This is a genomic window from Kitasatospora sp. NPDC096128 (genome assembly GCF_040303105.1).
Lineage (GTDB): Bacteria > Actinomycetota > Actinomycetes > Streptomycetales > Streptomycetaceae > Kitasatospora.
The window spans coordinates 263,678-319,181 of the sequence record NZ_JBEOSP010000001.1 but is presented as its reverse complement, the minus strand read 5'-3'; the positions used below and the strand labels follow the sequence as shown (position 1 = coordinate 319,181).

Genomic DNA, 55,504 nt, shown 5'->3' with positions numbered 1-55,504 from the left:
TCGAGGCGCGTGTCCTGGCGCAGATCGGACTCGATCTCCTCAAGGAGCCGCCGCTCCCGTCCGCTCAACGCGGGTCCGTCCATCTCGGTCACCTCCGACACTTCCGGTGACGTGCTCGCACCCGGCGGATTGCCCGGTACGGGCCGGCGTTAACCGTTCCGGGGGCCGCCGGTTGCGGCGGCCACGCGCCCGAAGGCCCGGGGACGGGCGAGCAGGCTGTCGTCCAGGACGCGCAGCAGGGCGGCGACGTCGCGGTGCACCTCGACCGCGCCGGCCGCCCTCAGCTGCGGGCCGGCGTCCCCGCCGGCCTCCAGGGCGACGCAGGGCACCCCGGCCCGCCGCGCCGCCAGCACCTCGCGCACGCTCCCGGCGACGGCCACCGCGTGCGAGGGCGCGCCGTCCACCAGGGCCAGCGCGGCCCGCACGGGGTCACCGCCGGGGGCGGTCACGGTCAGGGCGCGCGCCCCGGCCGGCCCGGGGCCGGTCAGCACGACCGTCCAGCCCCGCGCGGCGCACTCGCGCAACAGCTCGGCGCCACCGGGCAGCCGGGGCCGCCAGTCGGTGCCGATGAGGGCCGCCGAGATCACCGTCATGGCCACCTCTCCCGTGCTTCGGCTCCTGTGCCCGGGCTTCCTCCGCCGCAGGCCACGCACCGCGCGCGCCCTTCCAGGTTAGGACGCTCCCGGGCCCGGCGCGCAGCCTGCCGGGGCGGGGTGCCCCGGCAGCGGAAAACCGCTTTGCGACCGGGGCCCGGGAGGCGATACTCCGGACGTTCGTCGACGGGGGGAGAACGGGTGGCGGTGTTCGCGTGCGCGGGGTGCGGTGCTGAGTTGACCGTGCCGGTGGCGGAGGTGACGCTGCCGCCGCACGCCCACCGGGAGGGCGGGAACCGCTACCTTCCGCCGCTGCTGGAGCCGGGCACCTTCGCCGTCGACCCGGAGCCGAACGAAGGGCCCTGGCGGCCCTGGTCCGAGGTCACGGCCGCGGAGGCCGCCGAACGGGGCCTGTACGCGCCGGTCGACGGCCTGTGGAGCGGTCCCGGCGGCGCGGTGCTGCTGGCCCCGGGCGACACCCGCGGCACCGAGCTGATCCCCGAGCGGTGCGAGGGCTGCTGCGCGGCGGCCGACCGCTCGAACCTGGCCTGCGCGCGCTGCGGGCGGACGGTGGGCACCCGGGTCGACGACTGCTACCACTGGCAGGCGGTGTGGCTCCACCCGCGGGCCTTCCGGCGTCTGCCCGTCGAGGGCCCGGCCCGGCCCGCCGGGGACGGCTGGACGGTGCCGCCACTGCCCCCGGTCGAGCCGGACGGCTGGTGGAGCGACCGGTGGAGCGCCGCCGTCGGGGAGGCGCTGGCCGAGGTCCTGGCGGCCTCCGGCGGCGAGCCGGTGGGCGTCGCGCCGGGCCTGCTCACCGAGACCTTCGGCCGCACCCTGCACCGGCTGCTGCCCGCCGGTCCCCCGGCCCGTGCCCTGCGCCCGGCCGGGCCCGGCCTCCCCGCCGTCCCGGCACCGGACCTCGCCCTCGTCCCCCGCCACCCGTGGACCGGCGCCGCCTGGCCGGCGCCGTCCGGCACCGTGGCCGTCCCGCTGGACGCCGAGGTGTGGGCCTACCTGGCCTTCCCGTCGCTGCGCCCCGGCAGCCGGCTGCCGGCCGGGGAGGAGCAGGACGATCCGCTGCCGCTGCGCCCCGACCGCCTGTTCGAGCCCGACCGGCGCCTGCTGCGCCACCGCCTCGCCCGGCTGCCCGCCGTCCGGCAGCCCTGGCTGCGCGCGATCTACGATCGGCTCGGCGGCCACCGCCACCACCCGGGCGCATCGGAGGGCACCCCGTGAGGATCAACCTGACCACCGTGTTCGTCGACGACCAGGACAAGGCGCTGCGCTTCTACACCGAGATGCTGGGCTTCGTGAAGAAGGCGGAGGTCCCGCTCGGCGCGTACCGCTGGCTCACCGTGGTCTCCCCCGAACAGCCGAACGGCACCCAGCTGCTGCTGGAGCCCGACAACCACCGCGCCGTCGGGCCGTACAAGAGCGCGCTGGTCGAGGACGGCATCCCGGCCGCCCAGTTCGCGGTCGACAACGTGCACGCCGAGTACGACCGCCTGCACCGGCTCGGGGTGCGCTTCACCCAGGAGCCGACGGCGATGGGCCCGGTCACCGTCGCCGTGCTGGACGACACCTGTGGCAACCTCATCCAGCTCGCCCAGTTCCACGGTCAGCGCGTGCCGGGTGGGTCAGGACGAGTGGGTCAGGACGAACCAGCCGGGTGACACCCCCGGTGAGCTGCGGGACCGCCGACGCGGCGGCGCGCAGTTCCTCCTGCGACGGGGTGAACGGCTCGGGCAGGCTCTCGCCGTAGCACTGGAGGCGCCGGGCGTCGAAGGTCACCGCGCCCGGGCCGTGGGTGTGGCCGTCGGCCCGCGACCGCCCCGGTCCGGACGGCCCGTCACCCGGCGGCCCCCGGGTCGCTCGCCAGCCGGGCGTGCAGGTGCTCGTCGTGGTACGGGCCGTCGCCGTGGCGGTAGGAGGCGCGCAGGGTGCCCTCGTAGGGGAACCCGGCCCGGGCGGCGACCCGGCAGGAGGAGTCGTTGCCGACGGCGTGGTAGAGCTCGATGCGGCGGACACCGGCGGTGCGGACGCCCCAGCGGGTGACGGCGTCGGTGACCCGGGTGGCGAGGCCGCGGCCGCGGGCGGCGGCGAGCAGCCAGTAGCCGACCATCGCGACGCCCTCGCCCCGGTCCGTCCAGATCAGGGCGACGTTGCCGCACAGCCGGCCGTCGGCGCGGTCGGTGACGGCGAAGCAGGCGGTCCCGCCGTCCGCCCAGCCCTGGTCGGCGCGGTCGAGGTAGGCCTCGGCGCCGGCCGGGTGGACGGCGTCGTGCAGCGGGTTCCAGCGGGCGATCTCCTGGTCCGCGGCGGCGGCCGTCAGGGCGGCGACAGTGCCCCCGGGCAGGTCAAGGGCGCGGCCCCAGGGGCGCAGCAGGACGTCCCCGAGGTCGAGGACGTCGGGGCGGAAGGGGCGCCGTTCGGCCGGCGAGTCGCTGGTGCTCACCCCGACTTCCTACCTCCCGGCGCACCGCGCCCGCCAGCGATTAATCCGGCCCGCAGCCGGCGCGCCGGGGCCGCCAGGAGGGCGGCGGGTGGCCGGCCCCGGGGCCGGCCACCCGCGTCCGGACGGATTCCCTCGACCACCGCTTCCGGAGCCGCACCTGCGTGGAGACGGCTCGGACATCGCGTGCGGACTCCGGTCAGATCCGGGCGAGGTAGCCGTTCTCCACGAGCCAGAGCACGTTGAGCTTTGCCGGGCCGCCGGGGACGAGGGTGGCGTCGAGCTGGTACTGCAGGCCCCAGCCGGGCTGGTTGAACCAGGGGGCGATGGGCCCGGCGTGCACCTTGAACGACTTGACCACCTTGTAGTCGTGGTAGTTGCAGCCGGCCGCCGGGACGCTGTCGAGGCTCTGCGGCGGGATGGCGCGGTTGGCGTAGGGCAGGCCCTCGGGGGCGAGGTAGGCGCCGTACTCGCTGCCGTAGCGGTCGATGTTCTGGTTCGGGTAGAGCGTCAGGTCGAACTCGAACGGGCTGCCGTCGGGCAGGGTGACGTAGCCGTCGGCGGGCGGGTAGATCCAGCCGCCCTTGCCGCCGTTGGCGCTCTGGTCGTAGTACCGGGCCAGGAAGTCCTGGTCGCTCGCGCCGCCGGTGCGCTGGTAGCCGGTGAGCTGGCGGCCGACCGGGCCGGTGCTCGGGAGGTCCTCGGGGCCGAGGCGCGAGTCGCCGTCGAAGAACGTCGCGGAGCACTGGTCTGAGGGGGTGGCCGCGCGCGGGTCGGCGACAGCGGCGGGAGTGCTGACGGCGGTCAGGGCGGCGGCCGCGGCGAGGGGCGCGACGAGCAGGCGAAGGCGCACGGTGTCTCCGTCGAACGAGGATCAGTGGAAATAGGGAGCCACGGAGGGCTTTCCGCTCACCCTCCGTGGCCGGTTCGACACCAGGCAAGCGGATTCACTGATCATTCGTCAACACGACTTGGCCGACGGCCGACCGAATTACCGGATTCGGCCAAGGCCGGGCGCCGGGCCCGCTCACCCGGAAGGACGAGCGGTCCGGCGGAACCGGTCTCAGCGCCCCGGGGCGACCCGCCCGACCAGGTGGAGCAGTCGGTCCAGGGCGTCCTTGGAGTCGGGCTCGGTCAGGTTGACCATCAGCCGGAACGCCACCTTCAGCAGCGCCGGGTGGCCCAGTCCGGCGGCCCCTGCCGCGCCGAGCAGCCGGGGGCGGCCGAGCAGGTCGGCGGCCAGCCGGCCGAGCGCGAAGTAGCCCGCGTAGGCGGAGCGCAGCTTCTGCGGGTAGGCGCGCAGGGCGAGTTCGCGGCCGCGGTCGGTGCGGCGGGCGTGCGCCTGGACGACCGTCTCGGCGGCGTGGCGGCCGGACTCCATCGCGTAGGCGATGCCCTCGCCGGTGCCGGGGCTGACCGTGCCGCCGGCGTCGCCGATCAGCAACAGGCCGTCGGCGTAGTGGGGTTGGCGGTTGAGGCCCATCGGGAGGGCGGAGCCGCGGATCGGCTCGGTGACGGCGTCGGGGTGGTAGCCGTAGCCGGGCGGCAGGTCGGCGCACCAGCGCCGCAGCAGGTCCCGCCAGTCGAGGTCGGTCTTCGCGGTGTCGAGGACGCCGAGGCCGACGTTGGCGGTGCCGTCGCCCATGCCGAACACCCAGGCGTAGCCGGGCAGCAGGCGGTGCGCCGGGTCGTCGGGGTGGCGCAGGTCGAGCCAGGCCTCCAGGTAGCGGTCCTCGTGGCGCGGGGTGGTGAAGTAGGTGCGGTAGGCCACGCCCATCGCGCGGTCGGTGCGCCGGTAGCGCTTCATCGCGACGGACAGCCGGGTGGAGTTGCCGTCGGCGGCGACCACGATCGGGGCGCGGTACTCGACGGGCCTGCGCTCCTCGCCCAGTCTGGCGGTGACGCCGGTGATCCGGCCGGACCGCTCGTCCGTCAACGGACCGGCCACGTTGGCCCGTTCGATCAGCCGGGCACCGGCCGCGGCGGCCTTGCGGGCGAGCAGTTCGTCGAAGTCCGCGCGGCGGCGCACGAGTCCGTGGCCGGGGAAGGCGGAGAGCTCGGGCCAGTCGAACTCCAGCGAGCGGTGGCCGGAGATCAGCCGCAGGCCCTTGTTGTGCAGCCAGCCGGCCTCCTCGGAGACGTCGATGCCCATGTCGACCAGCTGCTTGACGGTGCGCGGGGTGAGGCCGTCGCCGCAGACCTTCTCGCGCGGGAAGGCGGACTTCTCCAGCAACAGGACGTCCAGGCCGGTGCGGGCGAGGTGGTAGGCGGCGGTGGAGCCGGCCGGTCCGGCGCCGACCACGATGACGTCGGCGCTGTCCTCGGTCGGGGCGGGCCGCTGCCGCTCCGCTCGCTCCTGCTGCTCTGGGCCGGGCATCGAGCACTCCCCCTGGGTCGGATCGGCTGTCGGCTCGACCGCTTGCTGACGCGGTCGGCCGCACGCACAACGGAATCGGTGGACCGGGCGGTTCCAGACGGGACGATAGAGAACCGCGCCGCACGCCCGCCGCCATGACACGCGGACCCGTGTCGCGGACCGGCCAATACCGGCCACCCGCGGACCGGCCTCCGGTCGCCCGCCGGTCGTCCGCCGCTCGCCGCTGCGGCCCGCCGAGCCGGGCCCGACCGACAAATCAGCACGTCAAACGGCTTTGACGCACATGAATTCACCACAATCGGGTGATCGGATTGTTGCGGGGGACTAGTCGGACCAATCGCCCCCAGTGCTGTATTTCGGCCAAATCCCCCTTGCGTCACGTTTCACGCTGCGGGAACTTTTGTCCCCCTCACGTCGTACGCAGCCGGCCCCCATCCGGCAGGCGACCGAAGGTACCCTCCCACCGCGCAGGCGCGTCCCGGCCTGCCGTACCCGATGGAACACCCATGCACCTTCGCTCCACCGCCGCACGCTCCCTGGTGGCCGTCCCCACCGCCGCCGCCCTGCTGCTGCTCGCCCCCGCTGCGCACGCCGTCGCCGGCGGCAACGGCAAGGGCGCCCCCGGCAACAACGGCACCGTCAAGATCCACGACGCCTCCACCGGCCAGGAGGACGTGCGGAACGAGCCCAAGGTCTGCACCTTCTACCTGGACTCCTTCGGCTTCGACGCGAACCAGGACGTGCTCTGGGCGATCTTCGACCTGAACAGCGACATGACCGAGCCGCTCGTGTACGGCGACCTCCCGGTCGACGACCAGGGCCACGTCCGCACCGAGGACATCAACCTCCCGGACGGCCACTACAAGCTGTTCTGGGCGGCCGTCCCGCTGGTCGACGGCGAGCTGCCGGAGGACCCGGACGTCAGCAACCCCAAGCAGAAGGTCTTCAAGGTCGACTGCGGCGGCCGGACCACGGCCCCGACCGGCAAGCCGACCGCCGTGCCGAGCACCAGCCCCTCCCACACCCCGGCGCCGTCGCACACCCCCGCGCCGTCGCACACCCCGGCGCCCACCCACTCGGAGACGCCGTCCACCACCCCGCTGCCGCCGGTGCCGACCACCCCGGCGACCGCCCCGGCCACCGGGCCGGCCAAGACCCCGGCGCCCACCGCCCCGGCCACCGAGCCCGCCAAGACCCCTGCGCCGACCACCCCGGCCGCCGTGGTCACGACCGGCGCCCCCGGCACCGCTCCGAGCGCCGGCCCGTCCACCGCGCCCACCGCCACCGTCCCGGTGCACCCCGGCGACGGCACCAAGGTCAGCCCGCAGCAGCCGCTGGTGGTGCCGGCCAAGGTCAGCGTCCCGACCCCGATCCCGGGCACCGTCCCGGACGGCAAGAAGCTGGCCAGCACCGGTAGCGACGGCACCCTGCTGTACGCGGGCGCCGGCACCGCCCTGCTGGTCGCCGGCGCGGGCGCGGTGGTCTACACCCGCCGTCGCCGCACCTCCTCCTGAGGTACCCGGTACGCCGGTCCCCGGGGGTCTGAGCCCTCCGGGGGCCGCGGGTCCGCGTCTGAGCCGCGGACCTCGGGGCCGGACCGGCCCCGAGGGGCCGACAGGCCCTGCCCGTCCCCGGCCCGCCGGCAGCGCGGGCCGGGGACGACGGAAGCCCCTGACCGCACGGGGGGACGTGCCAGGGGCTTCCGTTCATCTCCACGGCCGCGGGGGCCTCAGTGGTTCACTCCCGTCACGGGTTCACCGCCAGCACCACGAACTCCGCCAGCACCCCCAGGTGCAGCGCCCCCTGCAGCAGGGTGGCCCGGCGCGGGATGACGGTCAGGGTGCCGAGCACCACCGTCAGGGTCAGCAGCACCAGGTGCGAGGGTTCGAGGCCGAGGACGAGCGGGCCGGAGAGCCAGACCGAGGCGATCGCGACCGCCGGGATGGTCAGGCCGATGCTGGCGAGCGCCGAGCCGAGGGCCAGGTTGAGGCTGGTCTGCACCCGGTTGCGCCGGGCCGCGCGCAGCGCCGCGATGGTCTCCGGCAGCAGCACCATCATGGCGATCACCACGCCGACCACGGCGTGCGGCAGTCCGGCGCTCGCCACCCCGGACTCGATGGTCGGCGAGACGCCCTTGGCCAGGCCGACCACCGAGACCAGCGCGACGGCGAGCAGCAGCAGGCTCATCCCGGCGGCCCGGACGGTGGGCGGCGCCGCGTGGTCGCCGTCCTCCTCCGTACGGACCTCGCCCTCCGGGGTGACGGGCAGGAAGTAGTCCCGGTGCCGCAGGGTCTGGGTGGTCACGAACAGCCCGTACACCACCAGCGAGGCGGTGGCCGCGTAGGCCAGCTGGGTGGTGGAGAACTGCGGGCCCGGGGTGCTGGTGGTGAAGGTCGGCAGCACCATGCTCAGGGTGGCCAGGGTGGCGATGCAGGCGAGCGCCGTGCCGGTGCCCTCGGCGTTGAAGACGGCGGTGCGGTACTTCAGCGCGGCCACGATGATGGACAGGCCCATGATCCCGTTGCAGGTGATCATCACGGCGGCGAACACGGTGTCCCGGGCGAGGGTGGAGGACTTGTCCCCGCCGTCGGCCATCAGCGTCACGATCAGCGCCACCTCGATCACCGTGACCGCGACCGCGAGCACCAGCGATCCGAACGGCTCCCCGGTCCAGTGCGCGATCACCTCCGCGTGGTGCACGGCGGCCAGGACCGCCCCCACCAGGAACACCGCGACGACGCCCACCACCCAGCCGGGCAGGTCCTCGTGCCAGGTCAGGGCGAGGACGACGAACGCCGCCACCGGGACGACGACGGTCCATTGCGCGGAGGCCGCGCGGAGCTTCGTGATCATGCGCCCGAGGATCCCAGACCGGAGGCCGGTCGCCGGGGTGCCCGCGCCGGGCCGTGGGCGGTTGTGGCACGACTCATCCCGGTTCGCCCGTTCACCCTCCGTACTCGGCCAGGTACCGGAGGACCTTGTCGACGTGCGGCCGGACCCGTTCCGGCACTCCTCCGGTGTCCGCCACGGTCTTGTCACTGGTCCGGTACGCGGCGGTGACCAGCGCGGGCAGGTCGCGGGTGAAGCCGTGCCGCTTGAGCTGCTGGTCGAGCCAGCAGACGTAGTTGCCCATCGCGGCGATCGCGTCGCCCGGGTCCAGGTAGGACTTCGGGCCGGGGTGGTTGGCGGCCTTGCCCCAGGCCTCGAACACCGCGGGCGTCCACATCGCGATGCCGTACTCGCCGGTCTCCGGGCTGGACGCGTTCGGGTCGAAGCCGCTCTCCGCCTTGAGCATCGCGGCCAGCAGCACCGGGCTGACCTCCGGTTCGGGGCAGCGCCGGGCGGCCTCCTCGATCATGCCCCGGTAGGCCACGGGGACGTCGGATCCGGCCGGGATCGCCCCGGGCAGCGGCGGCACCGCCCGCGGCCCGCCCGGCCCGGTGGGTTCGGGGCCGCCGGTCAGCACGCACAGGACGGCCGTGCAGACCAGCAGGCCGGCGCCCGCCCGCAGCGCCCGCCGGCGCCCGGGCGGGCGGGCGCCGGCCCGGGCGACCAGGGCGGCGAGGTCGGCGCGGGCGCGTTCCTCCCGGTCCGCGGCCAGACAGGCCGCCACCACGGCCCGCCAGCCGGCCGGGAGCGCCTGGTCCAGGCGCAGCGGGGTCGCGCCGCGCGCGTACGCCTGGGCGGCCAGTGAGCGGGCCCGGGCGGTGGCGCCGAGGAAGGGGTGCAGCCCGCCGGTGAGCAGCTGGTGGGCGATCACCCCGAAGGCCCACACGTCGGCGCTGGGGCGCAGGGCGACCCCGCGCGCCCCGGTGCGCTCGGACCACCATTCGGGCGGGACGTGGTCGGGCGAGCCGAGCGGCGGGGCGTAGGCGTGGGTGCCCTCGAGTTCGGCGGTCAGGCCGAAGTCGGCGATCTTGGCGGTGCCGTCGGGCATCAGCAGGATGTTGGCCGGTTTGAGGTCCCCGTGCACCCAGCCGGCCCGGTGCATGTGGGTCAGCCCGGAGCAGACCTCGGCGAGGATCCGCTCGGCGCCGGGGACGGCCGTGCCGGGGCGGGCCGTGGCGAGGGCGTCCTGGAGGCTGCGGGCGGCGCGTTCCATCACCAGGGCGACGGCGCCGTCCAGTTCGGGGCGGTCCGGGTCGTGGACGGTGACCACGGCGAGGGTGCGGATCAGGTGGGGGTGGTCGGCGCGGCGGCTGAACCGCAGCTCGCCGACGGCCATCTGGGCCATGGTGCGGCGCTGGCCGGGGCTGGAGCGGGCCGGTCCGAGGAGCTTGACGGCGGCCCGGGTGCCGTCGGGGGCCTCGGCCGCGTAGACGCTGCCCCAGGCGCCCGCGCCGAGGAAGGCGCCGGTGCGGTAGCCGGCCAGCGGGTAGCCCTCGGGCAGCTCGAAGGGCGGCCGCCCGTCCGGCGTACGGGTGTCCGGCCGGTCCGCGCGGGGCGGGTCGGCCGGCGGGTCGGTCGGGCTCACGGCCGGCCGGCCGGGCGTCGGGGCGGCAGCAGCGCGAGGTGCTCCTCCCGGACGAGGTCGAAGCGCAGGGCCAGGGCGACCAGTTCCTCGCGCTTGCCGCCGGCGGAGCCCTCCTCGTACGGGTCGCGCAGCCGCAGCTTGGCGCCGACCAGGTAGTCGATGTGGTAGTTCACCGCGGAGCGGCTCAGCCCGTGGCAGGCGGGCAGGGGGCGCAGCCGGGCCAGCACGTCGGTCACCCCGGGGACGGCGGCGGTGGACGGCGAGCGCAGCCGGGGCTCGCAGAGCGCGAGCAGCACCAGGAAGTACTTGGCGGTCGGGTCCAGGGCGAAGGGGCTGACGGTGCGTTCGCCGTCGCCGTCGCACGGGTGGCCGTCCAGGTAGGCGTGCTGCGGGGCGAAGACCTTGAAGGCGGCGGGCTCGCCGAGGGCGGGCAGCAGAACACGCGAGAGCTCGAACGGGACGGGCGCGCCGAGGCGTCCGGGGGCGACCTTGACGTGCTCCCCCGCGCCCTCCAGGTTCTCCACCACATAGGTGGCGGTGGTGCTGAAGTTGGACAGCCGCCAGTAGTCCTCGGCGGCGACCACCTCGCCCGCCCGGCGCGAGACGCCCTGGTCGGGCAGCGGGATGGGGACGGGGCGGCCGGGCTCACCGCGGCCGAACACCGCGGCCTCGCCGGGGCCCATCCGCAGCAGTCCGGGCGCCGCACCGGGTGCCAGGTCCGGCCCCGGGCCGGGCAGTTGCACGATGACCGTGTCCACGCCGCCACCTCCGTGGGATCGGTTCGATGGTATCCGTCCGATTCGCCCCGGTGGCAAGGCGCCACCCGGACGAGTGACGAATGGCAACCAACTCCGTTCGCCGAGGCGGGAGTTGACGGTCAAGGGAGGGCCGCCGGCGGAGGCCTCGCCGATAAAAGGGGAGTTCAAGGACTGGTCAAAGCAGTGGCCTCGGGGTACGGGCGCGAGGCGACAGGATCAACGCACCCCTCCCCGGCACCACGGACACCACCCCCATCCGCCGAAAGCGGGCCGGGTGCGGACCGAGCGCACACCCGGTACGGCCACAGGTCCTCGCAGGTCGGGGAGTTGGGGCGGGTGGCGCCATCGCCGAAGGACTGATCATCCGTCAGGCCGCGACTTGTCCGTATGCTGAACATCCGGCGAACGATTGCAGCCAGTAGTTGAACCGTCACCATGGGTGTGACGCAACGCACACTTGCCGATCCCATGATGTGTGCAAGACTCATCTCAAGGAATGAGATTCCCTTTATTTCCAAGGAGGTTCGTATCATGCGCACTCGGATTGCAGCCGTGATGATGACGGTGGCAGGGATCGCAGGGCTCTCGGCCGCCCCCGCCATGGCCGCCACGGCGACGTCCGAGGCCGGCACCGCGGCCTGCGCCACGGTGCTCAACCGCCCCTGCATCACGCACCAGGCCGACAGCGAAGGCATCGTCGGCATCGCCCAGGTCAACGCGGACCCCACCCAGTTGACGATGGTTCAGGTAGAGGTGCGCACCCAGAAGGCCTGGGGCAGCCCGTGGGAGACGGTCGCCAGTGCGACGACCGTCCGACTCGGCTCCGCCCAGGCCGTCACCTCGAAGGTCACCGCCACCGCCCCCCGCATCATCTGCGCCACCGCCGGCCCGGCGCTGGACGCCGGCAAGCAGGTGACCACCTGTACCAACCCGTTCTGACCCGGCCGGCTCCGCTCCGGCAGTCCGGACCCCGACCGGTCACCGGAAGGACACCAGCCGCAGGAACGACACCGTAGGACAGGGCAGCCCGTACGACCGGGCGCAGGGAGCCGGGGCCTTCGAGCCCCGGCTCTCCGCACATCCGGCCCGGGCTCCACGCGTCCGGCCCGCACACCCGGGAGCCCCCACCAGGCAGAACGCCCGGACCCCAGCACCGGCCCCGGGTGGACCTGGGGCCCCCGTTCACGGCAAACTGGTCTAGACCTTGGAGGTCTAGACCTCAGACTCGCCTCAGAACGGTGGACCCAGTATGGAAATCGTGATCGTCCCTGACGCCTCAGCGGCCGGCGAACTCATCGCCGCGGCGATCACCGATCTGCTGACCGACAAGCCCGAGGCCCTGCTCGGCGTCGCGACCGGCTCGACCCCGCTGCCGATCTACCAGGCCCTCGCCGAGCGGGTCCGGGACGGCCGCCTGGACGCCTCCCGGGCGCGCATCTGCCAGCTGGACGAGTACGTCGGCCTGCCGGCCGGCCACCCGGAGTCCTACCGCTCGGTGGTGCTGAAGGAGGTCGTGGAACCGCTCGGCCTGACCGAGGACTCCTTCCTGGGCCCGGACGGCAACGCCGCCGACATCGCCGCGGCCGCCACCGCCTACGACCGCGCGCTGGCCGAGGCCGGCGGCGTGGACCTGCAGATCCTCGGTATCGGCACGGACGGCCACATCGGCTTCAACGAGCCCTGCTCCTCGCTCTCCTCCCGGACCAGGATCAAGACCCTCACCCGGCAGACCCGGGTCGACAACGCGCGGTTCTTCGACAGCATCGACGAGGTCCCGCACCACGTCATCACCCAGGGCATCGGCACCATCCTGGAGGCCCGCCACCTGGTCCTGCTGGCCACCGGCGAGGCCAAGGCCGAGGCCGTCGCCCTGTCCGTCGAGGGCCCGCTGGCCGCCGCCGTCCCCGCCTCGGCGCTGCAGCTGCACCCGCACGCCACCGTGGTGGTGGACGAGGCCGCCGCCTCCCGCCTCAAGCTCGCCGACTACTTCCGCGACACCTACGCGGCCAAGCCGGCCTGGCAGAAGCTCTGACACCAGGGTCCTTCCGGGGACGGCGAGGGGGCGGGGCACCGATCGGAACCCCGCCCCCTCGCCGTCCCCGCCTCGCCGTCCCCGCCTCGGCCCTCCGCCGGTCAGCGCTTGCGCAGCCAGTCGGCGAAGGCCTCCAGCGCCGGACCCGGGTCACGGCGGCCGACGCCGATCCGGAAGCGGTCGGCCGGGGTGGGGGTGAGCTCGGAGCGGAACATGCTCGCGGGCATCAGCAGCACACCGGCCTGCTCGACCAGCGCGGTGCAGAAGTCCTCCACGCCGTCCGGCCCGAGGTAGCGCGGGTAGGCGACGCAGCCGCCGTCCGGGGCGCGCCAGTCGAAGAGCTCGGGGAACTCGGCGAAGAAGGCGTCGAAGTGCGGCAGGTTCTCCGCGATGAGGCCCCGGTTGCGGGCGAGGATCCGGTCCCGGGCGGTGATCGCGATCCGGGCCAGCACCTCGCTCGGCGCCGAGTTGCAGATGGTGGTGTAGTGCTTGGCCCGCTCCAGCCGGGTGCGCAGCTCGCGGTCCCGGCAGGCGATCCAGCCGATCCGCAGCCCGGGCAGGCCGAGCGACTTGGAGGTCACGTTGAGCGACAGTGCGGTGGCCGAGAGGTCGGCGGCCTGCGGCAGGGTGCGCGCCGGGTCGCGTTCCAGGCCCCGGTAGACCTCGTCCGAGAACAGCCGGATGCCCCGTTCCTCGCACAGTTCGGCGAGCCGGGCGAAGTCGGCGGCGTCGATCAGGGCGCCGGTCGGGTTGTTCGGGAAGTTGACCGAGAGCACCTTGGTGTTCGGGCGCAGCGCCGCCTCGACGGCGTCCAGGTCGAGCGCCCAGTCCTGCCGCTCGTCCAGCGCGACGCCGGTGACCTCGCAGAGCGAGAGCGGGATGGTCTCCGCGGACTGGTAGTTGGGGGTCAGCACCACCGCGTGGTCGCCCGGGCCGAGCAGCACCTGCATGGCGAGGTTGATGCCCTCCTGGGCGCCGCCGAAGCAGATCACGTCGTCCGCGTCGACCCGCTCGTACATCCCGGCGATCGCCTGCCGCAGGCCCGGGTCGCCGAAGGTCTCGGTGTAGCCGAGCGCCAGGGTGTCCCAGGCCTCGCGGTCCTCCGGGCCGGCCAGGGCGAGGAGTTCGGCCATCGTCATGGTCTGGGCGTCGGAGGCGGTGAGGTGGTGGCGGGCGGTGAACTCCCAACGGGTGAAGTAGGTTTCGAGCCGGAAGTCGGGCAGCTGGGTCATCGGGTCCTCAGTCCTTCCCGGGGTCGGCCGGGTGCTTGAGCTCGGCGAGCAGGGCGTAGGCGGTGGAGCGGGAGATCCGCAGGGCGACGGCCACGGCGGGGACGGCCCGGCGGACGGCGAACACCCCGGCCGCGTCGAGTTCGCGCAGGACGGCGAGCCGGTCCTCGCGGGTGAAGCGCTCCAGCGGGCGGCCCTGGGCGCGGACGCGGCCGCCGACCACGTCGTTGATGCGTTCCGTCCAGTCGCGTTCGAACAGCGGCTCGGGGCGGGGGCCGGTGGGTGCGGCGAAGTTCGTCAGCAGGGCCGCGGCCTGGTCCAGCGGGCCGCGGTCGAGGTTGACGCAGAGCACCGCCGAGGGCCGGCCGGCCTCGTCCCGCAGCACCGCGCTGACCGAGGAGAGCCGGCGGCCGTCCGGCAGCAGCTTCTCGTACGGCCCGTAGACGTCCGGGGCGGAGGGGTCCAGTTCGTCCAGTTCGCCGAGCAGGGACGGATCGCCGGGGGCACGGGTGGTCATCGGGTTCCAGATGGCCAGCACCCGGTCGGTGGCGGTGTCGTGCAGCACCACCTCGGCGTACGGCCCCAGCAGCTGGGCGACCGCGCGGCAGACCGGTGACCAGGTCCGCACGCGCGGGTCGGGGGTTTCGGCAGGCATGGATGGACTGTACGTCCGGCTCGGACACTTCGTCCAGTCGCGGGGCGGGGCCGGGCACGGGAGGGCCCCGCCCGGCGGTCCGGACGGGGCCTCCGACGGGGGCGCTCAGCGGCAGGTGATCAGCGCGCCGAGCACGGAGGTGCAGCTGCGGGTGTCCTTGCTGGTGGCGGGCGAGGGGTCCGCGGGGGCGCCGGCGGTGCGGGCCATCGTGACGTCCCAGGAGGTGACCAGGTTCAGCAGGCCGACCCGGACGGAGAAGTGCCGGGTGGTGGTGGCGCCCTTGGCGAGCGGCGCGGCCAGGGTGCAGGCGAGCCTGCCCGCAGCCACCGCGCAGTCGCTCGAGGTCGTGGTCAGCCCGGCGGGCAGGGTCGCGGCGACGGTGGCCGCGGTGATCGGGTCGGGGCCCTGGTCGGTGAGGGTGACGGTGTAGTCGACCCGGCCGCCGAGCAGTTCGGAGACCGGCCTGACCGTGAGCGCGACGGCCAGGTGGGCGCTGGGCGCGGTGTAGCCGAAGCGGTCGGCGGCGACGGCGGCGCTGGTGCCGCCGGGAGTGGTGACCTGGACGTCCACCGGGCCGGTCACCGTGGTGGCGGGCGCGGTCGCGGTGCAGCTGGTCTTCGTGCAGCTGAACGAGGCGGCCGGGCCGGCCGCGCCGAAGGTGACGGCGGTGGCGCCGTTCAGGTCGGTGCCGGTGATGGTCACCGTGGTGCCGCCCGCCCCGGAGCCGCCGTTCGGGCTGATCCCGGTCACCGCGGGCACCGGCAGCGGGAAGTTCAGCACGTCGAGGGCGTCGCCGGTGAAGTCGGCGAGGTAGCCGCGCCGCCCGTCGGCGCTCAGCGCCAGGGTGTACGGGCCGGCGCCGACCGGGACGGTCGCGGTGACGGTCCGGCCGGCCGCGTCGATGACGCTCAGGGTGTTGTCGGCGTAGTTGGAGACGTACGCGGTGGAGCCGTCCGGGGCGAGGGCGACCGAGTACGGGCCGTTGCCGACGGCGACGGTGCCGAGCAGGGAGTTGGCACCGGTGTCGAGCACGGCGGCCGTGGCGTCGTCCCCGTCGGCGGCCCACAGCCGGCTGCCGTCGGGGCTGAGCGCCAGGCCGAAGGCGCTGTGACCGACCGCGACCGTGGCGCTCACCGTGCTGCTCACGGTGTCGACCACGTTCACCGCCTTGGCGCCGGAGGCCGCGACGTACAGCCGCTTGCCGTCGGGCGAGACGGCCAGCCCGTGCGGCTCGGCGCCGACCGGGACGGTGGCGGTGACGGTGTTGCTCGCGGTGTCCAGCACGCTCACGGTGCCGGCCCCGGCGTTGCTGACGTAGGCGCGCGCGCCGTCCGGGGACAGCGCCAGGCCCCAGGGCTGGGTGCCGACGGGGACGGTCGCCGTCACGGTGCCGGTCGCGGTGTCCACGACGCTTACCGCGTTGTCCAGGTGATGGGTCAGGTAGGCGCGCTTGCCGTCCGGCGAGAGGGCGACGGCGTACGAGCCGGTGCCCGCGGTGAAGCTGCCGGTCACCGTCCTGCTCGCGGCGTCCAGGACGCTGACGGTGCCGGTGCTCTGGCTGGTCACGAAGGCCCGGGCGCCGTCGGGGGTGAGCGCCACACCGGCCGGGTAGGGCGCCACCGGCACGTGGGCCGCCACGGTCGGCGGGGGCGCGGCGGCCTCGGCGGTGGCGGGCTGGGCGAGCAGTGCGGCGGTGGCTGCGGATATCGCCGCCACGGCCGTCCAGGTGCGCCGGGGTGCGCGCGGTGATCTCACAAGGCCTCCAGGGGAGTCGAGCCGAGGGGAGGTGGTGCGGGGAGCTGGTGAAAGGCGTGGCTCCGGAACCGCTGCGAAGCGTAGATCGCGTGGTGACGGCACGTCAGGAGCTGATCGGTAATGTCGCCAAGTGTTCAGATTCGACCGGGATGCGACCAGCGGGACCGGTGGGACGGCGCGACCGGTGGGACGGCGCGACCGGGTCCCCGGTCGCGATCGTGCAAGAAATTGGAGTTCTGGAGTCGCATTCGATAGCGTTTCGATCGTGAGGCTGACCAAGAGCACCGACATCGCCCTTCGCATCGCCATGCGGCTCGCCGTCCTCGGCGAGGGCGAGAACCCGACCACCCGCGAGGTGGCCGAGTCGGTCGGCGTGCCGTACACCCACGCGGCCAAGGTGGTCAGCAGGCTGCAGCACCTCGGGGTGGTGGAGGCCCGGCGCGGTCGCGGCGGCGGGCTGATGATCACCTTCGCCGGACGGACCGGCTCGCTCGGCCTGCTGCTGCGCGAGCTGGAGGGCGTCGGCGACGTCGTCGGCTGCGAGGACGAGCCGCCGTGTCCGCTGCGGGCCGCCTGCCGACTGCGCGGGGCGCTGCGCGGCGCCCAGGAGGCCTTCTTCGCCGCGCTCGACCCGCTCAGCATCGACGACCTGGTGGCCTCCCCCACCGGGCCGGTCCTGCTCAGCCTCACCGCTCGACCCGCCGACCGACCCGCCGACTGACCCTGCCGGGCGACCCCGCACCGGAGGGCCGGTCGGCACCCATGCCCTTAAATGCGAGTCTCAGATACCTATTCTGGGACGCCGATTTCCCAGCTACCAGTCAGGAGCTCCTCTGATGCTGTCCGCGAAGTCCGCCGAGGTCGTCGAGGCCACCCTGCCCGTCGTCGGCGCCGCGATCGGTGACATCACCCCGCGCTTCTACGACCGGCTGTTCGCCGCCCACCCCGAGCTGCTGCGCGACCTGTTCAACCGGGGCAACCAGGCCAACGGCACCCAGCGCGAAGCGCTGGCCGGCTCGATAGCCGCCTTCGCCTCCGCGCTGATCGCCCACCCCGACCAGCGCCCGGACGCGATGCTCGCCCGGATCGCCCACAAGCACGTCTCGGTCGGCATCGAGAGCGCCCAGTACAAGATCGTCCAGGAGCACCTGTTCGCGGCGATCGTCGAGGTGCTCGGCGAGGCCGTCACCCCCGAGGTCGCCGCCGCCTGGGACGAGGTCTACTGGCTGATGGCCAACGCGCTGATCGCCCTCGAGGACCGGCTGCGCGCCGAGGCCGCGGCCGGCGGCGACCCGGCCGACCTGTGGCGCCCGTACACCGTGGTCGCCCGCCACCGGGAGACCTCGACCGTGACCACCTACCTGGTCCGCCCGGCCGACGGCCGCCCCGTCCCGGCCTTCCGCCCCGGCCAGTACGTCTCGGTGCGCACCGAACTCGCCGACGGCGCCCACCAGATCCGCCAGTACAGCCTGTCCGGCGGCGCCCACGGCGCCCTGCGGTTCAGCGTCAAGCGCGAGCCCGGCGGCGAGGTCTCCGGCCACCTGCACGACCGCCTGCGGGCCGGCGACACCCTCGAACTGGCGCCCCCGCTGGGCGACATCGCCCTCGCCGACGGCGACGGCCCGGTGCTGCTCGCCTCCGCCGGCATCGGCAACACCCCGATGACCGCGATGCTCGACCACCTGGCCGCGACCGGCTCCACCCGGCGGATCGTCGCGGTGCACGGCGACCGCGACCAGCTCAGCCACGCCTTCCGCGCCGAACTCGAACAGCTCACCGCCGAGTTGGCGGACGCCACCGCCCACGTCTTCTACCAGCGGCCGCTCGGCGACTGGCCGGCCGAGCGCACCGGCCTGGTCGACCTGTCGACCGTCGAGGTCCCGGCCGGCACCACCGCCTACCTGTGCGGCCCGCTGCCCTTCCTGCGCGCCGTGCGCGGCCAGCTGCTCGCGGCGGGCCTCCCGGCGGCGGACATCCACTACGAGGTGTTCGGGCCGGACCTCTGGCTCGGCGCCTGAGGTCCCACGACGGCTGCGGTCACGGCCTGAGTTCCAGGGTGCAGCACTTCGCCCCGCCACCACCCTTGAGCAGCTCGGAGACGTCCACCGGGATCGGCTCGTAGCCCTCCTCGGCGAGCCGGCCGGCCAGGTTCTTGGCGGCCTCCGGGAGCAGCACCCGGCGGCCGTCCGAGACCGCGTTGAGCCCGAACACCTCGGCGTCGGCCCGGTCGGCGAGCACGGCGTCCGGGTAGAGGGCGCGCAGCACGGAGCGGCTGTCGGCGTCGAAGGCCTCCGGGTAGTACATGACGTGCTCGTCGGAGAGCACGGCCAGCGCGGTGTCCAGGTGGTAGAAGCGCGGGTCGACCAGGGTCAGGCTGACCACCGGGACGCCGAACAGCTCCTCCGCCTCGGCGTGGGCGGCCCGCGAGGTGCGGAAGCCCGTACCGGCGAGCACCCGGCGGCCGACCACGAGGTGGTCGCCCTCGCCCTCGTTGACGTGCGCGGCGCGGCGCACCGCGCGGTAGCCGTGCAGCCGGAACCAGGCCTGGTACGCCTCGGACTCGGCGGCCCGTTCCGGGTAGCGGAAGGTCGCCACCAGGGCCCGGCCGTCCAGCACGGTCGCGCCGTTGGCGGCGTAGACCATGTCGGGCAGGCCGGGCACCGGGTCGATCAGCTCGACGGTGTGGCCGAGCCGGCGGTACGTCCGGTGCAGCCGCTCCCATTGGCGGACGGCGAGCGCGGTGTCGGTGGGCTGCGCCGGGTCCATCCACGGGTTGATGGCGTAGTCCACCGTGAAGTACGTCGGCCGGCACATCAGGTAGCGCCGGGGCCGCGCCGTACGTACCGGGGTGTGCGTGGGCATCGCTCAACCGTCCTAGGATCGCCGGGAGTTGGGTGACGCAGGTGCGCGTCGCCCCAGAGGCGGCTGCCCCGTCACCCCCGTTCGCACACCCGCGCGGGCGCCCCCGCCGGGCGCAACCCCCCGCGCACCCGGCGCGAACCCCGGCGCACGGGAATCCCGCACGGGGCGGCCGGCCGCCCCGACCGACCACCCGGCGCCGGGCAGCGGCGGCCCTCGGTCATGCCGACCCACCCGCTCCGCACTCCCCGCCGCTCCCCGGCACGCCGCCGCCCCGCCGCCCGGTCCGTGAACCGGGCGACGGGGCGGCTCCGACTCACGCCTGCGGCGTCTGCGCCTGGGTCTGCTGCGCGGTCGGCCGGTCGCCCGCCTTGTCGACGATCGCGCGCTTCACCACGGCGCCCTGGCCGAAGACCGTACCGGGAGCACCGAAGTCGCTGCCCTGCTCGACGACCTCCCCGCGCTGGCCGAGGAAGGCGTAACTGTCCTTGTCGAAGATCCACTCCAGCCGGGCGCCGTCGGCGACCCGCGCCACCCCGATGCCGTGCCGCCCGGTGATGTCCACCGCGTCGTTCTCCAGGGTGACACCCGGGATCTTCGCCGCCGCCTGGTAGAGCGCGGCGGTGACGGCCGGCGGCGCGATCTGCTCCTTCAGCAGCTCACTGATGGCCTTGAACGCCCGCTCCTCCTTCGGGCGCTTGCCGATGGTCTCGTCGTAGAGCTTCTGGAGCAGGGCGTCCGGGTCGGTCGGGAGCGTGGCCAGGTACTCGTACGTCGGGCTCTCGATGCCGGGCCGGCTGGGCCCCGACAGCTTGGTGTTGCGGCCCGGCAGGCTCGGGCCGGCCTCCTCGATCAGCAGCCCGTCCTGCCGTCCGTCCACCGAGAGCCAGACCTCCCGCTTGTGGGGCACGGCGTCGATCTTCACATGGCCCGAGGAGTCGAACACGTTGTTGGTCACCATCGACTCGGTGTAGACGAACTGGCCGGGCTTCACATCTGCGCCCGGCCGGCTCGCCGCGACCTGGGCGACGTGGTCCAGCAGCTCCACGGCGCTGGCGGGCACGACCTTCGCGGCCGACGACGCCGACGCCCCCGCCGACCCCGTCGCCTTCGCCGGCCCCGACGCCTCCGACTGCTCCGGCGCCGCGATCGGCGCCTGCGCGGGCTTCACCCGCGCAGTGCCGTCCCCGCCGCTCAGCACGACCGCCAGCGCCAGGCCCCCGGCCAGGGCGGGCACGGCCACCCAGCCGAGCCGGCGCCGCTTGGTCCGCGCGCCCGCGGTGGTGTTCTCCCGGCTGATCTCGCTCATCAGATGTCCCCTCAACAGCTGGTGGCGGTCGGGGGGGAGCACCGGCTCCCCTTGCTCTGGCATTCGGTTCATCGGCTGTTCCCCTGTATCGACCGGACCGCTCCGACGCGGTCATTCCGTACCTGTCCGCCACCGCCGGCGGGTTCCACCCGATTTCCCGCCGCCCTTTCCCCCACGGCGAGTTCCGCGTCCACCAGGACCCGCAGCCGGGCCCGGGCACGCGACAACCGGGAGCGCACCGTACCGACCGGCACCCCCAACGCCTCGGCGGCCGCCGCGTACTCCATCCCCGCCCAGACGCACAGGCCGAAGACCTCCCGGTCGCCACGGCGCAGCCGCGCCAACGCCCGCCGCACGGCGGCCAAGCGTCGGCTGTCCTCCAGCCGTTCGACCAACTCGTCGGCGAAGTCCGGCACCGCCTCGCGCTCCGGCAGCCGCTCCATCGCGGCACGGTGCCGGCGGCCCGCCCGGGCGGTGTTGCGCAGCACATTGGTGGCGATCCCGAACAACCAGGGCCGCACACCCTCCCCGTCCTCACGCAGCTTCCCGCGCAGCCGCCAGGCCTCCAGGAACGTCAGCGAGACGACATCCTCCGCCGCCGCCCAATCCCCCAACCGCCGCACCGCGTACCCGTATATCGCCTGCGCATGCTCATCGAAGATCTCCCCGTACGCACATTGGTCCCCGGCGCGTAGGCGCGCCCGCAGTGACAGTTCCACATCCCTCCCTGTCCGCCCGCCCCAGCCGGTTCCCTGTGATCCCCGTCACCCGCACCGCTCCCCGACCGCCCGCAGCCGGCGTGCGGGCCGTTCCGGTGGGCGTCATCATCTCCGGCTGCCTGGTGCCGGGGTCGGTGTGGGCGGGCGCCTCGTGAGAGGCTCGCGCCATGGAACAGCGCGCACTCGGCCGTACCGGCCGTCCCGTCTCGATCGTCGGACTCGGCACCTGGCAGCTCGGTGCGGACTGGGGGGACGTCCGGGAGGAGGACGCCCTGGCCGTGCTCGACGCCTCCGTGGAGGCGGGCGTCACGCTCTTCGACACCGCCGACGTCTACGGCGACGGCCGCAGCGAGCGGCTGATCGGCCGCTTCCTGAAGGAGCGCCCGGAGGCGGGGGTGTTCGTCGCCACCAAGTTCGGCCGCCGGGTCGAGCAGCGGCCCGAGCACTACCGGCTCGCCAACTTCCGTGCCTGGGCGGACCGTTCACGGGCGAACCTGGGCGTGGAGCGGCTGGACCTGGTGCAGCTGCACTGCCCGCCCACGCCCGTCTACTCCTCGGACGAGGTGTTCGACGCGCTGGACACCCTGGTGGCGGAGGAGCGGATCGCCGCCTACGGGGTGAGCGTGGAGACCTGCGAGGAGGCGCTGACCGCGATCGCGCGCCCGGGCGTCGCGAGCGTGCAGATCATCCTCAACGCGTTCCGGCTCAAGCCGCTGGAGCGGGTCCTGCCCGCCGCCGAGGCGGCCGGGGTGGCGATCCTGGCGCGAGTGCCGCTCGCCTCGGGGCTGCTCTCGGGCCGCTACAGCGAGCAGACCGTCTTCGCCCCGGACGACCACCGTACCTACAACCGCCACGGCGAGGCCTTCGACCAGGGCGAGACCTTCTCCGGCGTGGACTTCGCCACGGGCGTCGAAGCGGCCAGGGAGTTCGCCGCACTCGCCCCCGAGGGCGCCACCCCGGCGCAGACGGCGCTGCGGTGGATCGTCCAGCAGCCCGGGGTGACGACGGTGATCCCCGGCGCCCGCAACGTGGCACAGGCGCGGTCCAACGCCGCAGCCGCCGACCTGGAGCCGCTGCCCGCAGCCACGCTCGACGCCGTACGGGAGCTGTACGACCGCCGCATCCGGCCGCAGGTGCACGACCGCTGGTAGCCCGTCAGCTGCTCGCCGAGGCCGGCCGGCCTCGGCGAGCAGCCGCGAGCACGGACCGGGCGGAAGACGCCGCCCGGGCCTGGCAGCACGGCCTCACCCCGGACAGGCCCTGAGCCCCCGGGGGGCCGGGTCACCAGCGCACGGCGGCGAAGTCCACCGGCTTGGTCCGCAGCGCCCGGGCCCGGACGGCGAGGGCGCGCAGCCGGCGGTCGGCCTCCTCGGCGGGCATCCGGCGCTTGTCGCCGTGGCCCGGCAGCAGCCACTCGAAGCGCAGGGCGTCCAGGCCGCGCTCCAGCGAGGCGGCCTGCTCCTCGATCGAGTACCAGGTCACCGCCTCCTGCACCTCGATGTCCCCGCTGGTGCGGGACCAGTAGAGGCTGTCGCCGCTGAAGCAGTAGCGCCCGTCGGCGACGTACAGCACGCTGCCGAGGGTGTGGCCGGGGAAGGGGTGGGCGACCAGGCCGGGTGAGACCTCCACCGGGTCGGTGCCGCGCAGCACCCGGTCGGCGTCCGGGGCGGCGGCGAGGTCGCCCTCGTGGATCCAGAGCCGGGCGCCCAGCCGGTCGGCGTACGCGCGGCCGTGCGCGGCGTGGTCACGGTGGGTGAGCAGGACGTCGGTGACCGGGCCGAGGGCCTCGTAACGGGCGGCGAGCGACTCGCTGTAGCGGGGCGTGTCGATCATCGCCCAGCCGGTGGGGCGGCGGCAGAGGTAGGCGGTGGCGCCCGCGGTCTGCCGGGAGTTGTGGCCGAGCAGCAGCACGTCGCCGGTCTCGTCGAGGGCGAGCGGGAACGGGTCGGTGGCCCGGTCGAGCGGGCCGTCGCCGGGGCGGATCGAGCGGGTCGGGCAGGCGTGGGCGGCGGCGAGCAGTTGGCGGCGCTCGGCCTCGTCGCGCGGCTGGCGGACCAGCCGGGACTTGCGGTCGTGCTCGCGGATCAGGTCGGGCGCGAGCTGTCGGGCGACGTCGCAGTTGGTGCAGCGGTCGTCGACGATCCAGTTCGCGGAGCTGGTCTCGGAACTCTTCGCGGAACTGTTCGCGGAGCTGTCCTCGGAGCTGTTCATGCCGGTGTTTCCCCCAGGGAAAGAACGGCGGCCGGAGCGGCGCGCCGTCCTTCGAGCATCGTCCGGGCGGGCCGGAAAGCGGAAGGGGGCCCGGACCTTGTGCTTTCCGGGGCATGGCGCTCTGCGGCCCGACACGAAGCGTCAACGGGTCGTAGAGGGTACGTGGCCCATCTCACGTTCCGCCAGGGTCACCTACGGTGGCGTAGGTCACTTGAATGGGTGAACTATCTCTTTCATGCCGAACCTCCAGGAGACCCTTGACCTCAGTTCGTACGCCGCCCTCGGGGACAGCTTCACCGAGGGCCTGAACGACCCCGGTGCCGACGGCGCCTTCGCCGGCTGGGCCGACCGCCTGGCCGGACTGCTCGCCGACGGGCGGCCGCCGGGCGGGTTCCGCTACGCCAACCTGGCGGTGCGCGGACGGCTGCTGGACCAGATCGTGGCCGAGCAGGTGCCGCAGGTGCAGCGGCTCCAGCCCGACCTGGTCACCTTCTGCGCCGGCGGCAACGACATCCTCCGGCCCGGCAGCGACCCGGACGAGGTGGCCGTCCGCTTCGAGTCCGCCATCGCCCGACTCGCCGAGAACGCCGGGACGGTGCTGATCTGCACCGGCTTCGACACCCGCGAGGTGCCGCTGCTCAAGCACCTGCGCGGCAAGATCGCCACCTACAACGGCCACATGCGGGCGGTCGCCGACCGTTACGACTGCAAGGTCGCCGACCTGTGGTCGCTGCGCGCGGTGCAGGACCGCCGCGCGTGGAGCGAGGACCGGCTGCACCTCTCCCCCGAGGGTCACCAGCGGGTCGCCCTGCTGGCCGCCCGCTCGCTCGGCCTGCGCACCGAGGAGGACCCGGAGGCCCCGTGGCCGGACGCCCGCGTCCTCACCCCCGCCGACCAGCGGCGGGAGAACCTCCAGTGGGCCCGGGAGTACCTGATCCCGTGGGTCGGCCGGCGGTTGCGCGGCGAGTCCTCGGGCGACCACGTCGAGGCCAAGCGCCCGGACCTGATGCCGCTCTGACGGTCCGTCGGCCGACCGGCCGTCAACTGGTGCCGGGTGCCGCGGATCGGTCGTTCCGACCGGTCGGCGGCACCCGGTGCAGTGCCCGGCACAGCACCCCGTGCAGCAGCGCGGCGCCCGCCGCGCCGACCGGGTACCAGAGCAGGTCCGGCGGGTTGAAGGTCGACCCGAGCACCAGGTGCACCAGCGCGCTGTGCCGCCCCCACGCGTCGGGCAGCCCGGTGGCCTGGAACAGCTCCACCGCCCAACTGACCGCGGTCGCCACCAGGGCGGCCCGCACCGGTCGTACTCTGGGCGCCACCAGCACCACCAAGGCGTACACCAGGACGGTGTAGAGCGCGTCGCCCGCGTACTTGGCCACCCCTCCGGACAGCACGGCGCGCGCGCCCAGGCCGGCCGCCACGGTCAGCAGTGCGGCCGCGGCCGCGGGCAGTCGTACGGCCAGGCCGCTCCGAAGGTCATCCATCCGCCCCACGGTAGGCCGTCGCCCGGCCGCGCGACACGGCGGGGCCACCGGGCCTCACCCGGCCCGCCCGGCCCACGCGCCCCCGTCGGCCCACGCGCCCCCGTCGGCCCCGGGAACCACCGCGCCGTCCCGGACGTCACTCCCCCTGACGAGCCATCCGTGCAGGTCACGGGCGGGAGTTCGAGCAGGGCGGGCGGGGCGGGGAGCAGTGGCGGACAACGGAAGCACCACGGCACGGCGGCAGTTCGGCGTCCCCGGGTTCGCGACCGGCCCGGACGGCCGGGCGCAGCGGGCCCGCGAGCAGGGGAAGGCCCTGCGGGAGCGCGTCCCCCGGGAGCGGCACGCGGAGTTCGCGCCCGCGCCCGACCGGCCCACCGCCGTGGCCGCGTTGGAGGCCTCCAACGCCGGCCGGCTCCCCGGGCTGGTGCCGATCCGGGTGGGCCGGATGGCCGCCACCCCGTTCGCCTTCCTGCGCGGCTCGGCCGGGCTGATGGCCGCCGACCTCGCGGGCACGCCGGTGACCGGTGTCACCGCGCAGCTGTGCGGGGACGCCCACGCGGCCAACTTCGGCCTGTACGGCGACGCCCGCGGCCAACTGGTGATGGACATCAACGACTTCGACGAGACCGTGCCCGGCCCCTGGGAGTGGGACCTCAAGCGGTTGGCCACCAGCCTGGTGCTGGCCGGGCGGGAGACCGGGGCGAGCGAGAGCACCGCCCGCGCCGCCGCCGCGCACGCGGCCGGCTCCTACCGGCGCACCATGCGCACCCTCGCCAAGCTGCCCGCCCTGGACGCCTGGAACGCCGTGGCGGACGAGCAGTTGGTGTCGTTCGCCGAGGCGCACGACCTCGCCGACGTCCTGCGCAAGGTCGGGGCGAAGGCCCTCGGCAACACCAGTGCCCGGTTCGCCGCCCGCAGCACCACCCGTACCGCGGACGGCGGTTGGCGCTTCACGGCCGCCCCGCCGGTGCTCACCGAGGTCACCGACGCGACCGCCCGGGCGGTGGCCGAGGCACTCGGCCCGTACGTGGCGACGGTGCCCGCCGAGGTGCGCACCCTGCTGTCCCGGTACCGGGTGCAGGACGTGGCGTTCCGGGTGGTCGGCACCGGCAGTGTCGGCACCCGCTCGTACGTCGTGCTGCTCACCGACCACCGGGACCAGCCGCTGGTGCTGCAGGTGAAGGAGGCCCGGCCGTCCGTCCTGCTGCCGTACCTGGACGGCGGCCGGGGGCAGCGGCCGGCGGAGCACGAGGGCCGCCGCGTGGTGCTCGGCCAGAAGCACATGCAGGTGGTCAGCGACACCCTGCTGGGCTGGACGACCGTCGACGGACTCCCCTACCAGGTGCGGCAGTTCCGCAACCGCAAGGGCAGCGTCGACCCGGCCGCGCTGCTGCCGGGCCAGTTGGACGACTACGCGCGGATCACCGGCGCGCTGCTCGCCCGGGCGCACGCCCACACCGCCGACCCCGGCCTGCTCGCCGGGTACTGCGGCAAGGGCGAGGCGCTGGACGAGGCGGTCGCCGCCTTCGCCGTCGCCTACGCGGACCGCACCGAGGCCGACCACGCCGAGTTGCTGACGGCGGTGCGCAGCGGGCGGCTGCCGGCCGAGCAGGGCGTCTGACGGCGGTTGTCGTACCTCGGCGCTAGATTCCGGGGCCATGGGACTGTCGATCATTGTGGGGACGCTCGGTTCCCCGGAGCTGCGGGACGACGCCGAGGTGCTGCACCGGGCGCTGGCGGCCGAGGGGGTGGCCTGGCGGGAGCCGGCCGCGCCGGGAGGTGCCGGCGTGGTCTTCTCGGCGGGCTTCCCGTACAGCTACCTGTCCGGGCTGCGGCGGGTGTACGTGCTGCACCGGCTGGGCGAGCCGGTCACCGGGGCGCGCGGGGTGAGTCGGGAGCAGTACGAGGAGGAGCTGGGGCTGGTCGACGACGAGACCGTCATGTTCGACTCGCACCTGCTCTGCCACGCCGACTACGCGGGTTACTACATACCGGCGGAGCTCCCCTTCGAGGAGCCGCTGTTCCTGCCGGAGGAGTTCGGTGTGCCCGGCGGCGGCATGGTGGGTTCGTGCGGCGCCCTGCGCGCCGAGCTCCTGGGGTTCGCCGCCGCCATCGGGATCCGGCTGGAGGCCGACGGCTCGCTGGGCCCGGCGGAGGAGTCCCGGCTGGCCGATCTGCCGGGGGACGACCCGTTCGAGCCGGAGGTCTACACCTGGCTCCAGCTGTACCGGGCCTGCCGGGCCGGCCTGGACAGCGGGAGCGCGATCGTCTTCTGCTGACCCCGACGGGACGGGCCGCTCAGGGCGCCAGGAACGGCGCCACGACGGCCACGTACTCGGCCGGCCGGGCGCTGTGCACCAGGTGCCCGGCCTCGATGGTGACCAGGCGGCAGTCCGGGATCAGCCGGGCGAGTTCGGCGATCTGCTCCTGCGGGATGTGGCTGGCGGCGCCGCCCGCGACCACCAGGGTGCGGGCGGTGATCCGGGTCAGCCCCTCCCGCCAGGCCGGGTCGGGGGTGTCGATCTGCGCCTTGACCGCCCGGACCATCGCCCAGTCGAAGTGCGCCGGTTCCTCCGCCCCCTCGGCCGGCCCGCTCGCCGGGCGCGGGTACGGGGCGGGGATGTCCTCCAGGACCAGTCGGCCGACCCGGTCCGGTGCGGCCTGGGCGAGCAGGTGGGCGACCACGCCGCCCATCGAGTGGCCGACCAGGTCGATCCGGGCCAGGCCGAGCGCGTCGAGGAAGGCGAGCACGTCCTCGCGCATCTCGGCCAGGCCGTAGCGGGCGGTGCGGCCGCTGTCGCCGTGGCCGCGCAGGTCGAGCGCGTACACGTGGTGGTCGGGGGCGAGGTCGGGCAGCACCGCGTCCCAGTCGGCGGCGCGCTCGCCGAGGGCGTGCAGCAGTACCAGCGGCGGGCCGTCGGGGCGGCCGCTCTCGCGGTAGGCGAGCGTGACCTCGGGCAGTTCCACGGTCCGTGCTGTCGTCATGCCCGCCACCGTACGCGCCGACGAGGCCCTAACGAACAGCCGTTCGCCCTCGGCTCACCGCGGCCGCGTCCTCGGGGGTGCGCTCCCGACCGGTCACCCGGCCGGCGAACACCGAGGCCAGCACGGCGAGTCCGGCCACCGCCGCGCAGACCAGGCTGGCCGCCAGGTACGCCGAGCGGTGGCCGCCGCCCCCGGCCGTCTCCCGCAGGTAGACCCCGGACAGCGCGGAGATCGCGACGGCCGCCGCGATCCGCTGGGCCATCTGCAGGATCGCCCCGCTCACCCCGGCCGCCTCGGCGGGGGCGTGGCGCAGCACGTAGGCCTGGTTGGTGGAGCCCATCAGGCCGACCGAGGCGCCGCTGAGCAGTTGGAGCAGGGCGAGCAGCCAGGGCAGCACGGCGGCGGGCGCCCAGTGCGCGACGGCACCGCTGAGCAGCATGGCCAGCACCGAGCCGATCATCCCGAGGGTGACGGTGCGCCGGCCGAGCCGCTGCACCACCCGCCAGGCGAGCGCGGAGGCGATCGCCATGGCCAGGGCGGAGGGCAGCGAGACCAGGGCGGCGCCCATCGGGGACAGGCCCAGGCCGTCCTGGAGGAACATCGTGAGCACCAGCGAGGCGGCCAGCGAGGAGCCGAACTGGGCCATCGCGGTGGCCGTGCCGAGCGCGTACGGCGCGGAGCGGGTGAGCGCCGGGTGGATCAGCGGGTGCCCGCCGGTCCGGGCGTAGCGGCGCTGCCACCCGACGAGCGCGCCGAGCAGCGCCAGCGCGCCGGCCCCGAAGGCCAGCCAGCCGGCCCAGCCGGGCGGCTGGACGAAGGGCAGCATCAGGACCAGGGTCAGCGCGCCGACCAGCAGCAGGCCGAGCAGGTCGAGATCGGCGTGCCGGGTGGCCGGGCGGGGCTTGGGCAGGTGGCGGACGGCCAGCAGCAGGGTCGCCAGGCCGAACGGGACGTTGAGCAGGAAGGTCAGCCGCCAGCCGAGCCCGGGACCGGCCGCCGCCAGCACCAGGCCGCCGATCGGCGGGCCGAGGGCGAAGGCGAGGCTGCCGGTGACGGCGTACATCCCGAGGGCGCGGGCCCGCAGTTGGCCGTCGAAGACGTCCTGGAGGGTGCCGATCATCTGGGAGTTGACCAGGCCGGCGCCGACGCCCTGGAGCAGCCGGGCGGCGATCAGCACCTCCGGGTCGGTGGCGGTCGCGGAGACCAGGCTGACCAGGGTGAACAGGGCGAGGCCGGTGACGAAGAACCACTTGCGGCCCTTGACGTCGCCCAGCCGCCCGCCGGGGATCAGCGCGAGGCCGAAGGCGAGCGAGTAGCCGGCGACGATCCACTGCAGGTGGGCGGGCTGGGCGTGCAGGGTCTCGCGCAGGGCGGGGATGGAGGTGTTCAGGACGGACTGGTCGATCAGGGTGGTGAAGCCGCCCGCGACGCAGACCAGCAGGACGCGGCGCCCGGCGGCGTCGAAGCGCTGCTTCCCCGCCTTCCCCGCCTTCCCCGCCTTCTCCGGTATGGGGCCGGTGGCGGCGCTCACGACTCGACCACCACGAGGGCGTAGCGGGCCTCGCCCGGGCCGAGGCTGCGGAAGCGGATGCCGCCGGAACCGTAGCGCAGGCAGTCGCCGGGGCCGAGCAGCTGCGGTTCGCCGTCCAGGGTCAGCTCCAACTGCCCCTCGAACAGCCAGAGGTGGTGTTCCAGCCCGAGCAGGCAGGGGCGGTCATAGGCGATGTCGGCGCCGACCGGGAGGCGGCCCTCGATGATCTCCGCGTGCAGCGAGCCGTGCGGCGGGGAGACCGAGCGGCGGACGAAGCCGGTCGCCTCGTCGCGCCAGAGCTGCTGGTCCTCGGCCCGGACCAGCCGGGCGGGGCCGGACTCCACCTCGGCGAGCAGCCGGGACATGGTCCGCCCGTGCACGGCGCAGAGCCGCCCGAGCAGCGCGGCGGTCGGGCTGACCTCGGCCCGCTCCACCCGGGACAGGGTGGAGCGGCTGACGTCGGCCAGCCGGGCCAACTCCTCCAGGGTCCAGCCGCGTTCGACCCGCAGTTCGGCGAGTCGTTGTGCGAGCCGCTCGTCGGCGGCGGTGTCGATTCCCATATTCGTGATGCTATCCCGGATACGGGATCATCTTCCCGGGGGTTTCCGACGGTCGATGGAGGTCTGACGGAGGCTCGGCTTCGGCTCGGCTTCGGCTCGGCCGCCCCGGGCCCCAGACGGGCGGGCGATCATATGATGTCCGCCGACATGGGGGTCGGTCAGCGGCTCAAGGGGCCGGTCCGCGGGCCCATCGGCAAGGGGGAGCAACGATCGTGTTCGGCATCATCAGACCGTGCAGGCACGTACTGTCCGAACGCCTCCAGACCTCCTGGATGGCACACCTGTGCGGGCTCTGCCTCGCCCTGCGGGACGACCACGGGCAGCTCGCCCGGACCGCCACGAACTACGACGGTCTGATCATCTCCGTCCTGGTCGAGGCCCAGGCCGCCCTGGAGGACCCCACCTGGCGCCGCACCGCCGGGCCCTGCCCGCTGCGCGGCATGCGGACGGCCTCCGTCGCCAAGGGCGAGGGCGCCCGGCTGGCGGCCGCCGTCTCGCTCACGCTGGCCTCGGTGAAGATCCGCGACCACGTCGAGGACCGGGACGGCGTCTTCGCCCGCCGCCCGGTGGCCGCCGGAGCCCGTGTGGTGACCAGGCGCTGGGAGTGCCGGAGCGCCGGCAGCGCCTCCGCGGTCGGCTTCGACACCGCCGTCCTGCTCGACGCCGCCTCCCGACAGGGCGAGTTGGAGCGTTCGCTGCGGCCCGGCGGCTCCGTCCTGCTGGTCACCGAGCCCACCGAGACCGCCACCTCGGCCGCCTTCGCGCACACCGCCGTGATCGCCGGACGCCCCGGCAACGCCGCGCCGCTGGCCGAGGCCGGGCGGCTGTTCGGCCGGCTCGCCCACCTCCTCGACGCCGCCGAGGACCAGGACGCCGACGCCGCCTCGGGCGCCTGGAACCCCCTGACCGCCACCGGCACCGACCGCGCCGAGGCCGAACGGCTCTGCCGGGACGCCGTGCACGGCATCCGGCTCGCGCTGCGCGAGGTCGAGCTGACCGACCGGGCACTGGTGCACGTCCTGCTCGCCCACGAGACGGAGACCGCGGTGGACCGGGTCTTCGGCCGGGCCGGGCACGCGGCGGGCTGCCGCCGCGGTCCGGCCGGTGCGGGCGGCAGCACCGGCGCGGGAGGTAGCACGGGCGCGGGAGGCGGCGTCGGTACGGGAGGCAGCGGTGCCGCCCGCGCCGCCGGCGAGCACCCGCAGGACGCGCCGCCGCGCCAGGCGCCGCCCGGCGGGGCCCCGGACCAGGCGCCCCTGCCCCCGGGAGTGCCCCAGGGCCCGGGCTTCCTCCCGCCGCCCGGCGGCAAGCCGCCGCACCCGCGCAACCTGCTCGCCGGGTGCGCGGTCTGGGCCCTGACGGCCTGCTCCTGCCGGCTGCTCTGCTGCGAGCACGACGACCCGTTCAGCCGGGAGCGCCGCAAGGGCTTCTGCGAACGGCACGACTGCTGCAGCTCCTGCGACTGCTGCGACCCCAGCTGCTGCGACTGCGCCAGGTGCGGGTGCACCTGCTACGACGACTGCGACGGCTGCGACGGCTGCGACTGTTGCGACTGCGGGTGCGACTGCTGAGGCTCGATCAGTCCTCGTCCGACACCAGGACCCGCTCCGGCTCCTGACGGTCACGCTCGGACGCCACCGGCCCGGGGTGCCCCCGCAGCACCCCGGGCCGGTCCGCGTCCCGGCGCCCCTCCCCGCGCCGCCAGAGCGGCAGCACCATCACCGGGCCGCGCGGCCCGGCGGCCTCAGGCCTCACGCCCCGCCACCTCCCGGTCCGCCGCCAGCGAGCTCTCCAGCCCGGCCAGCAACTGCCGGAACCGTTCGGTGTCCTGCTCGGTCATCCGCCCCTCGGGCGCCGCCCCCGGCCACTCGGCCGTCCTGTCGTCCATGGCCCCGACGCTAGGCGGGGGCGATCAACGGGCGATAAACGAGGGACCGGTGGGACGGAAGGGGCGTACCCGCACCGAACTCCACCCCTTCCGGCGGCTTGGCGGGCGTGCGGGTTGGTGGTTCAATTCCACTCGTTAGGAAGGTTTCCTAACAACGCACCGCCGAACCTGAGCCCGCCCTCCTCCCCACGAGAGGACGACTTCCCCATGAGTCGTAGCACCGCCAGGAAAGCCGCCGGAACACTGATCGCCGCGGCCGCGGCCGCCGCCCTGCTCCTGCCCGGCACCGCCGCTCCCGCCGAGGCCCACACCCCGGCCGCGACCGCGGTCCCGGTCCCGGCCGGCCGCTCCCAAACCGGCTTCCAGCACCCCGGCGTGCTGGTCGGAGCACAACAACTCGCCTTCGTCAAAGAGAAGTTGGCCGCCGGGGCCGAGCCCTGGACCGCCGCCTTCGCGGACCTGCGGGCGAGCAAGTACGCCTCGCTGGACTGGCAGCCCAAGCCGCGCGCCACCGTCGAGTGCGGCTCCAGCTCCCACCCGAACAACGGCTGCTCGGACGAGCGCGACGACTCGATGGCCGCCTACGCGCACGCCCTCCAATGGTCGCTCACCGGCGACCAGCGGTACGCCGACAAAGCGGTCTCCATCATGGACGCCTGGTCGGCCGTCATCCAGGAGCACACCAACACCAACGCCCCGCTGCAGACCGGCTGGTCGGGCAACAACTGGGCCAAGGCCGCCGAGCTGATCCGCTCCTCGGCCGCCGGCTGGCCGGCGGACTCGGCCGCCCGCTTCGCCACCATGCTGCGCACCGTCTACGTTCCGCTGCTCACCCCCGGCAGCCCGCGCAAGAACGGCAACTGGGAGCTGATCGAGACCGACGCCCTGATGGGCATCGCGGTGTTCCTGGACGACCGCGCCCTGTTCGACCAGGCCGTCGACCTGTGGCGGCACCGCCTGCCCGCGTACGTCTACCTCTCCTCCGACGGCGACCTGCCCGTGCCGCCGCCGAACGCCGGGATCGACGGCGAGTCCGCACTGGTCAAGTACTGGAACGGCCAGTCCACCTTCGTGGACGGCCTCTCCCAGGAGACCTGCCGGGACTTCGGCCACACCGGCTGGGGCCTGGAGGCCGCCGCCCAGACCGCCGAGACCGCCCGGCTGCAGGGCCTCGACCTGTGGGGCGAGGGGCGCGAACGGCTGGTCAAGGCAATGGAGTTCCACACCGCCTACGACAACGGCGCGAGCGCGCCGGACTGGCTCTGCGACGGCTCGGTGAACACCGGCCTCGGCCCGGCCGTGCAACTCGCGTACAACGAGTACCACCTGCGCGAGGGCCTCGCGATGCCGCAGACCGAGCAGTACGTGGCCGCGCACAGCCCGTTCGGGGCGAACTACTTCATCGGCTGGGAGACCCTCACCCACACCAGCGCCCCCTGACCCCACCGCTCCTCCCCCACCCCCACCTCCTCCGGCGGTCGCACCCCGGAGATCGGAGCACAACCATGCGCGTTTCCCGAACCCACCGCCTCGCCGCGGCCACCGCGGCGGCCGCCCTGGCCGCCCTGGCCGCCGGCATGGCCTGGGCCGCCAACCCGGCCCAGGCCGAGCCCGAGCACCCGGCCGCCCCGACGGTCGCCGCCGCCCCCGCCGCCGCCCCCACCGCGGCCGGGGCCGCCGCCCAGCAGCCGGGCGCCGCCCCGCGGGTGGCCGCCGGCGGGCTCACCCCCGACCAGCGCCGCCGCGCCGACCAGTTGGTCAGCGTCTTCGAGAACAGCACCACCACCATCCAGTACGGCTACGCGGAGAACATCAACGACGGCCGCGGCGTCACCGCGGGCCGGGCCGGGTTCACCACCAACGACGGCGACGCCCTCAAGGTGGTCCGCGCCTACACCGCCGTCGCCCCCGACAACCCGCTCGCCCGCTTCATCCCCGAGCTCGAGCGCCTGGCCGCCGCCGGCAGCGGCGACACCAGCGGCCTGCCCGAGGCCGACTACATCGCGGCCTGGCAGCAGGCCGCGCAGGACCAGGCCTTCCGGCAGGTCCAGGACGACCAGGTCGACCAGCGCTACTTCACCCCGGCCATGGACCAGGCCGACCGGCTCGGCCTGACCACCGCGCTGGCCCGCGCCGAGCTCTACGACGCCTCCATCCAGCACGGCAACGGCAGCGAGTACGACGCCCTGCCCGCCCTGATCGACCGGACCACGGCCAAGGTCGGCACGCCTTCGGCCGCCGGTGAGCGCGCCTGGCTGGACGCCTTCTTCGACGTCCGGATCGACGACCTGAACAACCCGGCCAACTCCTCCACCGCCGAGGAGTGGCGCAAGTCCGTCGACCGGGTCGAGTGCCTGCGGCGGATCGCCGCCACCGGCAACTACGACCTGGACGGCCCGTTCACCATCACCGCCTACGGCTCCGGCTACACCATCGGCTGAGCCGCCCCGCCCCGGGGTCCGGGAGTGTGGGCCCGGACCCCGACTCCGACCCGGCGGAGCGCTACCGCTTCCGCCCGCGCGTCGCCGCGTCCAGCAGCACGTCGGCGGCCTCCCGGGCCTCGGCGGCGGCGCCCGGGTCCCCGTGCACGGCCGCGACGGTGATCGCGCCCTCGGCGAGCAGGGAGAGCTGGGCGGCGGTGGCGGGCGGGGCGCCGACCGCCTCGACCAGGCCGGCCAGGTAGCCGGCGAACTCCGCCTTGTGGTGCCGGGCGGCGGCCGCGACGGCGGGGGTGGTGGCGCCCAGCTCGCCGAAGGAGTTCACGAAGGCGCAGCCCCGGAAGCCGGGTTCGGCGAACCAGTCGCCGAGCCAGTCGAAGACCGCGAGCACCTGCTCCCGGGGCGTGCCGCCGGCCCGGGAGACGTGGACGGCGAGGCTCGCCCGCCAGCGCGCGTCACGGCGCAGCAGGTAGGCCTCGACCAGGTCCTCCTTGGACGGGAAGTGCTGGTAGACGCGGCGCATGGTCAGCCCGGAGGCGGCCCGGACGGCATCCATCCCGACCGCCTGGACGCCCCGTCCGTAGAACAGCTCCTCGGCCGCGTCGAGGATCCGGGTCCGCGGGTCCACCTGTTCCATCTGCCGTGCCCTTTGCGTGAGAACGATGATTCTCCTAGAGTAGCGACTGACGTGAGAACGATCGTTCTCACTGGCGGAATGCCCGTTCCCGAGGAGAATCCCATGACCGACCAGCGCCCTCCCGCACCGCCCTTCACCGAGGAGACCGCCCACCGCAAGGTGCGCGCCGCCGAGGACGCCTGGAACACCCGCGACCCGCAACGGGTCGCCCTCGCCTACACGCCCGACAGCCGCTGGCGCAACCGCGCCGAGTTCCTCGCCGGCCGCGAGCGGATCACCGACTTCCTCACCCGCAAGTGGCAGCGCGAACTCGACTACCGCCTGGTCAAGGAGCTGTGGGCGTACGGCGGCGACCGGATCGCCGTCCGCTTCGCCTACGAGTGGCACGACGACGCCGGGCAGTGGTACCGCTCGTACGGGAACGAGAACTGGGAGTTCGCCCCGGACGGCCTGATGGCCCGCCGCCTCGCCTGCATCAACGACCTGCCGATCGCCCCCGGGGAGCGGCTCCTCCACTGGGCGGCCGGCCCCCGCCCGGACGGCCACCCAGGCCTCACCGAGCTTGGCCTCTGACCCTGCGGCACACACGAACTGACGCCGCCTCCGATCGGAATGTTCCACGGCTGTGACGCTTCGACCACCGGACCCTGACCTGGGTCTGCGAATCTCTGTGTCGAACAACGAACAGCACCCGAGGGGGACCCCGAGATGTCCGTGCGCAACAGATTCGGCACCGCCGCCGCCATCGCCCTGATGACAACCGCCGGCGCGCTCCTGCTCTCCGCCTGCGGCCCCGACAACAGCGACCCCGGCTCCACCGCCGCGCCCAGCGCGCCCGGTTCGGCCGCCCCGGGCACGGCGGCGCCCGGCACGGCGGCGCCGGGCGGCGGTTCGCACTCCGGGAGCCCCGCACCGGGCGGCAAGGAGGTCAACGGCACCTCCGCGGCCAACCACCTGACCATCAGCACAGGCACCAGGACCGTCGCGATGAACGGCGCCACCGTCGATTTCGGCACGGTGGTACGCGACCTCGCGTGGTCCCCCGACGGCAAGAAGGCCGTCTTCGTCAACGGCGACGGCGACCTCCTGACCGCCAACCCGGACGGCAGCGGCAAGGCCGTCCTCGCCAAGGCCCCGAGCGGCGAGGCCTGGTCCCACCCGACCTGGCAGCACGCCTCCAAGGGCCCGAGCGGAAACGCCGTGCCCGGCGAGACCGAGCGCTTCAACAACATCGTCTTCGCGTCGAGCAAGGGCGGTGTGCTCCAGCTGGAGGCCGTCCCCGTCAAGGGCGGCACCCCCCAGGTGCTCACCCCGAGCAGCTCCGAGGGCGGCACCGACAACGGCATCCCGCAGCCGCCGAAGACCGGCAACACCTGGGCTTACGCGGGCGGCCAACAGGGCAGCATCGCGTACGCCAACACCCCGACCAACGAGGTGTACGTCTACGACGACTACATCCGCCCGAACACCCACGACATCGGCAAGGGCTCCCAGCCCGCGCTGTCCCCGGACGGCGGGCACGTCGTCTTCGTCCGCTCGGTGGACGGCCACGACCACCTGTTCAGCCGCTCCACCGACTACGAGCAGAAGACCGAGAAGGACCTCACCCCCTCGGCCACCACGGACTACACCGAGCCCGCGTGGTCACCGGACGGCAAGACCCTCGCGGCCCGCACCCCGGACGGCGTCAGCACCCTGCCTGCCGACGGCTCGGCGGCGCCGACCCAGGTCTCCACCATCAAGGGCCTGCCCTCCTACCGACCCTGAGCCCCGGCTTCACCGGTCGCCCCGGCTTCCCCGGTCGCCCGAGCCTCCCCGGTCGCGCGCGCCAACTCGGCGCGCAGCTCGGGGAGGTGCTCGTCGGCCGACTCGTGCGGCCGGAACTCGACCAGGTCGAGGAAGCGGAACAGCACCCGGGTCGCGGTGACCGCGTACTCGTAGTCGCCGAACCCGACCACCGCCCCCGTCCCGCCACGCGCCGCGCCGCGGACGGCGGCGGCCGTCAGCCCGTCGCCCGCGCCGTCGGCGGTCAGCCGCCGACGGGCGTTGGGCCGGGCCAGGTACGGGCACACCATCGACGCGTACAGCATGCAGGCCCGGTGCCCCGGGCCCTCCATGGTCGGCGCCAGGTTGCGGTACGGGCGCCCCGCCGCGAGCGCCTCCGCGATCGCGGCGCTCTCCGCGGGCCCGACCACCCGCCACACCGGACCGCGCGGCATGAACCCGCCGCACACCGAACAGCGGCGCTCCAGCGCGCAGTCGGCGCTGCGCCCGTGATCGGTCAGGGCGAACTGCGGCTGCCCGTCCCGCCATGGCGTGATCGCCGGCACCGGGTACCCGCGGTCGTCCCGGGGGCGCTCCCCCACCTCGTCCGGCATCGGCACCTGTTCGAATCGCACGACCCTATCGATACCAGTCGGGCACCCGACCCCGCCACCGGCCCCGATCCGATCCGATCCCGACCGTGCCCGGCCCGCCCGCGGCCGGCCCACCCGCGGCCGGCCGGGGCGGGGCGCCGGGCCTGCGACCGGTCAGCTCCAGATACCGCTGACGTCCGCCACATTGGCCGCGTTGCCCGCGTGGCCGCTCGCCCCGGAGAGGTCCTCCAGGGTGCGCAGCACGTTGTAGTGGTTGTACGTGGTGGCGCTGCTGCTGCCCGGAGTGACGTGGGCGCCGTAGAACAGGGTCGGGATGCGGTTGCCGGACAGGCTGTTGTCCTCGTCGAAGGTGACGACGAGCAGGCTGTTGTGGCTCTGCGCCCAGGCCGCGTACGCGCCGAGGTTGTTCTTGATCCAGGTGTCGCCGGTGCCGACCGAGCAGTCGTGCATGTCGCTGCACAGGTTCGGGATCACGAAGGACACGTTGGGCAGCGTGGTGTAGTCGGTCGGGAACCGGGTGAACGTCTGAGCGCTGTTGAGCGGGACGTTCCCGAAGCCGAACCACGGGTTGTGCTTCTGCGCGTACTTGCCGCTGCTGCACACCGTGCTGCCCTGGCCGGGCAGGGACTCGTTGTAGCTCGCCCAGGTCTTCCCGGCGGCGAGCACCTCGGAGGCCAGGTTCGGGGCCTGGAAGCCCCCGACCGTCACGCAGCTGTCGTCGACCGTGCCCTGGGTGGAGCCGGAGAACAGCGCGTAGTAGTTCGGCTCGCTGGGGTGGGTGATGGCGTAGGACTGGGTGAGGAGGGCGCCGCCCGCCTTCAGGGTCTTGTTGAGGTAGGGGGCGCTGCTGCTGCCGATGATCTGGCTGTAGGCGTGGTTCTCCATCACCACGACCACGATGTGGTCGGGCGCGGGCAGCCCGGCCGCCTGCGCGGTGCTGGTGGTGGCGGCCCACAGCCCGGCCGAGGCCGCGACCAGCGCGACGGCCGAGCCGATCGCGGTCGCGGTGCGGCGGGAGCGGGGGCGGGGGGCGTCGTTCAGGGGCTTCGCGGACGAAGTCATGACGTTTCCTCGGGTGGAGGGCGGCCCCCGGTGGGGCCGCCCGGACGGGAGGTGCCTGGGTGACTGAACCGACCAGCCGGAACGGGCTGGGCCGAAAAGGCCCTAGTAGGGCGTGCCGTTGGCGAAGTCGGTGGCGAAGGTCGACTCGATCGTGCCGAGCACCCCGGAGTCGGCGACGATCAGGCCCAACTCGCGGTTGTTGTTCAGCGAGTTGTCGGAGAAGTTCTCCGAGCCGGCGAACACCTTGGCCGTGGAGGTGCCGTAGTCGGCGGCGATGGCCTTGGCGTGGATGTACAGGCCGGTGGTCGAGGAGTAGGTGACCACCTTGGCTCCGGCGGCGGTGACCTGGTCGAAGGAGGAGCCGTACGAGCTCGGGTTCATCCCGACGACGCGCACGGTGACCCCGCGGTTGGCGGCGGCGGTGATCGCGTCCACCAGGGCCTGGTCGCCGAACTCCAACTCCTCGACGTCCAGGGAGGTCTGCGCGCCGTTGATCAGCGCCAGCAGGCGGTCCTGGGAGTCGGTGGGCGACCAGACCAGGTTGTCGCCGTCGGAGGGGGTGATCGAGGTGTCGGCGTAGTCGGCGGCGAAGACCTGCTCGATCGCGGCGACGTCGTTGGCGTCGGTGTCGAAGACGCCGTAGTCGCGGCTGCTGGAGTAGTAGGTGGAGTCCAGGTTCCCGGTCAGGATCAGGGACTTCACGCCGTCCACGGTGACGGTCTTCTGGTGGGTGTAGACGAACGCCGAGGAGGAGTACGTCACGCCGACGCCCGCGGCCCGCAGCGCGGAGTAGGCGGCGCCGTTGACCGAGGTGTGCCGGCTGTCCAGGATCACCCGGACCCGCACCCCGGCCCGCTGACGGGCGATCAGGGCGTTCACGGCCGTGGTGTCGCGCAGCTCGTACATCGTCACGTCGACGGACTTCACGGCCGAGTTGATCAGGCCGTAGACCGCGCTGTGGTCCTGGTCCGGGAAGACGATCGTCGAGTAGCTGCCGGTGACGGCGTCGGCGTGGGCGGCGCCGGAGGCGGATATCAGGCCGGCGCCGACGAGCAGCAGGGCGCCGGCACGGCGCGCGAAGGTGGCCAGGGACATGGGGGCTCCATGGTCGGTGGGGGGAGGTCGGCGCGTGGAGGCGCCGGAGAGCGGACGCGCGGACGGCGTGGACACGACGAACGGGGCGCTCGAACAGGATGCGGGCGGGCTGGTCGACGCGGGTAGACGACGGGAGGTAAAACCTTGCCCCCGGACCGGGAAACGAACGGTGCGCAGGACAAAACCCACCGGCAACGGACGATGCGGCCGATCGGGTTCACATTGCCACGGGCCGCGCGAAGCGGTGATAGTGATCATCGAACGACGCGACCCGACACCGCGTCAGCCCACGAGAGAGCCGAGGAACATGGCGAAGACCCGTCTGCTGCGTCCGCTCGCGGTGGCCGCCGCCGCTGCCGTCCTGGCGGCCACCGGAGCCGTACCCGCCCTGGCCGCCGCCCAGGACGCCCCGACCCTGCCCGTCCCCGACACCGCCGGAGTGCTGAGCGCACTTCAGGCCACCATGGCCGCCGGCGCCCCCGGCGCCTTCGCGGTGATCCGCGACCACGGCGACGACGACCGGACCCGCTCCCTGACCGTCGGCAAGGCCGACCTGGACGGGACGCCGATGAACTCCGCGTGGAGGTTCCGGGTCGGCAGCAACAGCAAGATGTTCACCGCCGTTCTCGTGATGCAGCTGGCGCAGGAGGGCCGGATCGACCTCGACAAGCCGCTGCGCGACTACCTCCCGGCCGGCACCCTCCCGGACGGCTGGACGATGACCGGCCGTCAGGTCATGGAGCACCGGGCCGGCATCTACGACCACACCAACGACCTGCTGGAACAGGCCGGCGAGGAGACCACCAGCGCCTTCGAGGCACGCATCCGCACCAATGTGTACGCCCCGGCGGACCTGGTCGCGATGTCGGTCAAGCACGGCCAGCAGTACGCGCCGGGCAGCCGCTACTCCTACTCCAACACCGACTTCGTGCTGCTGGGCCTCGCCGTCGAGCACCTCACCGGCCGCCCGTTCGCCGACCTGCTGCGCGAGCGGATCATCGAGCCGCTCGGCCTGGAGCAGACCTCCTTCGTCGTCCCGGACCAGCGGATCGAGGGCGCCCACGTCACCGGCTACCTCACCAACGACGACCGCACCAAGCCGCTGCTGGACTCCACCGAGCAGACCGGCTCCTGGGTGTGGTCCGCCGGGGCGGTCATCTCCTCCGCCGGGGACCTCGACCGCTTCCTCACCGCGCTGATGGCCGGCGGCGACGGCGGGCTGGTCTCGGACGACTCGCTGCGCCAGATGGAGGCCGCGCTGCCCACCCCGACCGCCAAGATCTCCTACGGCCTGGGCCTCCGCCGCATCTCGCTGACCTGCGGGGACGTGTACGGGCACGGCGGGATCGTCCAGGGCTTCCAGACCCAGTCCTTCGTCGGCGCGGACGGTCGCCGCTCGGTGGTGGTCTTCGCCAACGCCTCCAACAACGGCTCGGTCACCCAGGGCCTGATGAACGCGCTGGAGCCGGCCTTCTGCGGGAAGAAGCCGGCTGCCGCGCCGCGCACCGGCTCCGCCCCGGCCGCGCAGAACCACCGGGCCGTCCAGCACGACCAGGGCCTGCCGGTGGTGGAGGACACCCGGATCTGACGCGCCACGCCCGGGCCGGGTCGGGCCGTTGCGAACGGGCCGTCACGGCCCGGGTCGTCACCGGGCGACGGCCCGGCCGGGGCGGCCGTCCGCGCTCAGGTCGGTGAGCGCCTCGGTGAGGATCTCCCGGGCCTCGTCGGCCCGGCCCTGCTCGATCAGCGCGGTGCCCAGCTCGGTCAGCGCCTTGGTCATGCTGTCCGGGCGCCCGATCGCCTCGTAGTGCACCAGCGCCTGCCGGTAGGCCTTCTCGGCGGCCGGCCAGCGTTTCAACGCCGCCCGGTCCTGGCCGAGTTCGTGCGCCGTCATCGCCGCCAGCAGGTGCATCAGCGGCGAGGACCAGCGCTCCACCAGCTCCAGCGCGCCCGCCAGCGCGCGGCGACGGGAGTCCACCGCCTCCTCCGCCCGGCCGAGGTGGCGAAGGCAGGTCGCCGCGCCGCGCAGGGTGACCAGCCGTCCGATCAGCGCGGCCCGGTTGTCGACCTCGGCGAAGGCGTCCGCCGCCCGCTGGTAGCTCTCGCTCGCCTCCCGGTAGCGCTGCAGGTGCCGCAGCCCGGAGCCGAGGTAGGTGAGCGCCCAGCCCTGCTGCTCGTGGTCGCCGAGCGCCCGGGCCAGCTCCAGCCCCTCGCCGGCCAGTTCGATGCCGCGCTGGTAGCGGTGCAGACAGGTGATGTACGTCCAGGCCAGGTAGTTCACGTGCGCCGCCTCGGCCCGCCGGTCGCCGCACGCCCGGGCCGCGTCCACCGACAGCTGGAACACCTCGCCCCAGAGGTCCCAGCTCAGCAGCCGGTCGGAGAACCAGTGCATGGCCTCGGCGGTGTCGATCACCTCCCGGTGCCGGCCCTCCCGCTGCGCCCGGTGGAGCGCGGCCAGCCACTCCGGGTGCTCCTCCTCCAGCCAGCGCGCCGCCTCGGTGAGCGGCACCGACCCGCCGTCGGCCGGGCCGGTGCCGACGGCCCCGACGGCCGCCGTGCGGTCGGGGTCGAACCGCAGTCCGTGGGCGGCCGCCTCGCGCAGCAGCTCGGTCCCGGCCTCCCTACGGGCCGCGGCGACGGCCCCGGCCGGCTCGTCGGCGGCCAGCCGCTCGCCCGCGTACAGCCGCACCAGGTCGTGCAGCCGGTAGCGCTCCGGGGTGGCGGGCTGCACCAGGCCGGCGTCGACGAGCTGCTCCAGGACCAGCTCGGTGCGCGCGGCCGGCAGCCCCGCGTAGTGCGCCAGGACTGCCGCGGTGAAGTCCTGCCCCGCGGTCAGCGCGCAGCGCCGGAGCACCAGCTGGGACTCCGCGGGCAGCCGGCGGTAGGACAGCTCGAAGGCCGGACGGACCGCCAGGTCGCCCGTCTCCAGCAGGTCCAGCCGGTTCTCCTCGGCGGCGAGCTGGCGCGCCAGCTGGGCCACCGGCTGCTGCGGACGGGCCACCAACCGCTGCCCGGCGATCCGCAGCGCGAGCGGCAGGTATCCGCACAACCGGGCCAGCTCGGCGGCGGCGTCCGGCGCGGCCTCGACCCGTTCCGGTCCGGCGATCCGGGCCAGCAGGGCGGCGGCCTCGGCCGAGGACAGCACCTCGAGCTGCAGCCGGTGCACCGCCTCCAGGCCGGGCAGGGCGTTCCGGCTGGTCACGATGGTCACGGCCGGGCCCGCGCCGGGCAGCAGCGGGCGCACCTGGCTCTCGTCGGCAGCGTTGTCCAGCACCAGGACCAGTCGGCGGTCGCGCACCAGGGCGCGGAACAGCCCGGCCCGCTCCTCCGTCCCGGCGGGCACCGCGCCGTCCGCGACCCCGAGGGCGCGCAGCACCTGGCCGAGGGCCTCCCGGGCGGGCAGCGGGGCGGCGCCCATGCCGCCGAGGTCCAGCGAGAGCTGGCCGTCCGGGAAGGCCGGGGCGAGGGCGTGGGCGGCGTGCAGGGCGAAGGCGGTCTTGCCCAGGCCGGGCTGGCCGCTGATCAGCACCACCCGGGGGTGGGCGGGGTTCCGGTCCGCGGTGAGGGCGGCGAGGTCGGCGAGCGCCTGCTCGCGGGCGGTGAAGTCGGCGAGGTCGCGCGGGAGGGCGAGCGCGCCCGGGACCACCGGGTCGGCAAGGGGGACGGGCGACGACCCGGGCGGCGAGGCCTCGCGGTCCGGCGCCGCGGGGGCGGTGGACCGGCCGCCGGGGCCGGGGGCCTGGGACTGCGGGGGCACCTGCCGCACGCCCCGGGGCCGGCCGGCCTGGGCGGCCCGCTCCAGCGCCGCGGTCTGCGGACCGTCCAGGCCCAGGGCGGCGGCCAGCGCCTGCACGGTGCGCCGTTGCGGTCCCCGGGTGCGGCCGCGCTCCATGTCCCCGAGCGCGCGCAGGCTGACCCCGGCCGTGGCGGCCAGGTCCTCCTGGGTCATCCCCGCCGTCACCCGGTGGCCGGTCAGCAGCCGGCCGAACTCCCCGGTTCCGCTCACGACCGCCATCTCTCCGCCCCGCCCCCCTGGTCCGCGCTTCCGCGGTTCTGCCGCAGTTCTGCCGGGCCGCGCGCCGGGCAGTTCGTCTCAGGCAGAAGTATGCCCCGCGGGACGGGCCGCGCGTACCCGGCCGCGGCCTGCGGGGACGCCCGGGACGCGGGCGCCCGGCGAGCGGTTCCGCCTGTCGGAACCGCCGGTACTTCCGCCTGCTCCCTTGCCCGGGGAGGCAGTTGTGCCCCCGGGCGGGCCCTCGGGCCTGTCCGGCGGATCTTGCCGGGCGGGCCCTAAAGCTCCTCCCCCGCCACCAGCGCCCGCTCCTGCCGTCTGGCCTCCGACCCCTCGACGCTGCGGCCGAGCTCGAACAGCAGGTCGGCGAGCAGTCTGTGCGAGCGCGCTTCCACGGCGGGGTCGCCGACGGTGCGGCCGAGGGCGACGGCGAGCTGGGCCGAGGAGAGCGCGGCGTCCCGGCGGCCGAGGGCGTGCAGGGCGCGGGCCCGGCCGTGGGTGGCGAGCACCGCCGCGACGCCGCCCGGTCTCCCGGTCGAGCCGGCGGGGGAACGCCCGGCCGCACTGCGGTCCGTTCCCGGCCGGTCCGTTCCCTGCCGGTCCGTTCCCTGCCGGTCCGTTCCCTGCCGGTCCGTTCCCTGCCGGTCGGTTCCCTGCCGGGTGGGGCCCGGCCGGCCGTGGGCGGTACGGCCGGTGGCGATCCGGACCGCCTCGTCGGCGTGGGCGAGCGCCCGCTCGGGCGCTCCGACCACCACCAGGGCCTCGGCGAGCTCGGTGAGCGCCCCGACCAGCAGGTGCTCGGCCGCCGGGGTGCGAGCGGCGGTCACCAGCTCGGTGAGCAGCGGCACCGCCCGGTGGTACTGCCCGACCCGGACCAGGGCGGCCGCCACCCGGCTGCGGCAGTGGTGGCGCAGCAGCGTGTCCCCGGAGCGGTCGGCGGCCGCGACGGCCGCGTCAAGCTGCTCCAGGGCGGTGCGGTGGGCCGCCCGGTGGACGTGCAGGACGGCCAGGTCGGTGCCCAGCCGGGCGAGCGCCGCGTCGTCCCGGGCGGCCTGCGCGGCGCGCAGCCCGATCTCGGCGACGGCCCGCCGGTGCGCCCGGTCCTCGCCGGAGGCGGCCGCGGACGGCTCCGACAGTTCGGACAGCCCGGACAGCCCGTACAGCTCGTACAGCCGGCCGATCCGGTGGGCGAGTTGCCAGGCGGCGTCGGCGCGCCCGTACTGTTCGGCGCGCAGGACGACGGCGCGCAACGCGCTCTCCTCCCGGCGGAACCAGGCCGGCGGCCGGGCGGCACGGCCGCTGCCGACGCCCGGCCCGCCCGGCCCGTCGGCGTCCGGGCCCCAGGGGGCGGTGAGCTCCAGGTAGTGGGCGATCAGCCGGTCGAGGGCGCCGAACCGCTCCTCGCAGTCCAGTTCGGCGGCTTGCCCGGCGGCGTAGCGGCGGACCAGCTCGCGGCGGGCGTACCGGCCGGGCGCGCGCTCCGCCAGCAGGTGGACGGCGTCGAGCGCGGTCAGCAGGGTGCGGGCGGCGGCGGGCCGGAGGTCGGCGAGCGCGGCGGCGGTGGCGGTGTCGATCACCGCGCCGGGGTGCAGCCCCAGCAGGGTGAACAGCCGGGCGGCGGCGGGCGGCAGGGTTCGGTACGTCCGGTCCAGGGCGGCGGTGATGCCGCTCGGGCCGTGCGCGGTGCCGACGTCGGCCAGGGCGGTGAGGCCGGTCTGCTCGTCGGCGAGTTCGGCGGCGAGGTCCCCCGGCGACCAGTCCGGGCGGGCGGCCAGTCGGGCGGCGGCCAGCCGCAGGGCCAGCGGCAGGTGGTCGCAGCGCTCGGCGAGTTCGTCGAGTTCGGCGGCGGTCTGCGGCGCGGTGGCGGGGCGGTCCGGGCCGAGGGCGCGGGCGAGCAGCGCGCGGGCGTCCTCGGCGGCGAGCGGGCCGAGCGGGAGGGCGAGGGAGTCCTCGTGGAGCAGCAGCTCGCGCAGCCGGTTGCGGCTGGTGACGACGGCGACCGGGCCCAGGACGGAGCCGGCCGACGCGGGCCGGCCGGGCAGCAGCGGGGTGAGCTGGCGGTAGCAGGCGGCGTCGTCCAGCAGGATCAGGATCCGGCGGTCGGCGAGGAGTTCGCGGTAGCGGGCGGCGCGCTCCTCGGGCTCGGCGGGGACGTCCCCGGGGGCGACGCCGAGGTCGGTGAGGAACCCGGCCAGGACGTCGGCGGGTTCGCGTGGCCCGGCCGGGTCGGTGCCGCGCAGGTCGGCGCGCAGCACGCCGTCCGGGAAGCGCTGCGCCGCCCAGTGCTGGACCAGGGCGCTCTTGCCCACTCCGGCCGGGCCGGTGACCAGGATCGGGCGACCGGTCCGGGCGGCGACGGCCAACGCCTCGTGCAGCCCGGCGAGTTCGGCGGCGCGCCCGACGAAGCGCCGTTCCGGCGAGGCGTGCCGGGCCAACTGCTCGCCCGCCAGCCGCAGTTCCGGCCCGGGCGGGCCGGACAGCCGGGCCAGCGCATGGTCGTACCGGGCCCGGGCCTCCAGTCCGCGACCGGCCTGTTCCAGGCACTGGACCAGCCGGGCCGCCAGCGGCTGCCGGCCCGGGTGGGCGTCGGCCGCCTCGCCGAGCTCGGCCACCAGCTCCCCGCCGCGGCCGGCCAGCAGCAGCCGCTGGGCCAGCCGGTCCAGGACGCGCAGCCGCTGGTCGGTCAGGTCGGGGAGGGTGCGCGCGCGCAGCAGCTCGGACCCGCAGTCGGCGAGCGCCGGGCCGCGCCACAGGTCGAGGGCGGCGCGCAGCAGCGGGACGGCCGGGTCGTCCGTGCCGAGCCGGGCGGCGGCGCCGGGCAGCAGCACCGCGGAGCGGTCGTGGAGCGCGCCGAAGCGGACCAGGTCCACCCGGTCCGCGTCCCCCTCCAGGACGTACCCGCCGCCGCGGGTGCCGAGCACCAGCCGGGGGTCGTCCAACTGCTGGCGCAGCGCGGCCACGTGCCCCTGGAGGGCGGCCCGTGCGGTCGGCGGCGCGGCGCCGTCCCAGACCAGCTCGATCAGGTCCTCGGCGCCGACCGGCTGGTTCAGCCGTACGGCCAGCGCGGCCAGCAGCGCACGCCGCTTCGGGGCCGAGGGCGTGACCACCGTGCCGTCCGCCCGTCGGACCGTCATCGGCCCGAGCAGCTCGATCTCCATGCTCCCCCTTCATAGGAGTCGACGCCCCGGCGGGCCGGGGCGGTTCAGTTGCCGGACTCGCCGTCCGCCCCGGCCGGGGTGTCCTCCCGGTCGGCCCAGGCCGGTGCGGTCCGGCGCTCCGGCCCGGCGAGGACCTGGACGTCGAAGGGCGAGAACTCGTTGCCGTGGTCGCGCGCGGTGTAGCCGGCCGCCGTGAGGATCGCGGTCATCGCGGTGGCCATCGCCGTCCGGGCCTCGTCCGACTGCCGGACCGCCGGGGTCGCCCCGTCGGCCCGCCGGGCGTCCTCCTCCGCCCGGCCGCGCAGCCGGGGGCTCACGTGCCAGCTGACCAGCACCTCCGGGTCCGCCGCGCCGAAGTGCTGGTTCCAGGTGCTCACCCGGACCTCCGCACCGGTGGCGAAGCCCCCGTTCAGGCCCGGGGCCGTCACCGGCAGCCCGGCGGCGGCGAGTTCGTCGCGGACCCGCTGGGCCAGCCGCTCGTACCGGGCGTTCACGTGTCTCTCGGAATGCTCGTCCATGCCCGCACGCTATCCGGCCGGTCCCCCGCACCGGCAACCAGCCGGGTCCGGCCGCCGCAGCCGATGCGCCGTCCGGGCCGGGCAACCATCCGGCGCTCCCCGGGGCTCTGTATCCCCGGCGGCCCGAGCGGCGACGAGCGTCCGGGCACGAACCGGACACCTGTGAGCACTACACTGCTCCCCTCCCGAAGGCCGCCGTCGGAACTCGGGTGCGGTGAGGTGGGGGTACTGGTGCGGATTCGGCTGCTCGGCCCGGTGGAGTTGCGGCTCGCGGCGGGCGGTCCCGCCACGCTGGCGGGGGCGCAGCGGCGCGCGGTCCTGGCGCTGCCCGCGCTGCGGCTGGGCGAGGTGGTCAGCATGGACCAGTTCTGCGAGCTGCTGTGGGGGGAGCGGGCGCCGGCCAGCGCCCGGGCGGCGGTGCAGGGGCATGTGGCGGCGCTGCGCAAGGTGCTCGCCGACACCCCCTTCGAGCTGCACACCCGGACCTGCGGCTACCAGTTGAGCGGCCCGGCCGAGGAGGTGGACGCGCTGCGGTTCGCCCGGCTGACCCGCCGGGCCTCGGAGTGCGCCGACCGCGGTGCGGACGGGGAGGCGATCGCGCTGCTGGAGGAGGCGCTGCGGCTGTGGCGCGGCGAGGCGCTGGCCGATCTGCCGGACACCCCGTTGCGGGCCGCCACGGTGGACCACCTGGAGCAGTCCTCGACGGCGGCCCTGCTCAGCTGGGCCGGGCTGCGGCTGGGGCAGGGCACGGGCGCGGCGGCGGTGGATCTGCTGGAGCGGAGCGTCCGGCGGGACGGGCTGCGCGAGGAGCTGGTGGCGCTGCTGATGCGCTGTCTGCACCAGGCCGGGCGGCCCGCGGACGCGCTGACCGCCTTCCACCGGACCAGGCTGCGGTTGGACCGCGAGCTGGGCATCCGGCCCGGGCCCGCGCTGCGGGCGGCCTTCGCCGAGGTGCTGGCGGACGACCGGCCGGCGGCACCGGCGGCGGTGACCGCCCCGGCCCCCGCGGCCGCTCCCCCGCCCGCCGAGCCGCCCCGGCCCGTGCCCCAGCAGCTGCCCGGCCAGCGGGTGGAGCTGATCGGGCGCACCGCCGAGACCCGGTGGCTGGACCGCGCCTGCGCCCCCGACCGGGCCACCGACGGACCGGCCCTGGTGGTCGGCCCGGCCGGCACCGGCAAGAGTGCGCTGGTCACCGCCTGGGCGCACCGGGCCGCCGACCGCTTCCCGGACGGCCGGCTGTACGCGGACCTGCGCGGCCTCGACCCGGCCGGCCCGGCCGAGCCCGGGGCCGTTCTCGGCCGCTTCCTGCACGCCCTCGGCATCCCGGCGGACGCCCTCCCCGCCGACCGGGCCGGCCGTGCCGCGCTCTACCGGGAGCGCACCAGGGGCCGCCGGCTGCTGGTCGTCCTGGACGACGCCGCCGACGCCGACCAGCTCGCCGACCTGCTGCCCGAGGGGCCGGGCTGCGCCGCCGTGGTCACCGCGCGCGGCTCCCTGGAGAAGCTGGTCGCCACCGACGACGCCGCCCTGCTGCGGCTGACCGCGCTGCCCGAGGACGACGCCCTGGGCCTGCTGGAGCACCTGCTGACGCCCGGCCGGCTGGGCGCCGAACCGGCCGCCGCCGTCGAACTCGTCCGGCTCTGCGAACACCTGCCGCTCGCCCTGCGGATCGCCGCCGCCCGGCTGGCCGCCCACCCGGACTGGACGGTCGCCGAGCTGGTCGCCGAACTGGCCGACGAGCACGGCCGGTTGGCCGCCCTGGAGCTCGACGACCGCACCGGCCTGCGCCAGCAGCTGCTCCTGACTCATCGCCAACTCCAGCCGGAGGCAGCGGAACTGCTCGCCCTGCTGGCCGTCCATCCGGGCCCCGAGGTGGACGGCCGGGCGGCCGCCGCCCTGCTCGGCGGCGACCCCGCCACCGCCCACCGGGCGCTCGGCGACCTGGCCTCCCGCCACCTGCTCACCGGTACCTCCCCCGGCCGCTACCACCGCACCGAGCTGGTCCGGCTGTTCGGCGTCCACCTGCTCGCCGAACGGCCCGAGCAGGTCCGGGTGCGGGCCCGCACCCGGCTGCTGGACCACTACCAGGCCGCCCTGACACACTGCGGCGGCTACCTCGACCCCGGTCAGGAGGACGCCGGGGCGCCCGCCCGGGCGGCGCGGCCCGTCCCACCCGCCGTGGACATCCACACCGCGCTCGACTGGTTCCGCACCGAGGAGCCCGCGGTCCGGACGCTGATCGACCAGGCCGCCGTCACCGACCCCGACCGGGCCTGGCGGCTCGCCCTGACCACCGGTTCGCTCTACTACGGCGCCAGCCGCTTCACCGACTGGCTGGCCCGCGCCGACGTGGGCCTGGCGGCGGCCGAGCGCTGCGCCGACCCGGTCGCGGCGGCGTTCCTGCACAACTGCCGGGCCCAGGCGCTGGTCGCCCTGGAGCGCCGCCACGAGTCGGCGGAGGCGGCCCGGCGGGGGGTGGCGGCCGCCGAGGCGGCCGAGGGGCCGGCCGCCGTCTCGGCGCGGGTGCGGGCGCTCGCCACGCTGGCGATGGTCACCGCGATGCTCGGGGACTCCGTCGGGGCGCAGCGGCTGGCCGCGGAGGCGACCGCGCTCGCCGTCGGTTCGGGCGACCGGAAGCGGCTGGTCGACGCCCTGGTCCACCAGGGCTGGGTGTGTCTGGCGACCGGCGATCCGGAGGGCGCCCAGCGCCTGTCCCGGGAGGCCCGGGAGCTGCTGCCGGCCCGTCCGGTCACCCAGGTGCACCTGTGGTCGCTGCTGACCGAGGCGCAGGCCCTGCCGCCGACCGTCCGGGACGCCGCCGCGGACCTCGCCTGGCACCGGCTGCTGGCCGCCTGCGAGGAGGCCGGGCTGCTGTACCTCCACGCGGTCACCGAGCAGTCCTACGCGGCCCACCTGGTGGCCCGGGGCCGCGCCCCGCAGGTGCGGCAGCGGCTGGCCTCGGCGCTGGACCGGTTCCGCCGGCACGACCGGCTGGCGGGCCACCGCAGCGAGTTCACCGCCGGCCTGGAGGCGTCGCTGAGCTTGCGCGCCGAGGGCGCGCCGGAGTACGGGGGCCCGCCGGGCGACGAAGACCCGTCGGCCGGCGCCGGGGGCTTCCCGGGCCTCGGCCGGGCCGTCGAGGACGGCCCGGCCGGCGGCCCGTCGTTCAGCTGGTGACCGGCGCGTACCCGTGCTCCGCCGCCAGCACCGGCCGCATGGCCCGGACGGCGTAGAAGTTCCGGGACTTGACCGTCCCCGGCGGCACCCCCAGCTGCGCCGCGGCCTCCAGCACCGAGCGGTCCTTCAGGTGCAGCTCGACCAGCACTTCGCGGTGGTGCTTCTGCACCCGTCGCAGCGCCAGCGCGATGTCCCGGGCGACCACCACCTGCTCGTACGGGTCCTCGGCGAGCGGGCGGTCCTCCACCGGCTCGCCGATGGCCTCCTGGGCGCGGGCGGCGGCCATCCGGTAGTGGTCGATCGCGATCCGGCGGGCGACGGTGAACAGCCAGGGGCGGCTGTGCTCCGGGCCGGCGGCGAGGGCCTCCGGGTGCTGCCAGGCGCGCAGCAGGGTCTCCTGGAGGATGTCCTCGGCCTTGCCGCGGTCGCCACCGGTGTTGCGCAGCAGGGCGCGCAGCAGGTAGCCGCCGTGCAGCCGGTGGATCTCGGCCAGGGTGTCGGGGTCGAGGGTCCGTCGGGCCGGGGCCGGCTCCGGTGCCGCGACGGGGTCGGCAGGGGGGCCTGCGGGCGGCTGGACGACGGACGTGGGCGGAGCGACGGACTGCTTCGACACGCGCTACCTCTCAGGTCGGGCAAGGGCACATGGCAGGGCTTCCGCCGGACATCCCCCGTGGCGGCAGACAGCAGCCTGCCGGGCGGCGCCAAGGACCTGCCAACGATCCGCCAACGCCCCGGACCGGAGGGCACCCGTCCCGTCGCCCGGCGCCGCGCCCGGCCTCCGCCGGGTGCCGGGTTCAGTCCGCGCCGGGCGCCGCCGCCGGGCCCTCGTTGAGCGCCCGCACCAGCTCCTGCACCCCGTCCTCCCCCCGGTGCTCGATCAGCACCGCGACCCAGCCCGCCAGCCGTTCCCGCTCGGCCACCGTCCACCCCGGCGCGGACGGGTGCTCGTCCACCACCAGCGCCCGCGCCAGGCCCAGCAGCCCCGGGGTGGGCTCCGCGCGCCGCTGCCGCTCCGGCAGCACCCGCAGCGCCAGCCGCCGGGCGACGGCCGTCACCTCGGCCGCGCCGCAGGCCGGCACCGCCAGCCCGGACGGCCCCGGCACCACCGGCGCCCCCATCCCCACCAGGGCCGCGATGTACGCCCGCACCTCCGGCCCGTCCGCTTCCATTCCCGCGTTCCTTCCCCGTCCCGTTCCGTCCCGCTCAACGTGCCTGGTGCCGGGCGGGGTTCAGCCACGGCCCGCCGACGTACCCGCCGGTACGGGTAGGACCAGGAACCGCCCGTCCGGGCCGGACCGCATTGTCCCCGGCCACCGTGAGGGCCGTGCGGTCGGCCCCGGGTTCGTCCTGTCCGGGGCGTGGCCGGCCGCGCCGACAGACGGCGGCGGCCGGCCGGGGGCGGGTGCCCCGGCCGGCCGCCGGTACGGGGTGGGGCGTCACTTCTTCGTCTGCGCCACCGGGGTCTGGTAGGGGTGGTGGTGGGTGCCGCCGACGTGCAGCTCCTCCTCGGGCTTGCCCGCGAGCTTGGGCAGCACGTGGGTGCCGAACGGGTCGGTGACGGTCACCGTGGCGCCGTTGCGGTGCACCTGGTGCGGCGAGCCGATCGAGTACGAGGCGAGCGCGAGCGCGGCGCTCGGGCTGGACGCGCCACTGGTGGCGGTGCCGAACAGGGAGCTGGCCACCGAGAGGCTGGTCGGCGCCGTGCCGAGGGTGGTGTAGCCGGACTGCTCGCCGCCGTACGCGCTGCCGAAGGCGGCGCCGCCGGTCACGGTGGTGCCGGTGGGCACGGTGACCGGGACACTGGTTCCGGCCGGGCCCTGGACGGTGACCACGCCGCCCTGGACGTAGCCGCTGACGGTGCCCGCGGTACGGGTCTGCTGCCAGGCGGTCTGCTGCTGCAGGGAGGTGCCGGCGTCGGTGAGGGTCTGGTTGACCACCGGGGTGGCGGCCGTGTACCAACCGCGGTACTCGGACAGGATGCCGGTCAGGGTCTGCAGGGCCAGGCGGTCGTCGGCCAGGTTCGACTGGTGCATGAAGAACGGCCGGGGATCGTTGCTGAGCACGTACCCGAGGGTGATCTTCTCCTGCATCGGCAGGACGTAGTTCGCCCAGCCGCTGTTCAGGTCCAGCGGCGTGATGCAGGTCGTGGTGGCCGGGTTGGCCTCGCAGTTGCCGCTGCCGCCGTTGGCCTTCGAGGTGTAGAGCCAGTTGTACTCGCTCACCTCGTCGGACTGGGTGGAGACGTTGTAGAAGACGTTGACCGGGTGCCGGGGCACGCCGAGCGCCGAGGCGATCTGCCGTTCGCCGGTCTCCCGGGAGGCGTCCACGCCGAGCCACTGGATGTTGTTCTGGCTGAGCGCGGCGAGGAAGTTCGGGTTGTCGTTGGGCTGCTGCGGCAGCATCACGGTGCCGGAGTGCTCACCGGCGACCAGCTCGCCCGGCCGGAACGGCAGCCCGTTGGCCTGGCCGAACTGGATGTTCTGCTGGATCTGGCTGTTGACGGTGGCCTGGTCGACGTACTGGATCGCGCCGGTGGAGTCGGTCTGGCACTTCCACGGGATCACGGTGAAGTTCTGCACGCAGCCCAGGAACGGGTGCTGGTAGGTGTGGTTGAGCCACATGAAGCTGTTCTTGTTCGCCAGCAGGGCGGTGGTCAGCGGGTCGGTGCCGCCGTTGGCCGCCGCGTAGTCCAGGCTGGGGCCGCCGTTGAACAGGAAGTCCAGGGTGTAGTTGTTCTGCTGCTCCCAGGCGACGGTGGCGGTGACGTCCGCGGGCGTCATCCGGATCGCCGTGGTCGCCGGGACGTTGCCGACGCAGTCGCCCTCGCCCGGGGTGCAGTGACCGCTCTGGCTCCAGCGGGAGTTGGCGTTGAAGAGGTCGTCGACGTGGGCGGAGAAGTAGTTGCGCCAGTAGCCGAGGTGGACGCCCTTGGTCACCCAGTCGACGATGCCGTGCGCCAGCAGCCGGAACTGCTGCTGGTAGTAGTTGTAGGCGAAGGTGAGCACCAACTGCTGGCGGCCGCCGGAGGTGTAGACCCCGGCGAGGGTGCCCTGGGTGCCGGTGCCGGGGATGGTCTCGGTCACGTAGGGCTCGAAGTGCGAGCCGGTGGCCGGGTTGTCGGGCAGCGGGGTGGGCAGGTACCCGTACGATCCGCTGCCGCCGGCGGTGCCCTCGAATGCGACCGGGCCGTTCAGGTACTGGAAGGCGTCGCCGCGGGCGGCGGCGGTCGCGGTGGCGGTGGTGGCGTCCAGCGAGCCGGACCAGGTCGGCGCGTTCAGACCGGTGCCGGCGCCGGGCCAGACGTAGGCGTCCACCTGGCGGACCTGGTAGCTCTGCTCGTAGCCGGTCAGCGCGCTCAGTTCGGCCGCGGAGAGCTGGCTCGGCGCGTCGTTGGGCAGCACGACGCCCTCGAAGTGCCCGTGCGGGGTGCCGTCGGCCAGGGTGTCGGCGAGGAAGCCGGCGGTGAGGGTGGCCCGGCTGCTGCTGGTCAGGTCGATGACGGTGGTGGGCACGCCCTCGGCGGAGAGCTGCTGCCGGATGCCCTCGACCCAGGGGTTGCCGTCGGTGACCACCAGGACGTTCAGGTCCACCCGCGAGCTCGTGGCGGAGGCCGGGACGACGGTGGCCAACCCGATCACCGCGGTGGCGACGGCCAGCGCGACGACGGGGAGGAAGCGGAAGGCCTTCACGCGAAAGCCCCCTGCGATATTACGGTGAGTCGACTCATGGCAGCCGATAATGCCCGTCCGGAACGGCTCCGCGCAGCAGCCTGGGAACAAGATTTACCAAGGTCTGGGGAATTACTGGTGGAAGACCGGGCGGCGCCGACTCGCGGTCAATGTCAGCCGGGTGAACGGAATTTGATGAAAGCATGACCAAACGGTCGCGACCAGCGGCTTCGCCCCTCCGGAGCCCTTCGCCGGAGCCGCTCCGCACGGGTCTGGCGGGCGCCTGACAATTCCGCCCCGGTACCTGCCGTCCCGGCATTTCCGGGCCACCGCCGGAATACCGGTCAGGTCAATTCCGACACCCCGGACGAAGGCCCACCCGAAGGCCCGGACGGCGAGTTCGGCCACGACCCGGCCCGCCGCCTCGCGGCCCTCCGGGTGCGAACCCCGCAGCCGCGGCCGTCAGGGGCTCGTCAGCAGGGCGTCAGCGGTGCGTCAATCCACCGGCGGGCGGGGCGGCGGCGGCGCAAGCTGGGGGACGTACCTGCAGGTCCGCAGGTCCTTCCGGAGGTGAGTCGCATGTCCGTGGTCGCTGCGTTCCATTCCGTCGTGCCCGACGTCCGCCGCCGGGGACACGGGCTGCGCGCCGCGTTCTCCCAGGTGCTGGAGCGGCTGGCCGCCAGCCCGCTGGACAGCCCCGTCCTGGGCGCGATGGGCGCGCCGCGCTCGACCGACCGCCCCGCCGGGCTGCACGCCCACTGGCACACCGTCACCCGCGAGGACGGGCGCACCGTGTTGGAGGCCGACTGGCGACCCGGCCGCTGAGGCCGCCGGGTCGCTGAGACCGCCGGTCCGCCCCCGGGGCCGCCGACAGCCGCCCCACCTCCTTCCCGGGAGCGTGGGGCGGCCGTCGCGCGCCGGTGGTGTCGCGGCCCGCGCCCTCGGTTTTGCCCCTGCGGACCCGGGACCGGTAGACACGGCCTCGACACGGTGCGTGACGAAACCGTGCGTGACCTCCGGAGGCCCCGCCATGAGCGTGACGAGTCGGTACCGGGAGGCCTGGGAGGGCTTCTGGAGCGAAGCGCCCGCGGAGCCCGGCTCGGTGATCTGGGACGCCGAGCCCGCCATCACCGCGGAGCGCCACCTCGCGCTGTTCCGCCCCCACCTGCACGACCCCGGGCTCCCCGTGGTCGACCTGGGCTGCGGAAACGGCCGCCAGACCCGCTTCCTCGCCGAGCACTTCCCCCGGGCCCTCGGCGTCGACCTGTCCGGCACCGCCGTCGAACTCGCCCGGCGCCAGGACCCGGCCGGGCGGGCCGAGTACGCCCAGCTGGACGCCACCGACCCGGCCGCCGTCCGCGCCCTGCACGAACACCTGGGCGACGCCAACGTGTACGTGCGCGGCGTGATCCACCAGAGCGAGCCCGCCGACCGGCGGCGCGTCGCCGAGGCCGTCGCCACCCTGCTCGGGCAGCGCGGCCGGGCCT

51 protein-coding genes (2 of these 51 cut by a window edge) are annotated in these 55,504 nt (G+C 74.9%); 20 read left to right on the top strand and 31 right to left on the bottom strand.

Translation table 11 applies throughout. The annotated features are described in order from the left end of the window. Both ABTY61_RS01345 and ABTY61_RS01340 read right to left on the bottom strand, forming a co-directional pair. Positions 1-83, bottom strand: the start of a protein-coding gene (locus ABTY61_RS01345; RefSeq protein WP_350502811.1) for a DUF3040 domain-containing protein. 382 nt of this gene lie to the left of the window's left edge; the window shows 83 of its 465 coding nt (coding positions 1-83); it begins with the start codon at positions 81-83; the stop codon falls past the left edge of the window. Between the two features lie 66 nt (positions 84-149). Then, positions 150-593 (bottom strand): HAD family hydrolase, encoded by a 444-nt coding sequence (locus ABTY61_RS01340; protein ID WP_350502810.1) that lies wholly within the window; start codon positions 591-593, stop codon positions 150-152. A gap of 243 nt (positions 594-836) precedes the next feature. Between ABTY61_RS01340 and ABTY61_RS01335 the strand changes: the two genes are divergently transcribed. Continuing rightward, positions 837-1,832, top strand: coding sequence for a hypothetical protein (locus ABTY61_RS01335; RefSeq protein ID WP_350503073.1), 996 nt, complete (start codon positions 837-839; stop codon positions 1,830-1,832). Beyond that, positions 1,829-2,269, top strand: coding sequence for a VOC family protein (locus ABTY61_RS01330; RefSeq protein WP_350502809.1), 441 nt, complete (start codon positions 1,829-1,831; stop codon positions 2,267-2,269). The genes ABTY61_RS01335 and ABTY61_RS01330 overlap by 4 nt, the downstream gene beginning before the upstream one ends. Before the next feature lie 176 nt (positions 2,270-2,445). On the opposite strand, the gene ABTY61_RS01325 is transcribed toward ABTY61_RS01330, so the two are convergent. The 3 genes from ABTY61_RS01325 to ABTY61_RS01315 form a co-directional block, all read right to left on the bottom strand. Next, positions 2,446-3,051: a GNAT family N-acetyltransferase gene (locus ABTY61_RS01325; protein WP_350502808.1), complete on the bottom strand. Its 606-nt coding sequence runs from the start codon at positions 3,049-3,051 to the stop codon at positions 2,446-2,448. Between the two features lie 196 nt (positions 3,052-3,247). Next, positions 3,248-3,901 (bottom strand): TNT domain-containing protein, encoded by a 654-nt coding sequence (locus ABTY61_RS01320; RefSeq protein ID WP_350502807.1) that lies wholly within the window; start codon positions 3,899-3,901, stop codon positions 3,248-3,250. A 210-nt stretch (positions 3,902-4,111) separates the two neighbouring features. Then, positions 4,112-5,425 carry a geranylgeranyl reductase family protein gene (locus ABTY61_RS01315; protein WP_350502806.1) on the bottom strand — a complete coding sequence of 438 codons (1,314 nt, stop codon included), beginning with the start codon at positions 5,423-5,425 and terminating at the stop codon, positions 4,112-4,114. A 506-nt stretch (positions 5,426-5,931) separates the two neighbouring features. On the opposite strand from ABTY61_RS01315, the gene ABTY61_RS01310 reads away from it, so the two are divergent. Further along, on the top strand, positions 5,932-6,939 hold the full coding sequence (locus ABTY61_RS01310; protein ID WP_350502805.1) for an LPXTG cell wall anchor domain-containing protein: 1,008 nt from the start codon (positions 5,932-5,934) through the stop codon (positions 6,937-6,939). 232 nt (positions 6,940-7,171) lie between these two features. On the opposite strand, the gene ABTY61_RS01305 is transcribed toward ABTY61_RS01310, so the two are convergent. From ABTY61_RS01305 to ABTY61_RS01295, 3 genes are all read right to left on the bottom strand, one after another. Beyond that, a complete protein-coding gene (locus ABTY61_RS01305) occupies positions 7,172-8,278 on the bottom strand; it encodes a calcium:cation antiporter (RefSeq protein ID WP_350502804.1) in 1,107 nt (368 codons plus the stop codon). A 91-nt stretch (positions 8,279-8,369) separates the two neighbouring features. Next, positions 8,370-9,899 (bottom strand): serine/threonine-protein kinase, encoded by a 1,530-nt coding sequence (locus ABTY61_RS01300; RefSeq protein WP_350502803.1) that lies wholly within the window; start codon positions 9,897-9,899, stop codon positions 8,370-8,372. Further along, positions 9,896-10,657, bottom strand: a complete 762-nt coding sequence (locus ABTY61_RS01295) for a serine/threonine protein kinase (protein ID WP_350502802.1) — start codon at positions 10,655-10,657, stop codon at positions 9,896-9,898. The genes ABTY61_RS01300 and ABTY61_RS01295 overlap by 4 nt, the downstream gene beginning before the upstream one ends. 531 nt (positions 10,658-11,188) lie before the next feature. On the opposite strand from ABTY61_RS01295, the gene ABTY61_RS01290 reads away from it, so the two are divergent. Together ABTY61_RS01290 and nagB are read left to right on the top strand one after the other, a co-directional pair. Further along, positions 11,189-11,596: a hypothetical protein gene (locus ABTY61_RS01290; protein ID WP_350502801.1), complete on the top strand. Its 408-nt coding sequence runs from the start codon at positions 11,189-11,191 to the stop codon at positions 11,594-11,596. A gap of 310 nt (positions 11,597-11,906) precedes the next feature. After that, positions 11,907-12,689: a glucosamine-6-phosphate deaminase gene (nagB, locus tag ABTY61_RS01285; RefSeq protein ID WP_350502800.1), complete on the top strand. Its 783-nt coding sequence runs from the start codon at positions 11,907-11,909 to the stop codon at positions 12,687-12,689. Between the two features lie 101 nt (positions 12,690-12,790). Here the strand turns inward: nagB and ABTY61_RS01280 are convergent, their stop codons facing one another. From ABTY61_RS01280 to ABTY61_RS01270, 3 genes are all read right to left on the bottom strand, one after another. Continuing rightward, on the bottom strand, positions 12,791-13,921 hold the full coding sequence (locus tag ABTY61_RS01280) for an aminotransferase class I/II-fold pyridoxal phosphate-dependent enzyme (protein ID WP_350502799.1): 1,131 nt from the start codon (positions 13,919-13,921) through the stop codon (positions 12,791-12,793). 7 nt (positions 13,922-13,928) lie between these two features. Next, positions 13,929-14,573 (bottom strand): helix-turn-helix transcriptional regulator, encoded by a 645-nt coding sequence (locus ABTY61_RS01275; protein WP_350502798.1) that lies wholly within the window; start codon positions 14,571-14,573, stop codon positions 13,929-13,931. A 105-nt stretch (positions 14,574-14,678) separates the two neighbouring features. Further along, positions 14,679-16,328 (bottom strand): YVTN family beta-propeller repeat protein, encoded by a 1,650-nt coding sequence (locus tag ABTY61_RS01270; RefSeq protein ID WP_350502797.1) that lies wholly within the window; start codon positions 16,326-16,328, stop codon positions 14,679-14,681. A gap of 265 nt (positions 16,329-16,593) precedes the next feature. Between ABTY61_RS01270 and ABTY61_RS01265 the strand changes: the two genes are divergently transcribed. Both ABTY61_RS01265 and ABTY61_RS01260 read left to right on the top strand, forming a co-directional pair. Then, the gene (locus ABTY61_RS01265) at positions 16,594-17,049 is read left to right on the top strand and encodes an RrF2 family transcriptional regulator (protein ID WP_350502796.1); all 456 of its coding nucleotides are present in this window, start codon (positions 16,594-16,596) and stop codon (positions 17,047-17,049) included. 115 nt (positions 17,050-17,164) lie between these two features. Continuing rightward, positions 17,165-18,346 carry a globin domain-containing protein gene (locus ABTY61_RS01260; RefSeq protein ID WP_350502795.1) on the top strand — a complete coding sequence of 394 codons (1,182 nt, stop codon included), beginning with the start codon at positions 17,165-17,167 and terminating at the stop codon, positions 18,344-18,346. Positions 18,347-18,365: 19 nt separating this feature from the next. Here ABTY61_RS01260 and ddaH read toward each other — a convergent pair whose 3' ends face one another. From ddaH to ABTY61_RS01245, 3 genes are all read right to left on the bottom strand, one after another. Beyond that, positions 18,366-19,190 carry a dimethylargininase gene (gene ddaH, locus ABTY61_RS01255; RefSeq protein WP_350502794.1) on the bottom strand — a complete coding sequence of 275 codons (825 nt, stop codon included), beginning with the start codon at positions 19,188-19,190 and terminating at the stop codon, positions 18,366-18,368. Positions 19,191-19,503: 313 nt separating this feature from the next. After that, the gene (locus ABTY61_RS01250) at positions 19,504-20,559 is read right to left on the bottom strand and encodes a CU044_5270 family protein (RefSeq protein ID WP_350503072.1); all 1,056 of its coding nucleotides are present in this window, start codon (positions 20,557-20,559) and stop codon (positions 19,504-19,506) included. 5 nt (positions 20,560-20,564) lie between these two features. After that, the gene (locus ABTY61_RS01245) at positions 20,565-21,215 is read right to left on the bottom strand and encodes an RNA polymerase sigma factor (RefSeq protein WP_350502793.1); all 651 of its coding nucleotides are present in this window, start codon (positions 21,213-21,215) and stop codon (positions 20,565-20,567) included. Positions 21,216-21,382: 167 nt separating this feature from the next. On the opposite strand from ABTY61_RS01245, the gene ABTY61_RS01240 reads away from it, so the two are divergent. Then, complete coding sequence (locus ABTY61_RS01240; RefSeq protein ID WP_350502792.1) at positions 21,383-22,366, top strand: aldo/keto reductase; 984 nt, start codon at positions 21,383-21,385, stop codon at positions 22,364-22,366. 130 nt (positions 22,367-22,496) lie between these two features. On the opposite strand, the gene ABTY61_RS01235 is transcribed toward ABTY61_RS01240, so the two are convergent. Continuing rightward, positions 22,497-23,426 (bottom strand): 4Fe-4S domain-containing protein, encoded by a 930-nt coding sequence (locus tag ABTY61_RS01235; RefSeq protein ID WP_350502791.1) that lies wholly within the window; start codon positions 23,424-23,426, stop codon positions 22,497-22,499. 235 nt (positions 23,427-23,661) lie between these two features. Here ABTY61_RS01235 and ABTY61_RS01230 point away from each other — a divergent pair, with 235 nt between their 5' ends. After that, a complete protein-coding gene (locus tag ABTY61_RS01230; RefSeq protein ID WP_350502790.1) occupies positions 23,662-24,444 on the top strand; it encodes an SGNH/GDSL hydrolase family protein in 783 nt (260 codons plus the stop codon). Between the two features lie 22 nt (positions 24,445-24,466). Here ABTY61_RS01230 and ABTY61_RS01225 read toward each other — a convergent pair whose 3' ends face one another. Beyond that, positions 24,467-24,910 carry a ribosomal maturation YjgA family protein gene (locus ABTY61_RS01225; protein WP_350502789.1) on the bottom strand — a complete coding sequence of 148 codons (444 nt, stop codon included), beginning with the start codon at positions 24,908-24,910 and terminating at the stop codon, positions 24,467-24,469. A 145-nt stretch (positions 24,911-25,055) separates the two neighbouring features. Between ABTY61_RS01225 and ABTY61_RS01220 the strand changes: the two genes are divergently transcribed. Together ABTY61_RS01220 and ABTY61_RS01215 are read left to right on the top strand one after the other, a co-directional pair. Continuing rightward, entirely contained in the window at positions 25,056-26,531 is a 1,476-nt protein-coding gene (locus ABTY61_RS01220) for a DUF2252 domain-containing protein (protein ID WP_502895194.1), read from the top strand. Between the two features lie 37 nt (positions 26,532-26,568). Beyond that, entirely contained in the window at positions 26,569-27,189 is a 621-nt protein-coding gene (locus ABTY61_RS01215; RefSeq protein WP_350502787.1) for a putative DNA-mimic protein, read from the top strand. 19 nt (positions 27,190-27,208) lie between these two features. Here ABTY61_RS01215 and ABTY61_RS01210 read toward each other — a convergent pair whose 3' ends face one another. The 3 genes from ABTY61_RS01210 to ABTY61_RS01200 are packed head-to-tail and all read right to left on the bottom strand — an operon-like array spanning position 27,209 to position 29,986. Beyond that, positions 27,209-27,895 (bottom strand): alpha/beta fold hydrolase, encoded by a 687-nt coding sequence (locus ABTY61_RS01210; protein WP_350502786.1) that lies wholly within the window; start codon positions 27,893-27,895, stop codon positions 27,209-27,211. Between the two features lie 28 nt (positions 27,896-27,923). After that, positions 27,924-29,426: an MFS transporter gene (locus ABTY61_RS01205; protein ID WP_350502785.1), complete on the bottom strand. Its 1,503-nt coding sequence runs from the start codon at positions 29,424-29,426 to the stop codon at positions 27,924-27,926. Continuing rightward, positions 29,423-29,986: a helix-turn-helix domain-containing protein gene (locus ABTY61_RS01200; protein ID WP_350502784.1), complete on the bottom strand. Its 564-nt coding sequence runs from the start codon at positions 29,984-29,986 to the stop codon at positions 29,423-29,425. The genes ABTY61_RS01205 and ABTY61_RS01200 overlap by 4 nt, the downstream gene beginning before the upstream one ends. Positions 29,987-30,198: 212 nt before the next feature. Here ABTY61_RS01200 and ABTY61_RS01195 point away from each other — a divergent pair, with 212 nt between their 5' ends. Then, the gene (locus ABTY61_RS01195) at positions 30,199-31,557 is read left to right on the top strand and encodes a DUF5685 family protein (RefSeq protein ID WP_350502783.1); all 1,359 of its coding nucleotides are present in this window, start codon (positions 30,199-30,201) and stop codon (positions 31,555-31,557) included. 7 nt (positions 31,558-31,564) lie between these two features. Here ABTY61_RS01195 and ABTY61_RS01190 read toward each other — a convergent pair whose 3' ends face one another. Both ABTY61_RS01190 and ABTY61_RS01185 read right to left on the bottom strand, forming a co-directional pair. Beyond that, complete coding sequence (locus ABTY61_RS01190) at positions 31,565-31,741, bottom strand: hypothetical protein (protein WP_350502782.1); 177 nt, start codon at positions 31,739-31,741, stop codon at positions 31,565-31,567. Beyond that, positions 31,731-31,874: a hypothetical protein gene (locus tag ABTY61_RS01185; protein ID WP_350502781.1), complete on the bottom strand. Its 144-nt coding sequence runs from the start codon at positions 31,872-31,874 to the stop codon at positions 31,731-31,733. Before ABTY61_RS01185 ends, ABTY61_RS01190 begins: the two co-directional genes overlap by 11 nt. Before the next feature lie 207 nt (positions 31,875-32,081). Between ABTY61_RS01185 and ABTY61_RS01180 the strand changes: the two genes are divergently transcribed. Both ABTY61_RS01180 and ABTY61_RS01175 read left to right on the top strand, forming a co-directional pair. Next, positions 32,082-33,314, top strand: coding sequence for an alginate lyase family protein (locus tag ABTY61_RS01180; protein ID WP_350502780.1), 1,233 nt, complete (start codon positions 32,082-32,084; stop codon positions 33,312-33,314). Positions 33,315-33,379: 65 nt separating this feature from the next. Further along, positions 33,380-34,315 (top strand): chitosanase, encoded by a 936-nt coding sequence (locus ABTY61_RS01175; RefSeq protein WP_350502779.1) that lies wholly within the window; start codon positions 33,380-33,382, stop codon positions 34,313-34,315. Between the two features lie 61 nt (positions 34,316-34,376). On the opposite strand, the gene ABTY61_RS01170 is transcribed toward ABTY61_RS01175, so the two are convergent. Beyond that, positions 34,377-34,949, bottom strand: coding sequence for a TetR/AcrR family transcriptional regulator (locus ABTY61_RS01170; RefSeq protein WP_350502778.1), 573 nt, complete (start codon positions 34,947-34,949; stop codon positions 34,377-34,379). Positions 34,950-35,051: 102 nt separating this feature from the next. Here ABTY61_RS01170 and ABTY61_RS01165 point away from each other — a divergent pair, with 102 nt between their 5' ends. Then, positions 35,052-35,522 (top strand): nuclear transport factor 2 family protein, encoded by a 471-nt coding sequence (locus ABTY61_RS01165; protein ID WP_350502777.1) that lies wholly within the window; start codon positions 35,052-35,054, stop codon positions 35,520-35,522. Positions 35,523-35,657: 135 nt separating this feature from the next. After that, positions 35,658-36,716, top strand: coding sequence for a TolB-like translocation protein (locus ABTY61_RS01160; protein ID WP_350502776.1), 1,059 nt, complete (start codon positions 35,658-35,660; stop codon positions 36,714-36,716). Here ABTY61_RS01160 and ABTY61_RS01155 read toward each other — a convergent pair. From ABTY61_RS01155 to ABTY61_RS01145, 3 genes are all read right to left on the bottom strand, one after another. After that, positions 36,704-37,348, bottom strand: a complete 645-nt coding sequence (locus ABTY61_RS01155) for a hypothetical protein (RefSeq protein WP_350502775.1) — start codon at positions 37,346-37,348, stop codon at positions 36,704-36,706. The genes ABTY61_RS01160 and ABTY61_RS01155 overlap by 13 nt on opposite strands. Before the next feature lie 132 nt (positions 37,349-37,480). Further along, positions 37,481-38,389, bottom strand: coding sequence for an alkaline phosphatase family protein (locus ABTY61_RS01150; protein WP_350502774.1), 909 nt, complete (start codon positions 38,387-38,389; stop codon positions 37,481-37,483). Positions 38,390-38,491: 102 nt separating this feature from the next. Next, positions 38,492-39,484: a phospholipase D-like domain-containing protein gene (locus ABTY61_RS01145; protein WP_350502773.1), complete on the bottom strand. Its 993-nt coding sequence runs from the start codon at positions 39,482-39,484 to the stop codon at positions 38,492-38,494. A gap of 307 nt (positions 39,485-39,791) precedes the next feature. Here ABTY61_RS01145 and ABTY61_RS01140 point away from each other — a divergent pair, with 307 nt between their 5' ends. Continuing rightward, entirely contained in the window at positions 39,792-41,072 is a 1,281-nt protein-coding gene (locus ABTY61_RS01140) for a serine hydrolase domain-containing protein (RefSeq protein ID WP_350502772.1), read from the top strand. A 57-nt stretch (positions 41,073-41,129) separates the two neighbouring features. Here ABTY61_RS01140 and ABTY61_RS01135 read toward each other — a convergent pair whose 3' ends face one another. The 3 genes from ABTY61_RS01135 to ABTY61_RS01125 form a co-directional block, all read right to left on the bottom strand. Next, a complete protein-coding gene (locus ABTY61_RS01135) occupies positions 41,130-43,490 on the bottom strand; it encodes a tetratricopeptide repeat protein (protein ID WP_350502771.1) in 2,361 nt (786 codons plus the stop codon). A 284-nt stretch (positions 43,491-43,774) separates the two neighbouring features. Then, positions 43,775-46,654 (bottom strand): AfsR/SARP family transcriptional regulator, encoded by a 2,880-nt coding sequence (locus ABTY61_RS01130; RefSeq protein ID WP_350502770.1) that lies wholly within the window; start codon positions 46,652-46,654, stop codon positions 43,775-43,777. A 44-nt stretch (positions 46,655-46,698) separates the two neighbouring features. Then, positions 46,699-47,172 carry a hypothetical protein gene (locus ABTY61_RS01125; protein WP_350502769.1) on the bottom strand — a complete coding sequence of 158 codons (474 nt, stop codon included), beginning with the start codon at positions 47,170-47,172 and terminating at the stop codon, positions 46,699-46,701. 231 nt (positions 47,173-47,403) lie between these two features. On the opposite strand from ABTY61_RS01125, the gene ABTY61_RS01120 reads away from it, so the two are divergent. Then, complete coding sequence (locus ABTY61_RS01120; RefSeq protein WP_350502768.1) at positions 47,404-50,349, top strand: AfsR/SARP family transcriptional regulator; 2,946 nt, start codon at positions 47,404-47,406, stop codon at positions 50,347-50,349. Here the strand turns inward: ABTY61_RS01120 and ABTY61_RS01115 are convergent. The 3 genes from ABTY61_RS01115 to ABTY61_RS01105 form a co-directional block, all read right to left on the bottom strand. Then, complete coding sequence (locus ABTY61_RS01115) at positions 50,339-50,962, bottom strand: sigma-70 family RNA polymerase sigma factor (protein ID WP_350502767.1); 624 nt, start codon at positions 50,960-50,962, stop codon at positions 50,339-50,341. The genes ABTY61_RS01120 and ABTY61_RS01115 overlap by 11 nt on opposite strands. 181 nt (positions 50,963-51,143) lie before the next feature. Further along, a complete protein-coding gene (locus ABTY61_RS01110; RefSeq protein ID WP_350502766.1) occupies positions 51,144-51,518 on the bottom strand; it encodes a hypothetical protein in 375 nt (124 codons plus the stop codon). 267 nt (positions 51,519-51,785) lie between these two features. Then, the gene (locus ABTY61_RS01105) at positions 51,786-54,038 is read right to left on the bottom strand and encodes a hypothetical protein (protein ID WP_350502765.1); all 2,253 of its coding nucleotides are present in this window, start codon (positions 54,036-54,038) and stop codon (positions 51,786-51,788) included. A 558-nt stretch (positions 54,039-54,596) separates the two neighbouring features. Here ABTY61_RS01105 and ABTY61_RS01100 point away from each other — a divergent pair. Further along, positions 54,597-54,842 carry a hypothetical protein gene (locus tag ABTY61_RS01100; protein WP_350502764.1) on the top strand — a complete coding sequence of 82 codons (246 nt, stop codon included), beginning with the start codon at positions 54,597-54,599 and terminating at the stop codon, positions 54,840-54,842. A gap of 205 nt (positions 54,843-55,047) precedes the next feature. After that, on the top strand, positions 55,048-55,504 hold the 5' portion of the coding sequence (locus ABTY61_RS01095; protein WP_350502763.1) for a class I SAM-dependent methyltransferase. 296 nt of this gene lie beyond the right edge of the window; the window shows 457 of its 753 coding nt (coding positions 1-457); its start codon is at positions 55,048-55,050; its stop codon lies off the right edge, out of view.

Excerpts from the sequence above, each read along its gene's own strand:
- ABTY61_RS01100 (WP_350502764.1), top strand. The coding sequence starts at position 54,597 with ATGTCCGTGGTCGCTGCGTTCCATTCCGTCGTGCCCGACGTCCGCCGC.
- ABTY61_RS01310 (WP_350502805.1), top strand. The coding sequence starts at position 5,932 with ATGCACCTTCGCTCCACCGCCGCACGCTCCCTGGTGGCCGTCCCCACC.
- ABTY61_RS01160 (WP_350502776.1), top strand. The coding sequence starts at position 35,658 with ATGTCCGTGCGCAACAGATTCGGCACCGCCGCCGCCATCGCCCTGATG.
- ABTY61_RS01150 (WP_350502774.1), bottom strand. The coding sequence starts at position 38,389 with ATGACTTCGTCCGCGAAGCCCCTGAACGACGCCCCCCGCCCCCGCTCC.
- ABTY61_RS01235 (WP_350502791.1), bottom strand. The coding sequence starts at position 23,426 with ATGAACAGCTCCGAGGACAGCTCCGCGAACAGTTCCGCGAAGAGTTCC.
- ABTY61_RS01250 (WP_350503072.1), bottom strand. The coding sequence starts at position 20,559 with ATGCCAGAGCAAGGGGAGCCGGTGCTCCCCCCCGACCGCCACCAGCTG.
- ABTY61_RS01315 (WP_350502806.1), bottom strand. The coding sequence starts at position 5,425 with ATGCCCGGCCCAGAGCAGCAGGAGCGAGCGGAGCGGCAGCGGCCCGCC.
- ABTY61_RS01215 (WP_350502787.1), top strand. The coding sequence starts at position 26,569 with ATGGGACTGTCGATCATTGTGGGGACGCTCGGTTCCCCGGAGCTGCGG.
- ABTY61_RS01185 (WP_350502781.1), bottom strand. The coding sequence starts at position 31,874 with ATGGACGACAGGACGGCCGAGTGGCCGGGGGCGGCGCCCGAGGGGCGG.
- ABTY61_RS01230 (WP_350502790.1), top strand. The coding sequence starts at position 23,662 with ATGCCGAACCTCCAGGAGACCCTTGACCTCAGTTCGTACGCCGCCCTC.
- ABTY61_RS01175 (WP_350502779.1), top strand. The coding sequence starts at position 33,380 with ATGCGCGTTTCCCGAACCCACCGCCTCGCCGCGGCCACCGCGGCGGCC.
- ABTY61_RS01140 (WP_350502772.1), top strand. The coding sequence starts at position 39,792 with ATGGCGAAGACCCGTCTGCTGCGTCCGCTCGCGGTGGCCGCCGCCGCT.
- ABTY61_RS01305 (WP_350502804.1), bottom strand. The coding sequence starts at position 8,278 with ATGATCACGAAGCTCCGCGCGGCCTCCGCGCAATGGACCGTCGTCGTC.
- ABTY61_RS01170 (WP_350502778.1), bottom strand. The coding sequence starts at position 34,949 with ATGGAACAGGTGGACCCGCGGACCCGGATCCTCGACGCGGCCGAGGAG.
- ABTY61_RS01180 (WP_350502780.1), top strand. The coding sequence starts at position 32,082 with ATGAGTCGTAGCACCGCCAGGAAAGCCGCCGGAACACTGATCGCCGCG.
- ABTY61_RS01290 (WP_350502801.1), top strand. The coding sequence starts at position 11,189 with ATGCGCACTCGGATTGCAGCCGTGATGATGACGGTGGCAGGGATCGCA.
- ABTY61_RS01275 (WP_350502798.1), bottom strand. The coding sequence starts at position 14,573 with ATGCCTGCCGAAACCCCCGACCCGCGCGTGCGGACCTGGTCACCGGTC.
- ABTY61_RS01125 (WP_350502769.1), bottom strand. The coding sequence starts at position 47,172 with ATGGACGAGCATTCCGAGAGACACGTGAACGCCCGGTACGAGCGGCTG.
- ABTY61_RS01280 (WP_350502799.1), bottom strand. The coding sequence starts at position 13,921 with ATGACCCAGCTGCCCGACTTCCGGCTCGAAACCTACTTCACCCGTTGG.
- ABTY61_RS01165 (WP_350502777.1), top strand. The coding sequence starts at position 35,052 with ATGACCGACCAGCGCCCTCCCGCACCGCCCTTCACCGAGGAGACCGCC.
- ABTY61_RS01240 (WP_350502792.1), top strand. The coding sequence starts at position 21,383 with ATGGAACAGCGCGCACTCGGCCGTACCGGCCGTCCCGTCTCGATCGTC.
- ddaH (WP_350502794.1), bottom strand. The coding sequence starts at position 19,190 with ATGCCCACGCACACCCCGGTACGTACGGCGCGGCCCCGGCGCTACCTG.
- ABTY61_RS01130 (WP_350502770.1), bottom strand. The coding sequence starts at position 46,654 with ATGGAGATCGAGCTGCTCGGGCCGATGACGGTCCGACGGGCGGACGGC.
- ABTY61_RS01225 (WP_350502789.1), bottom strand. The coding sequence starts at position 24,910 with ATGGATGACCTTCGGAGCGGCCTGGCCGTACGACTGCCCGCGGCCGCG.
- ABTY61_RS01200 (WP_350502784.1), bottom strand. The coding sequence starts at position 29,986 with ATGGGAATCGACACCGCCGCCGACGAGCGGCTCGCACAACGACTCGCC.
- ABTY61_RS01145 (WP_350502773.1), bottom strand. The coding sequence starts at position 39,484 with ATGTCCCTGGCCACCTTCGCGCGCCGTGCCGGCGCCCTGCTGCTCGTC.
- ABTY61_RS01340 (WP_350502810.1), bottom strand. The coding sequence starts at position 593 with ATGACGGTGATCTCGGCGGCCCTCATCGGCACCGACTGGCGGCCCCGG.
- ABTY61_RS01110 (WP_350502766.1), bottom strand. The coding sequence starts at position 51,518 with ATGGAAGCGGACGGGCCGGAGGTGCGGGCGTACATCGCGGCCCTGGTG.
- nagB (WP_350502800.1), top strand. The coding sequence starts at position 11,907 with ATGGAAATCGTGATCGTCCCTGACGCCTCAGCGGCCGGCGAACTCATC.
- ABTY61_RS01210 (WP_350502786.1), bottom strand. The coding sequence starts at position 27,895 with ATGACGACAGCACGGACCGTGGAACTGCCCGAGGTCACGCTCGCCTAC.
- ABTY61_RS01260 (WP_350502795.1), top strand. The coding sequence starts at position 17,165 with ATGCTGTCCGCGAAGTCCGCCGAGGTCGTCGAGGCCACCCTGCCCGTC.